Origin of the sequence: Bradyrhizobium denitrificans (assembly GCF_013179005.1) — a bacterium.
Taxonomy (GTDB): Bacteria; Pseudomonadota; Alphaproteobacteria; order Rhizobiales; family Xanthobacteraceae; genus Bradyrhizobium; species Bradyrhizobium denitrificans.
This window is the reverse complement of sequence record NZ_JABFDP010000021.1, coordinates 1-55483: the sequence shown is the minus strand read 5'-3', so window position 1 is coordinate 55483 and position 55483 is coordinate 1. Positions and strand designations below refer to the sequence as shown.

The window sequence follows — 55483 nt, the reverse complement described above, 5'->3', positions numbered from 1 at the left end:
AGGTGATGAAGTCGTTCCATGAGGTCAAGGCGGGCGTCGCAGGCAAGAACATCCGCTTCAGCGTCGATGATGCCGATGCGATCATGGCGGGGCAGGTGATTGCCGAGGTCGAGGCATGACCTTGCGCTCGGTCCTGATCGCCAACCGGGGCGAGATCGCGGTGCGGATCATCCGCGCGGCGAAGGCGCTCGGCCTGCGCACCGTGCTCGCGCACAGCATCGCGGACAAGGAGTCGCTCGCCGCACAGCTCGCCGACGAGACGGTCGAGATCGGGCCGCCGGCCGCGAAGAAATCCTATCTCAACATCGAGGCCGTGGTGAACGCGGCGAAGTCGGCCAAGGTCGACGCCGTGCATCCCGGCTACGGCTTCCTGGCCGAGAATGCGGAATTCGCCGAGGCCGTCACGGCAGCCGGCATCGTCTTCGTCGGTCCGAGCGCGGAAGCGATCCGGCTGCTCGGCGACAAGGTGATGGCGCGGCAGGTCGCGGCGCTGGCCGGCGTCCCGACGGTGCCTGGCTCGGATGGTCGCGTCACCGATCTCGACGCGGCGATCACCATCGCCAACAGCATCGGTTACCCCGTGATGATCAAGGCCGCGGCCGGTGGCGGCGGGCGCGGCATCCGCATCGTCGGCGATGCCGAGGAGTTCGCGCGGCAATTCCCGCAGGCCTCGAGCGAAGCCGCGGCCGCCTTCGGCGACGGCGGACTCTATATCGAGAAGGTCATCGAGCGTGCCCGCCATGTCGAGGTGCAGATCCTCGGCGACGGCCATGATGTCGTCCACTGCTATGAGCGCGAATGCTCGCTGCAGCGGCGGCGGCAGAAGGTGTGGGAAGAGGCGCCGGCGGTCGGGCTTCCCGACGATGTCCGGCAGCGGCTCTGCGCCAGCGCCGTCGCGCTCGGCCGCGCCGTCGGCTATAGCGGCGCAGGCACAGTCGAATATCTCTACGACGACGCGACGAGCGCGTTCTACTTCATCGAGGTCAACACCCGCATCCAGGTCGAGCATCCCGTGACCGAGATGATCACCGGTATCGACCTGGTGCAGGAGATGCTGACAATCGCCGGCGGCGCCAGGCTGTCGGTCGCGCAGGACGACATCCGCATCCAGGGGCACGCCATCGAGTGCCGGATCAATGCCGAGGACCCGCACAAGGGCTTCATGCCCGCGCCCGGCACGATCGAGCGGCTCGTCGTGCCGGATGGCGAAGGCATCCGCTTCGATACACTGCTGTTCGAAGGCTATGCGGTGCCGCCGTTCTACGATTCGCTGCTCGGCAAGCTGATCGTGCGCGGCGCCGATCGCGCCGACTGCCTCGCGCGTCTGCGCACCGCTCTCGACGGTCTCGTGATCACCGGCATTCCCACGACGATTCCGCTGCATGCCGCGCTGGCGCGTGATGCCAGCGTCGCCGACGGCCGCACCCACACCCGCTTCCTCGAGCCATGGCTCGAGACCGATTTCGCGCAGCTTGCCCGCGCCAGGGAGGACGCCTGATGACCACCCGCTACTCGTTCGGGGGTGACGAGCATCTCTTCGTCGAATGCGACGAGGCGATGTCGCTCGACGCCTTCTTCAAGAGCCTGTCGATGACCAACGCGATCCGCGACGCCGCCATCAAGGGCGTCACGGAGATCTGCCCGGCCAATGCCTCGTTCCAGATCAAGTTCGATCCGGACGTGATCAAGCCGGGCGACATTCTGAAAGAGGTGCAGGGCATCGAGAGCGCGGCCGCGAAGACTGAGCCCGTCATCAAGACCCGCATCATCGAGATCCCGGTGTTCTATCAGGACCCCTGGACGCACGAGACCCTGATGCGCTTCCGCGAGCGGCACCAGGACCCGACCGCGACCGATCTCGAATATGCCGCCCGCGTCAACGGCCTCGCCGATGTCGACGCCTTCATCAAGGCGCATAGCGGCTCGCCCTGGTTCGTCTCGATGGTCGGCTTCGTCGCGGGCCTGCCGTTCATGTACCAGATGGTCGAGCGTCAGAAGCAGCTCCAGGTGCCGAAATATCTGCGGCCCCGGACCGACACGCCGAAGCTGACGATCGGCCATGGCGGCTGCTTCTCCTGCATCTATTCGGTGCGCGGCGCCGGCGGCTACCAGATGTTCGGCATCACGCCGATGCCGATCTTCGATCCCGAGCAGAGCATCTCGTATCTGCGCGACTTCATGGTGTTCTTCCGCCCCGGCGACATCGTCAAGTTCAAGCCGATCAAGCAGGACGAATATGACCACGCGCTCGGCGATGTCGCCTCCGGCCGCTTCGCGCCTGTCATTCGCGACGTCACCTTCGACTTCCGCGATTTCCAGAAGGACATGACCGGCTACAACGCCAAGCTGGAAGGAGCGCTGGCATGACCATCAAGGTGCTTCACCCGGGCCTGTCGACCACGGTGCAGGATCTCGGCCGTCCCGGCTACTTCCATCTCGGCATTCCCGTGGGCGGCGCCATGGACCGCCTCGCACTGCGCGCCGCCAATCTGCTGGTCGGCAATGACGAGGGCGCAGCCTGCCTCGAGGCCGTGTTCATCGGGCCGCAGCTGGAGTTCACGGCGCCCGCGCGCATCGCGGTGACCGGCGCTGACATGCCGATCAAGCTCGACGGCGTCGAACAACCCGGCTGGACCGCGCTCGCGGTCAAGGCCGGGCAGGTGCTCAGTTTCGACTATCTGAAGAGCGGCGCGCGCATCATCATCGCGGTCGCGGGCGGCATCGATGTGCCGCTGGCGCTCGGCAGCCGCTCGACCTATCCGATCGGTGCGCTCGGCGGCTTCAAGGGCCGGGCGATCGCGGCCGGCGACGAATTGCCCGTCGGCGCTGCGGCCAGCGGCAAGGCTGGCGCGAGTGTGCCGGAGGCCTTGCGCCGCAAGCCCGGCCATCCGGCCGAGCTGCGCGTGCTGCCGGGGCTGTACTGGCATCGCATTCTGCCGGAGTCGCAACAGAGCTTCTTCGCCGACCAGTGGAAGGTCGCGCCCGAGGCGGACCGCATGGGCTATCGCTTCCGCGGCGGCCAGGCGCTGCAATTCGTCGAGCGCGAGCAGCCGTTCGGGGCCGGCTCCGATCCGTCCAACATCGTCGACAGCTGCTATCCCTATGGCTCGATCCAGGTGCCGGGCGGCAAGGAGCCGATCATCCTGCATCGCGACGCCGTCTCCGGCGGCGGCTATTTCATGGTCGGCACGGTGATCTCGGCCGACATGGACCTGATCGGCCAGCTGCAGCCGAACATGCCGACGCGCTTCGTCGAGATCGACATGGATGGCGCGCTCGCAGCGCGCGCCGATCGCAAAGCTCTTCTGCAGAAGATCCGGGCGGCATTGGCCTGACCGCACGCGGGTGCGGGCAGGCCGGTGTCGGGTTTCCACGAGTGAGATGACAAAGGGGTAGTTCAATGAAGAGTTTGGTTCGTGTTCTCTTGGCCTCGTCGGCGCTGGTGCTGTCGGCCGGCGCCCATGCCGCCGAGTGGTATCCATACGATGCCGCCAAGATCGATCCGCCCTTCGCGGCAGACGGCAAATCGTCCGACGTGAAATATGTGCCGCTGGAGAAGGCCTCCAAGCCGTGGAAGCTGTGTGTCTCCTTTCCACACATGAAGGACGCCTATTGGCTCGGCGTGGACTACGGCGTGGCCGAAGAAAGCAAGCGCCTCGGCGTCAAGATGAACCTGGTCGAGGCCGGCGGCTACACCGAGCTCAACAAGCAGATCTCGCAGATCGAGGATTGCGTGGCATCCGGCACCGATGCGGTCATCATCGGCGCGATCTCGGCCGATGGCCTCAACAAGGTAATCGGCGAGATCGCCAAGAAGAAGATCCCGGTGATCGATCTCGTCAACGGCATCTCCTCGCCGGATATTGCCGCCAAGTCGCTGGTGTCGTTCTACACGATGGGCGCGGAGACCGGCAGCTATCTCGCCAAGAAGCATCCCGCCGGCACGCCCGAGGTCGTGGTCGGCTGGTTCCCGGGTCCGGCTGGTGCCGGCTGGGTCGAGGCCGCCAACAAGGGCTTCATGGATGCGGTGAAGGGCTCGGCGATCAAGGTGCTGGAGCCGAAATATGGCGACACCGGCAAGGAGGTGCAGGCCAAGCTGGTCGAGGACGCGCTGCAGGCGGCGCCGAACATCCGCTACGTCGCCGGCACGGCGGTCACCGCCGAAGCGGCGCAGGGCCTGATCCGCGAGCGCGGGCTGAAGGGCAAGGTGGACCTGCTGGCCTTCTACATGACGCCCGGCGTTTACGAAGGCATCAAGCGCGGCCTGATCATGGCGGCGCCGGCCGACTCCATGGTGATCCAGGGCCGCATCGCGGTCGACCAGGCGGTGCGCATCCTCGAAGGCAAGGACTACTTCAAGCATGTCGGTCCGAAGATCTTCGTGGTCGACTCCGCCAACATCGCCACCGTGCCGCAGGCGAACATCCTTCCCCCGGACGGCTTCAAGCCTGTCTTCAACTGAGCGGGGAAAGGTGCGGCTCTGCCTTTGTTCCCTGACGGGGCAGGGCCGCATCGCGGGGGGCAGATGATGAGTAGCGTTGCTGCACCGCTGGTCGAGATGACGGGAATCTCCAAGGAGTTTCCCGGCGTCAAGGCGCTCAGCGGCGTCCATCTCAAGGTCGAGCGCGGCGAGGTGCATGTGCTGTTCGGCGAGAACGGTGCCGGCAAGTCGACCTTGATCTCCATTCTCTCCGGCGTGTTCCGGCCGACGTCCGGCGCCATCCGCATCGCTGGCGACGAGGTGAGCTTCCACTCGGTGCATGATGCGGCCAAGGCCGGCATCGGCACCGTGTTCCAGGAATTCTCGCTGGTGCCGACCTTGCCGGTGTTCGAAAATCTCTATCTCGGCCGCGAGCTGATGCGCGGTCCGCTGACCGACCGCCGCGCCATGCTGGCCGGCGCGCAACGATTGTTCGCCGAGCTCGATTTCGACATCGACGTGACGCGCCCGGCGTCCAGCCTGTCGCGGGCGCAGCAGCAGATGGTCGAGATCGCCAAGGCGTTCCTCTCCAATGCGCGCGTGCTGATCCTCGACGAGCCCACGGCGTCGTTGACCGAGCGCGAGACCGAGCGGCTGTTCAGCTTCATCGGCAAGGCGGCGGCCTCCGGTGTCGGCATCATCTACATCTCGCACCGGATCCAGGAATTCCAGAAGATCGCCGACCGCATCTCGATCCTGCGCGACGGCCGGCTCATCGCCACCGTGCCGGCACGCGAGACCTCGGAGCGCGTGCTGATCGAGCTGATGACGGGGCGGGCGGTCGACCAGGTCTATCCGAAGATCGCACGCCGCGCCGATGGTCCCGTCATCATGACGCTGGAAGGCCTCCGCACCGCAGGTGTTCACGGCGCCAGTCTCGAGGTCCGCGCCGGTGAGGTGCTCGGCTGCGCCGGCCTCGTCGGCAGCGGCAAATCGCGGATCTGGCGCGCGGCGATGGGACTGCAGCCGCTGCAGTCAGGCAGGATCACGTTGAAGGGTCGTGATGTCACCGGCGCCGCAACACGGGCGCTGCTCAATGACGGCGTGTTCTTCCTGCCCTCCGACCGCAAGAGCGAGGGGCTGCAGATGACCGCGACCGCACGCGGCAATATCGAGCTCAGCCTGCTCGACCGCGCCGATGTCGCCGGTCCCCTCGGCTTCGTGCGGCCACGGCGCAGCCGTGCCCTGACGGACGCCATCGGCGACAAGGTCGGCATCGCCAGGCCCGCCATGGATCGCGCGGTCTCGAAGCTGTCCGGCGGCAACCAGCAGAAGGTGCTGTTCGGCAAGGGATTCGGCGACGACCGCGACGTCTACATCTTCGACGAGCCGACCGTCGGCGTCGACATGGGCACGCGCATGGCGCTGTACCAGCTGATCAAGGACATCGCCGAGGCCGGCAAGGCGGTGGTCGTGATCTCCTCGGATCTGCCCGAGGTGATGAACCTGTCGCACCGGCTCTTGGTGTTCGCCAAGGGGCGCATCGCGGCCGAGCTGTCCGGCAGCGCCATCGACGAAGAGAACGTCTTGAAACATTTCTTTGCTGAAACGGAGGGCTCGGCGTGAGCATGCCAACCACGACTATCGCCGAGGACACCGTTGCGCCGCGCCGCTCCAACGCGCTGCTGGCCGGCCTGCGCGCGGTATTTCTGCGCGTCGGCGTCCTGCCGTTCTTCCTGGTCGCCACCCTGATCGCGTTCTCGCTGGTGTCCAAGGAATTCCTGGCGCTGCAGAATCTCACCAATGTCGCGCGGCAGTCGGTCTATCTGATCCTGGTCTCGCTCGGCCAGATGCTGGCGCTGGTCACCGGCGGTTTCGACCTGTCGGTCGGCACGGCCATCGCGCTGACCTCGGTGGTGTCGGCGCTTGCGATGGTGACGCTGTCGCACATGCTGTCGCCGGACATGCTGTGGCTCGTGATCGTGCTCGGCTGCTGCGCCGGGCTCGCGGCCGCGCTCGTGATCGGCAGCATCAACGGGCTCGGCGTCGCCGTGTTCGGCGTCTCGCCCTTCATCATGACGCTGGGTGTGCAGTCGGTCGGGGCCGGCATCGCGCTGTTCCTCACCGGCGGCGTCCCGGTCTCCGGGGTGCCCTATGAGTTCGGCGATATCCTCGGCTTCGGTCGCGTGTTCGACATTCCCGTGCCGGTGCTGGTCGCGATCGTCGCGGCCGCCACGATCTGGCTGGTGATGAACCGGACCCGGCTCGGCAAGCACATCCAGGCGGTCGGCGGCAACGCCAAGGCGGCGAGACTGTCGGGCGTCAACACCACCAAGGTGCTGTTCATCGCCTATGCGCTGTGCGCGCTGCTCGCGTCGGTCGCGGGTCTGTTGCTGACGGCCCGCGTCGGCTCCGGCGAGACCAATCTCGGCGGCACCATTGCGCTGGAATCCATTGCGGCCTGCGTCATTGCCGGCGTCTCGCTCCATGGCGGCATCGGCCGGGTCGAGAACGTCGTGCTCGGCGGCTTCTTCATCGTGCTGCTGCAGAACGGCATGAACATCGCGCAGATCGGCTCCTACATGCAGATGGTCCTGCTGGGCTCGCTGCTGGTGCTGGCCGTCATCCTGGATCAGTTCCGCTACCGGCTCTTGGTCGGCGAGCGCTGATCGCACGGGGCAGGGGTCTGGACGTGGCCGCTGCAATCCGGCATCACCGGCGCGATCGACGAACGGGATGATGCGAGATGAGCGACGACCTCCATACGATCAGCGCCGGCGGCGTCACCGCATCGATCAAGGCCGTCGGCGCCGAACTGTGCTCGCTCAAGACGACCGCTGGATTGGAGCTGCTGTGGCAGGCCGGCCCGGCCTGGCCGCGTCATGCGCCCTGGCTGTTTCCGATCGTTGGCCGGCTGAAGGATGACCAGCTGCGCCATCGCGGCCGCACCTATCCGATGACCCAGCACGGCTTCGCCCGCGATCTGCGCTTCACCTGGCTGGAGCGGACCGCCGAATCCTGCGTGCTGCGCCTGACCGACGACGAGACGACACGGGCGCGCTACCCGTTCGCCTTCCGGCTCACCTTGACCTACCGGATCACCGCCGATCGCCTCGACATGGCGGTGGAGATCGCCAACGCTGGAGACGAGGTGCTGCCGGCCTCGTTCGGCGCGCATCCGGCATTCAACTGGCCGCTGTTGCCTGGAGAGCCGAAGGAAAGCTATCGGCTGCTGTTCGCCGAGCCGGAGCCCGCTCCCATTCGCCGCCTCGCCGGTGGGCTGATGCGCGCCGCTGCCGAGCCCTCACCGATTCGCGGCCGCGACCTGGCATTGTCCGAACGGCTGTTCGACGACGATGCCATGATCCTCGATCATCCCGTCAGCTGCTCGCTTCGCTTCATGGGCGACAAGGGGCCGGCGCTGGTCCTGGCCTGGGACGGCTTCCGAGAGCTTGGCATCTGGTCCAAGCCGGGAGGCGCTCCCTTCCTCTGCATCGAACCGTGGCGTGGCTATGCCAGCCCCGTCGGCTTCGATGGTGAGCTCTCCGACAAGCCGGGCGTGATGCAAATACCAGCCGGGGCGGCGGAGATGTTCAACTACCGAATGACCGTCGAAGAATGACGTCCCGTCCTGCTGCGAGCGCCCAGCGGCGTGCATTGCGCTAACCGTGAATTCCAGATCTGGGTCTGGAAACGGCATCTTCATGTCCTAAATGAGAGACGTCGGCTTTGCCCTGGCTATGATGCGGCAACGGCCGGCAGCCCGATGATCTTCGTCACCGACTGACAACGGCCGAACACATCATCGGGTATCGGCGATGCCGTGATCTCGAGAGGGGGCGCGCCAGCAATGGCGTGTGCGGGAGAGGGCCATGGAGCTGAGGAATCTGTTTGGCATCTTGACGTGTGCGACGCTGGTGTGCGGTACCGCCGTCTCGGCGGCTGACTATCAGCCGGGTGAGGTCTTCCGGCTCGATCTGTCCCGGGCGGTCCTGTCGCCGCGTCCTCTTGGACCCGAAGCGCATTTCGAGCCCGTTCCGATCGAGGCCAGAGTCGGATCGGCGGTTGTCGCCGCGGCTCAGGACAAGCCTGACCTGTCGCGGAACGCCGCGGCGTCGAAGCGCCGGCCCATCTTGCGGTCCGCCGAACGCCTGCGCACGGCGCGCGAAGCGATGCACCGCCGCAGCCTGCTCGACGCGCAAGCGATGGATACCCGTGTTCAAACCTGGCCTTGCCGGCCGGACAGCGGCGGCATCTGCAACTGGCGCTGAGAGCTCCATCGGTCGCGGATCGGAACCGTCTCCCGACTTCGTGATTGTCGCTGCTGCGGAGCTGCTTGAACTCGCGCAGCGACCGCGGGATGATTTCAGCGCATCCCGCCATTCACCTTGACACGCAAGGCTTGTCGCCGCCTGCCAGATCACGCCGGATCGGCGCGAAGCCTTGGCAGGAGATTCCATGGACGCAATCGACACCCAAGGCATCCGTCTTCCCAAGCTCGGGCTTGGCACGTTTCGCATGCAGGGCACGGTCTGCCGCGAGGCGGTCGAGAGCGCGCTCGCGCTCGGGTACCGTCACATCGACACCGCCGAAATGTATGCCAATGAGGATGCGATTGGCGCGGCGCTCGCGGCGGCGCAGGTGCCGCGAGCTGAATTGCACGTCACGACAAAGGTTTGGCCGGAGAACCTCGCACCCGATGCGATCCGCCGCGCGTTCGACACGAGCTTGAAGAAGCTCAGATTGGATGTCGTCGATCTCTACCTCATTCATTGGCCGGCCAAGGGGATGAACCTGCCGGCGGCGCTGGAAACGCTGATCAAGCTGAAGGATGAGGGACGCACCCGCGCGATCGGGGTTGCGAATTTCACCGTCGCGCTGCTGCGGCAGGCGATCGAGGAGATCCAGGCGCCGATCGCCTGCAATCAGGTCGAGTACCACGTCATGCTCGATCAATCGAAGCTGATGGGCTACATGGCGAGCCGATCGATTCCCTTGGTGGCCTATTGTCCGCTGGCGCAAGGCCGCGCGGCGGCCGACGCGACGCTGGCCGCGATCGGCAGCAAGCATGGCGCGAGCGCCGCCCAGGTCGCGCTGAAATGGCTGTTGGATCAGGACGGCGTAGCGGCGATTCCCAAGGCCGGCCGCAAGGAGAGTCAGCAGGCGAATTGGGACGCGATGAAAGTTCAACTGGATGATGAGGATCGCGCGACCATCGCCGCGCTTCCGAAGGACAAGCGCTTCGTCAATCCCGGCTTTGCACCTGACTGGGATCGCTGACAGCTTTTCACCGTGATCCGCACTCGAGGAGATCCGCACTCAAGCAAATGGCCCCTTGCGGGGCCATTTCGGTGTCGCCTGGTCGATCAGTAGCCGCGCTTGATGATCACGGTGCGGTCGTGATGGCGGTGATAGGGCCGGATGTCGCGGCGCATGCGGTACTCGGCACGGGACCGATCCCAGCCGTGATGGCCGCGGTCCCAGCCGTGATGATAATGATGACCGCCGCGCTTGATGATGACGGTCTCGGCACTGGCCATCGACGGAGCCGCGAGTGCGAGTGCCGTCAGCGACGCGAGTGCAAGAGCAAGTTTCTTCATGTCGTCCTCCAGATGAATTGCGCGAGGTCAACTTGAAGTGTGGCAGAACGTTCCGGAGGAACTTCCGCGAAGTTGCTGAATGCGCGTTCAGATTCCTGCTGACCGGTTCACGCGAGCCATCTCCCGGCCGCCGGGCACCGATGATCAGTCACAGCGTTTGAGGGCTGGCGTCGGCTTGCCATTGGCGACGAAGCGGGACTCGCGAATGGTGTAGCTGCCATCCTGGCCGCGATTGAACACCGAGCGTATGCCGCCATCGGTCGTCCTGACGATCCCATTCTCGCGCGTCTGGCGCGCCTTGGGCAGCACGATCGAGAGGACCAGTGTCTCATCGGGCTCGACCCGCGCGCTGGCGACTTCGTTGATATCGGACGGATCATGATCGCGGCGGTAGATCAGGTTGCCGTCCGCTGAGACCTCATAGGAGATGATGGCGCCGCGGCCTTTGACCGGCGCTGCAGTGCAGTCGGCGGCCCAGGTTCCGAGCAGCCCCCAGGAGCGCGCGACGTCGACGGCCTCGTCTGCCGCAGCGGCCGACGCGAATGATGAGGCAAGCAGGGCGATCGCCAGCAGGCGGTGAGAGCTCGAGGTCATGCGGTCTCGTGGTGATCTGCCGCGCCATCTTAATGCACCGCGTCAACGGCGCAACGACCGATCGGCAGTTTCGACGTCGGCGTGTGAACCGGATCTGACACCCTATGGTCTTGTCGGATCGGCGGACCGAGCGCATGCTGTGGCCAACTACAAACAAGCATTGGGGAGGCGACCATGTCCGCGCTGTCGCGCCGTGAGTTCCTGTTGTCTGCCGGAGCGGCCAGCATGGCCGTGGTCTCAGGGGCGGCCCATGCGGCGATGGGCCCGGCCGACAAATTCGATCTCATCATCAAGGGAGGCGACCTCATCGATCCCAGCCAGTCCCTGCGGGGCAGGCGCGATATCGGGATCCGCTGGGGCATCATCGAGGCCGTTGACGCTGAGATCCCGGTCGAGCGCGGGCTGCGGTCGATTGACGCCGCCGGGCGGCTGGTCATGCCGGGCCTCGTCGATCTTCATAGTCACGTCTATCCCTACGGCTCTGCGATCGGCATCCCACCGGACGAGCTGGTGCAGTTCCAGGGCACCACGACGGTCGTCTCGGCCGGCGATGCGGGTGTCAACAATCTGGCGGCATTGCGGCGCTTCATCGTCGCCCAGTCGCGCGCGCGCATCTATGCCTTCGTCCATATCGCCAATAATGGCCTGTCGGCCTTTCCCGTCGCCGAGCTCTACAATATCGACAACGCGCAGGTGGAGGTCTGCGCCATGGCGCTCGCCGAGAACCCGGACTTCCTGCTCGGGGTCAAGGTGCGGATGTCCGAGAACGTGATCTTCAAGCACGGGCTCGAGCCATTGAAGCGAGGCATCAAGGCCTGTGAGCTCTGCGGCTGGCCGGCGCGGATGATGGTGCATATCGGTGGCGTCGAGACCGGCGAATTGATGTCGCAGATCCTCGACCTGCTGCGGCCCGGCGACATCCTCACCCACGCTTATTCCGGTGCGCCGAACCTCAATGGCGCCTTCACCAATATCGTGCAGGACGGCCGGCTCCTGCCGGCGGCGCTCGCGGCCAAGCAGCGCGGCGTGCTGTTCGACGTCGGTCACGGCGGCGGCAGCTTCGACTTCACCGTCGCCGAGGTCGCGATCCCCGGCGGCTGCGGTCCGGACACGATCTCCTCGGATATTCACGTGTTCTCGGGCAATACGCCGGGCATGCCGTTCCTGCCCAACGTCATGGGCAAATTCCTGGCGATGGGATTGTCGCTGGAGCAGGTGGTGAGCATGACGACGTCGGCGTCGGCCAAGATCATCGGCCGGGCGCCGAAGCTCGGCACCCTGCAGCTCGGCGCACCGGCCGATCTCGCGATCATGGATCTGGTCGAAGGCCCCGCCAGTTTCGTCGACACGCGCGGCAACAAGCGCGACGGCAAGCTGCAGCTGAAGCCGGTGCAGACCGTGATCAACGGCGTGCCATTCGGCAGGCCATATCAGTCGCCGTTTTCGGTGCGGTGAGCCGCGCCGTCAGTCGGCCGGGCTGCCGCGCTCCACATTGGCGGACCGCTTGGGCACGCCGAACTCCTCGTGGCAGACCTCGGCGAGCACGGCGATGCCCTCGCGGATCTCCTGATGCGAGGGGCTCGCGAAGCACAGCCGCAGCCGGCTCCGCGCATGCGTGGCATCGGTCGACCATTCCGGTCCCGGATTGATCGACACGCCGCGCTTGAGCGCGGCCTGAGACAGCTTCATCGCGTCGACCTGATCCGGCAGCTTGACCCAGAGGAAGATGCCGCCCTTCGGCGCGTCGAATTCGGCCGCGGTGCCGAACTCCGCATTGAGTGCCTCGACCAGCGTGTCCAGCTTGGCCCGCAGCCCCTTGACCAGTTGCGGCACATGGGTGGCAAAATGCGGCTTGCAGAATTCGGCCAGCACCATTTGTTCGAGCGCGCCGGAGCCGGCGTCGGTCTTGAGCGCCAGCAGCACCGACATGATCTGCCATGGTGCGACGAGGAAGCCGACGCGGAGCGCCGGCGCGACCGACTTCGAGAACGAGCCGAGATGGATCACGCCACCATGGTCGGACATGCCGTGGATCGCGCGCGGCCGCTTGCCGTCCCAGATCAGGTCGGCATAGCAGTCGTCCTCGAACACCGGCACGCCATAGGCCCGCGACAGCCAGAGCAGCTCGGCCCGTCGGCTCTCCGGCATGATGGTGCCGGTCGGGTTCTGCACCGTCGGAATGGTATAGATGTATTTCGGCCGGATGCCGCGATCCTTGAGATCGGCCAGGACCGTGGCCAGCACGTCCGTCCGCATGCCGTCGCGGTCGAGCGGAATGGCGATCGGCTTGACGCCGAGCCGCGCCAGCCGGGTCAGAGCGCCCTGGTAATTGTCCTGCTCGACCAGCACCGTGTCGCCGCGCGTCAGCAGCGCCTGGTTGACGAGATCGAGGCCCTGCAGCGAGCCGGACAGGATCATGATGTCATCGGCCCGGACCGACATGCCGGCGTCGCGCGCCAGCTTGGTGGCCAGGAAATCGCGCAACGGACGATAGCCCTGCGGCCCATGCGCGAGGCCGTAAGTGGCCAGCGCCCGGCCTTCGCGGGCGAGCACGGCATCGGCAGCCGCGCGCAGGCCCTCCACAGGGACGGCATCGGCGTCATTGTTGCCGCCGACGAAGCTGTATTTCGCAAGCCCGCTCCAGCGCGCGGCCGGAGCCGGTAGACCAGGGCCGAGGAGCGGTGCAAAATCGAATGCGGCCATGAGGCGCGGCTCCCTTGTTCTCGATGGGAGGCGACTTTAAACAGATACCAGGGTGCTTGTCCCGGTAGGACAGGTTCTTTCCCCGGGGAAGGCGACCTTCGAGCGGTGGTTCCGCTGCTCTGGCGCGCGCCTGCGATCCCGGCTAAAGCACGCCCCGGAAAAGCAGCGAGACTTGCAAATGGCCGACTCGATCCAGGAAGTTCTGTACGCCTTCGCCAAGGGCGAGATGGTCGTCGTGACCGACGATGACGATCGCGAGGGGGAAGGCGACCTCATCGTTGCGGCCTCGCTCTGCACGCCCGACAAGATGGCGTTCATCATTCGTCACACCTCCGGCATTGTCTGCGCCCCGATCACGGCCGACGACGCGCGCCGGTTGCGGCTCGACCCGATGGTGGCGCACAACGACTCCAACCACACCACCGCGTTCACGGTCTCGATCGACTACAAGCCGGACGGCGGCACCGGCATCTCCGCCGAGGAGCGCGCCTCTTGCTGCCGTGCGCTCGCCAATCCCAATGCCGGTGCCAACGATTTCGCGCGCCCCGGCCATATCTTCCCGCTGATCGCGCGCGACGGTGGCGTGCTGCTGCGCTCGGGCCATACCGAGGCGGCGGTCGATCTCTGCAAATTGTCGGGCCTGCCGCCGGTCGGCGTCATCTCCGAGCTGATGAATGACGACGGCACCGTCATGAAGGGCGAGCAGGTCGTCCGTTTCGCGGCGGCCCATAATCTCAAGCACGTCACGATCGCCGATCTGATCTCCTATCGTCAGGCGCGCGAAAAGCTGATCGAGCGCGTGTCGACCTTCACGACCGAAAGTCCGATCGGCCCGCTGCAGGGCTTCGCGTACCGCTCTCCGTTCGATCCGATCACCCACGCGGCATTCGTCTACAACGGCATCGGCGACGGCAAGAACGTGCTGACACGGCTGCACAAGCCCAACATCGTGAAGGACCTGATCGCGGGTCCGCAGCGTATTCAAGCGGTGCTGCAGCACTTCAAGAAGGCCGGCCGCGGCATTCTGATCTATCTGCGCGATGGCGCAGCCGGCGTCCCGGTCGAGCCGGTCACAGAGCCGCACACCGCCGAGGCCGATCGTCACCGGCAATGGCGTGAGGTCGGGGTCGGCGCGCAGATTCTGCGTGATCTCGGCGTGACGTCGATCCGGAACCTCACCTCGTCGGCCCATGACTACAAGGGCCTGTCGGGTTTCGGCATCGAGATCGTCGCCAACGAACGGCTTGAAGGCTGAACTTCCAGGACTTAACCTCTCAACTGCTGCGACCCGTGCGCAGCGAGACGCGAAAGGATCATTCATGAGCGCGCGCCCTCAGGCAAAGGACAAGCCGGCCCAGTCGAGCTTCCAGTGGGACGATCCCTTCCTGCTGGATGATCAGCTGACCGAAGACGAGCGCATGGTGCGTGACACCGCGCGCGCCTATGCCCAGGACAAGCTGCTGCCGCGCGTGACCAAGGCCTATCTCGAGGAGAAGACCGATCGCGAGATCTTCAACGAGATGGGCGAGCTCGGCCTGATCGGCATCACCCTGCCGGAGGAATATGGCTGCGCCAATGCGAGCTACGTCGCCTATGGCCTCGTGGCGCGCGAGATCGAGCGCGTCGATTCCGGCTATCGCTCGATGAACTCGGTGCAGTCGTCGCTGGTGATGTATCCGATCTATGCCTATGGCGACGAAAACCAGCGCAAGAAGTACCTGCCGAAGCTCGCCAGCGGCGAATGGGTCGGCTGCTTCGGCCTCACCGAGCCGGATGCCGGCTCCGATCCGGCCGGCATGAAGACGCGCGCCGAGAAGGTCGCCGACGGCTATCGCCTGACCGGCAGCAAGATGTGGATCTCGAATGCGCCGATCGCCGACGTGTTCGTGGTGTGGGCGAAGTCCGCCGCGCATGACAACCAGATCCGCGGCTTCATCCTCGAGAAGGGCATGAAGGGCCTGTCGGCGCCGAAGATCGGCGGCAAGCTGTCCTTGCGCGCCTCGATCACCGGCGAGGTGGTGATGGATGGTGTGGTGGTGCCGGAAGAGGCGCTGCTGCCCAACGTCTCCGGCCTGAAGGGCCCGTTCGGCTGCCTCAACCGCGCCCGCTACGGCATCTCCTGGGGCGTGCTCGGCGCCGCCGAGGACTGCATGCATCGCGCCCGCCAGTACACGCTCGATCGCAAGCAGTTCGGTAAGCCGCTCGCCGCGACGCAGCTCGTCCAGAAGAAGCTCGCCGACATGGAGACCGAGATCGCGCTCGGCCTGCAGGCGAGCTTGCGCGTCGGCCGCCTGATGGACGAGGGCAAGATGGCGCCGGAGATGATCTCGATCGTCAAGCGCAACAATTGCGGCAAGGCGCTCGATATCGCCCGCGTCGCCCGCGACATGCATGGCGGCAACGGCATCCAGATCGAGTATCAGGTGATGCGCCACGCTGCGAACCTCGAGACGGTCAACACCTATGAGGGCACGCACGACGTCCACGCGCTGATCCTCGGCCGCGCCATCACCGGCATTCAGGCGTTTTTCTAGTTCGTGCCGTCGTCTCCGGCATCTGCCACGCCCTCAACTGTCATCGTCCGCGAAGGCCGAAGGCGGACGATCCAGTATGCCGGGACGACAATGGTGAGCCGAGACGTCATGGCGTACGGGATGCCCCGCCTGCGCGGGGCATGACGTCGGAGGAAGCGGGCCGTTCAAGGGCCCGCACAGAGTAAGGGCAGCAGATGGCCGAGGAAGACGTCCCGTTCAACCGCAACTTCCCGCTGTCTGCGGGTGTCGTCGACGAGGTCCGTCCGGGCATTCGCCGTGTCCTCTGCAACAATCCGAGTCCCTTCACCTTCACCGGCACGGTCAGCTACATCGTGGGCACCGGCAATGTCGCGATCATCGATCCCGGGCCGGACAACGAGGCACATGCGCAGGTGCTGCTCGATGCCGTCAGGGGCGAGACGGTCACGCACATCCTCGTCACGCACACCCACCGCGACCACTCGCCGAACACCGGCCGTCTGAAGGCTGCGACCGGTGCGACTGTCTATGCCGAGGGCCCGCATCGCGCCTCGCGGCCGCGCTATGAAAGCGAGAAGCACAGCCCGGAATCCGGCGTCGATCGCGATTTCGCGCCCGACGTCATCGTTGCCGATGGCGATGTCATCGAGGGCGACGGCTGGCAATTGGAAGCGGTGGCCACGCCAGGCCATACCGCGAACCATCTCGCTTTCGCCTGGACCGGGCGCAGCACCATCTTTGTGGGCGACCACGTGATGGGCTGGGCGACCTCGATCGTTGCGCCGCCCGACGGGTCGATGGTCGACTACATGGCGTCACTGGAGCGGCTCGCCGGCCGTCCGGAGGAGCTGTATTTTTCAGGTCATGGTCCCGAGATTCCGGAAGGGCCGCGCTACACGCGCTTCCTGATGCGGCACCGCCAGGCGCGCGAGGCCTCGATCCTGCATCGCCTCGCGAAGGGCGAGGCGGACATCCCGACCATGGTGCGTGCGATCTATATCGGGATCGATCCGCGGCTCACCACCGCAGCGGGCTATTCGGTGCTCGCGCATCTGGAAGACCTCGTCGCCCGCGGTGTCGTTGCGACAGACGGCGATCCGGTGATCGGCGGGACGTATCGGTTGGTGTAGCGGGTTGGCGAATAGGGAGTAGCGAGTAGGGAGGGCAAAAGCGGGCGAGTGCGGCTGTCTTTCCTATTCGCGACTCCCGATTCGCTACTCGCCCACTTACTTCTTCACGGTCTTCGCGTTGCCCTGGCCCTTCGCCGCCACCGGCGGCGGCGTGACCTTCTTCACCGGCTTCTGCGCCTCGGCCTCGCCGGCGCTCGACAGGTCCTCGAGCAGCTTTCCGACCCGCGCGGCGTTGCTGCCGAGATCGGAATCGAAATAGCGCGAGGCGGAGCGCACATCGATCCGGGACTCCTCGCCATCGGGCTGGACGCGGATCGAGATGTCCTCGCGGAAGCCCATGATGGGGGTGCGCGCCACGGCCTCGATACGGCCGATCCGGCGCGGCGGCTGCGGCGCGCGCTCGTCGACGATGAACCATTTGCGCCGGTTGACGAGCTTCAGCGCGATCGCATAAGCGCGGTCGGGCGGCAGCTCGATCTGCACCGGCTCGATATCGGGATAGAATGTCCGCTGCTGTTCGGCTGAATAGAGGCCGGCATAGACCGCGGTATTGGTGCCGTCGCCATTGCGCAGTGGCGCCAGCGCCTCGAAGCGCGGCGGATCAATCGGATCGGTCGTGATGTCGTAGATCTTGGGCAGCTTGCGATATTGAAGCGCGAGATAGGCCGGATAAGCGAGCACCACGGCATCGATCATGAATGCCAGCAGCACCCGGCTCATGCCGCGGCTGCCATTGCGCCAGATCGCGACGAAGGCGGCGAGCCCGAGCAGGATCGAGAGCGCGGCCAGCCCCAGCGCCCCGAAGAACGTCGCCAGCGCCGGCTTCATCTCCAGGAAGTCGAAACGGAGGATCAGGATCGAAACCAGCACGGCGACGACGGAGAACACCGCCACATTGCGGGCCCAGGTCGCGAGGCTGGAGGTCGGCTCCGACAGATAGGGGGCGTGAAACCTGCGGGCCATCGTGTCAGGAACTGCCAGGTTGGGCCGCTGCTGGCGTTAAGCCGGGCGGCCGGTTCATCCGTGTGAGACCACGCGGATGCGCTAAATTCAAGGGGCGTTTGGCCCGAGGGAGCGGTTCTTCCATACCGTCAAGCGTTTGGGGCTGGACGGGTCCGCAGAGCCGTCATCATCAAGACGAGGGTGGCAAGCGAGAACCCGGCACCGGCCATGAACGTCGCTTGCGACCCATGGGCGTGCCACAGCCAGCCCGCGAGCAGGCTTGCAATGAGCAGCGCACCGCCGGTCACGAGGTTGAACAGGCCGAAGCCGGTGCCCCGCAGCTCGGGCGGCGCGGTATCCGCCACCAGTGCGGAGAGCAGGCCCTGCGACAGGCCCAGATACAGGCCCCAGAGCGCAACGCCGATCGCGGTTCCGACGAGGCCGGGCACGAAGGCCAGCGTCAAGTCGGCGGCTGTCAGCACGACGAGGCCGCAGGTGAGCACATTGCTGCGGCCGATACGGTCGGAGAGGATGCCGGCGGGCATGGCAACGCCGGCGTAGATCAGGTTCATCAGCACGTAGACCAGCGGGATCAGGGAGAGAGCGAGACCGTCGGCTTGCGCCTTGAGGACCAGGAAGGCCTCGCTGAAGCGCGCCAACGCGAACACTGCGCCGATCGCGACCACGATCCAATAGGCACGGGGCAGCCGGCGCAGCTCGCGCGCATGGATCGGCCAGTTGCGGCGCGGCTCGGGCGCGCTCGTCCGCGGCTCATGAACGCCGAACAGGATCAGCAGCACGGCGAGCACGGCTGGAAGCGCCGACCACCAGAACACGGCGCGGATGTCGTCGTAGAGCGCCATCAGTGCCACCGCGAGCAGCGGACCGGCAAAGGCTCCGATCGTATCCAGCGACTGGCGCAGGCCGTAGCTCGCGCCGCGGATGCCCTCCGGGGTCACATCGGCGATGAGCGCATCCCGCGGCGCTTCGCGGATGCCCTTGCCAATGCGATCGATGAACCGCGCAGCGAGGATTTGCCCGGACGTGCTGGCGAGCGGAAACACCGGCTTGGTCAGGGCGGCGAGCCCATAGCCGATCCCGATCAGCAGCTTGCGGTTGCCGATCCGGTCCGACAGCGCGCCGGAAAACACTTTGGTGATGGCCGCGGTCGCCTCGGCGACGCCTTCGATCAGCCCGATGGTGACGGTGCTGGCGCCGACCACGCTTGCAAGAAAGACCGGCAGCAGCGCGTGCACCAGCTCCGAGGAGATGTCCATCAGGAGTGACACCAGCCCCAGCGTCAGCACGGTCGAGGGCACCTCGCGCCACGTGGCCCGCGGCGATTCTGGTCCCGGCCGGTTTGCGTTCGTGCCCATGATGGCCGTCGAATCTCCTTCTCGCGTTCGGTCGGAATGGTGGTTCAGGCCGATCCCGCTGTCCAACGCCCACATGCAGAAGCGGCCTCTCTGGTCGGAGAGGCCGCCGGTCGCGTTCAACGATGATCGGGCGTTCAAGCGGCCGCGTTGGGGAAGCGATAGGCCTTGAACTGGTCGCGCAAGGCCGTCTTCAGGATCTTGCCGGTTGCGGTGTGCGGGATGCCGTCCACGAACGCGACGTCATCAGGCATCCACCATTTGGCGATCTTGCCTTCCATGTATTTCAGGATGTCCTCGCGCGTCGCGGTCTGGCCCTGCTTGAGCTGTACGATGAGCAGCGGCCGCTCGTCCCATTTCGGGTGATACACGCCGATCACGGCCGCCTCTGCGACGGCCGGATGGCCGACCGCGAGGTTCTCCAGATCGATCGAGGAGATCCATTCGCCGCCGGATTTGATGACGTCCTTGGAGCGATCGGTGATGCGCATGAAGCCGTGGGGGTCGACCGTCGCGACGTCGCCGGTGTCGAAGAAGCCTTCGCCGTCGAGGATGTTGGTGTCGACCTTGTAGTAGGCCTTGGAGACGGCGGGCCCGGAGACCTTCAGCCGGCCGAAGGTCTTGCCGTCCCAGGGCAGCTTGTTGCCGGCATCGTCGGTGATCTTCATCTCGACGCCGAACGGCGGAAAGCCCTGGGTCTGCAGCACGTCGAGCTTGGCGTCACCCTCGGCGCCGAGGAACGGCGGCTTCAAGGTCGCGAGCGTGCCGATCGGGCTCATCTCGGTCATGCCCCAGGCGTGGCGCACGCCGATGCCCATGTCGAGGAAGGCCTGGATCATCGAGCGCGGCATCGCCGAGCCGCCGCACACCACCATCTTCAAATGGGGCAGTTTGAGGTTATGCGCCTGCATGTGCTGCAGCAGCATGAGCCACACCGTCGGCACGCCCGCGGTGTAGGTCACCTTCTCGGTATCGAGCAGCTCGTAGACGGAAGCGCCGTCGAGCTTCGGACCGGGCATCACCAGCTTGGTGCCCATCGACGGCGCGGAGAATGCGATGCCCCAGCTGTTGGCATGGAACAGCGGAACCACCGGAAGCATTGTGTCTGCGGCCGAGGTGCCGAGCGAATCCCTGGAATTGGCCATCAACGCATGCAGCACGTTGGAGCGATGCGAATACAGCACACCCTTCGGATCACCCGTGGTGCCGGACGTGTAGCACATCGCCGCCGCGGTGTTCTCGTCGAACGTGCCCCAGGCGAAGTCGCCATCGGCCTCGCCGATCCAGGATTCATAGGTGACCGCGTTCTTCAGCGTCGTCTGCGGCATGTGCGCTGCATCGGTCAGCACCACGTAGCGCTCGACGCTAGGCAGCTTGTCGGCGAGCTTCTCCAGCAGCGGCACGAAGGTCAGGTCGGTGATAACGACCCGGTCCTGGGCGTGGTTGATGATCCAGGCGATCTGCTCCGGAAACAGCCTTGGATTGACGGTGTGGCAGATCGCGCCGATTCCCATGATGCCGTACCAGACCTCGAGATGGCGGCCGGTATTCCAGGCAATGGTGGCAACACGATCGCCCAGCTTGATGCCATGACGCGTCAACTGCTGTGAAACCTTGAGGGCGCGTTTGTGGATCTCGCCGTAGGTGGTGCGAACGATGGGACCTTCGACAGAGCGTGTCACGACCTCCTGGGAGCCGTGGATTGTCGCCGCATGTTCGATGATCCGGTGACAAAGCAGGGGCCAGTCTTGCATCAAACCAAGCATCAGGTCGTTCCTCCGGTGGTATTCGCTTTAGGACAGCGAGGGTCTTTTGGTCTGTTCCGTGAATTTTAGCGCGCGCCGCAGCGCGCGCAAATGGCCTTGTGCGGGCCACGACGTCGCGCAAGGGCCGATGGTTAGCGCGGCGCTGGCAGTGTTCGCATTGAGCTGGCTCATGGCTGCCGCGCCGGCGGCCGCAAGGTCGCGCGAGGCGGGCCATCTCCAGGCCCATGCTGCACCCGGGCCGTCGCGCAATGAGCCCGCGATAGCGACGGTGCCGCTGCCGCAGCCGCGCCCTGAAGCGGCGCCGCCGCGTGTCCGGGCCGGCGCTGGGGCAACCGATTCGGCCGGCGCTGGCGGGAAGGCCGCCGCGGCGAAGGGCGAGCCGGGAGCTGCGCGGCAGGCGCAGGAGAAGGCTGGGAACGAGGCTGGGACCGACGCCAAGTCGGACGTCAAGTCGGACGCCAACGCCGGTCCCAGGGCCCTGCAGGTGCCGCAGCCATCGGCCTGCCGCCTCGCTTTGACCGAGGAGATCGCGGTGGCGCCATCAATTCCGCCGATCAAGGGGCCGGGGGCTTGCGGTGGCGACGACCTGGTGCGCCTGGAAGCCGTGGTGCTGCCGGACAAGCGGCGGGTGGCCGTGACCCCGGCGGCGATCATGCGTTGTCCGATGGCGTCGGCGATCGCGTCCTGGGTCCGCTCCGATGTCGTGCCCCTCCTGCAATCGCTCGGCAGCCCGCCCGCCGTCCTGGATAATTTCGATGCCTATGAGTGTCGCGGCCGCAACCGTGTCAGCGGCGCCCAACTTTCCGAGCATGGCCGCGCCAATGCGATCGATGTGCGCGGCTTCAAGCTGGCCGACGGCCGCATGATCGAGCTGACCGACCGGACCCAGCCGCGGGAGCTGCGTGAAGCCGTGCTGCATTCCGTGTGCACGCGCTTCACAACCGTGCTGGGGCCTGATTCCGACTGGTATCACGAGGACCACATCCATCTCGACCTCGCCGAGCGGCGCAGCAATTATCGCATCTGCCAATGGGACGTGCTGGATCCGCTCCCGCAAATCGCGCCGTTGATGCCGGCGGTGCGTCCCGACGGGGCGCCGCCGCGGGAGACGGCCGAGGGGGCCGAGGAGGGCAAGGTCGGCAAGCCTGCGCGCGGAGCAGCGGCTGGTGAAGCAACGCCCGCCGAGCCGCAGAGAGCGGCGCCGTCAGAGCCGGGTTCAGCCGATGCTGCCGCGGCGGACGCCGAAGAGGCAGAGACGGCGACACCCCCGCCAGCGCCCCAGCCCGCGCCCGCGAAGGCGGGCAAGAGAAGGCATCGGAGCCGGTCTTGACGGGGGTCAAAACAAAAAGGCGCCGGAGGACCGGCGCCTTTGAAAGGGTGCTAAACGCGTTTCTCGGCTTTTGATGTAGTGGCCGCCGCAGCGGCCTTACTGCATCGCGGCGAAGGTTGCTCCGCCCTGCAGCGCCATCTGCGGCTTGTAGGGCGAATCGCCCTTCTTCGGATCCAGCACCACGACAATGGTGCCGACCTTGACCCGGTTGTAGAGGTCGATCGCGTCCTCATTGGTCAGGCGGATGCAGCCCGACGAGATCGAGGCGCCGATATATTCCGGCTGGTTGGTGCCGTGGATGCGGAACAGCGTGTCCTTGCCGTTGGCATAGAGGTACATTGCACGCGATCCCATCGGATTGTCCGGGCCGGGAGCCACGAAGGTCGGCACGCCCAAGCGCTCGATCTCGCTCTTGGTCGGATGCCAGGCCGGCCACTCGGTCATGGCGCCGACCTTGGCGATGCCGGACCAGGCCATCGCCTCCTCGCCGACGGTGATGCCGTAGCGAATCGCCTTGCCGCCTTCGAGCACGTAATAGAGGTAGTGGCTGTCCGAATCGACGACGATGGAACCCGGGGCTTCCTTGCGGTGATAGTCGACGATCGCGCGCCGATACGGTTCGGCCACGGGCGTATTGGCGTAGCGGATCTTCGACAGAAGTTCCTTGTCCTTCGGCTTGAAAGCCTGGGTGTTGGTCGCCTCATAGGTCGTAGCCTGCATGCAGCCCGACAACATCAGGCCCGCGGCCAAGAGTCCAAGTTTCACCTTCAGCGACATGTCACCGATTTTCCAAGTTGACAATTGACGTTGCAAGGGCACGGCGGTGCCACCGCAGCGTGATTCCATGCGTCCCATTATCGTCAAAATTGGCCTCGACTCCAGCCGATACACGCACACTCCGCGCTGCAGCGCCGCGATTGTTGCCTTTTTGCCGCAAAAATGCTGCCGGCAATCCCCAACTGTGCTCCGGGTGGCACGGTCTGCCCTGTTCCTGAGCAGATGCAAACAAGCGTTTGCGAAAATGGGCGATGGACCGTAACGGCAAGCTGCGTCACAAGGCAGCATCATCCCGCCGCTAAGCCCCCTAAAACCACGTTTCGTGATTCGGAGTTCTTCATGTTCTCGGTGTTCGTCCCGTCCGAGTCCTCGCTGAAGAAGGCGGCGGTCACCGATCCCTCGGCTCTGCCCGACAATGCGGTCTGGGTCGACCTGGTGAATCCGAGCAGCGCCGAAGACCGCGCCGTCGAGCAACTGGCTGGAATCGCTGTGCCGACCCGGGAGGACATGCAGGAGATCGAGATCTCCAGCCGGCTCTATATCGAGAACGGCGCCCGCTACATGACGGCGACGCTGATGTGTCACTCCGACACCGACATGCCGAGGACCACGGCGGTGACGTTCATCCTGGCAGGGCACCGCCTGGTGACCGTGCGCTATGACCAGCCGCGGCCGTTCGCGGTGGTCGAGGCCAAGCTCGCCCGCAGCTGCGCGCCGGGGATCACCGGCGAGATGGTGCTGATGGAATTGCTCGATGCGGTGATCGACCGCTGCGCCGACATCCTCGAGCGGGTCGGCGCCGACATCGATCAGGTCAGCCACGAGATCTTCGAGCCGAACAATGAGCGGCATGGCCACGCCAAGCAATATTCGCAGATCCTGATCGCGATCGGCCGCAAGGGAGACCTCACCTCGAAGGTGCGCGAAAGTCTGGTCTCCATCGGGCGCCTTGTCACTTTCCTGTCGGCGGTGGTCGAAGGCGTGAAATGGTCAAAGGACATGCGCGAGCAGCTCAAGACCATGCAGCGCGACGTTGCCTCGCTGACTGATCATGCGTCCTATCTCGCCGGCAAGATCACCTTCGTGCTGGATGCAATGCTCGGCGTCGTCAATCTCGAGCAGAACAACATCATCAAGCTGTTCTCCGTCATGGCCGTGGTGCTGATGCCGCCCACCTTGATCGCATCGATCTACGGCATGAATTTCAAGAGTATGCCGGAGCTCGAATGGGCGCACGGCTATCCGATGGCGCTGGTGCTGATGCTGATCTGCGCGATCGTGCCGTACTACATCTTCAAATTGAAGAAGTGGCTCTGACCGAGCGCGTTGCAGATCGGCGCCATGACCGCGGTCTGATCTGAACTGGCGCGGCTGCATCATGCTCGGCAATTCTTGCCCTGCTCGCGCGCCGGTGCTGGCAGTTGTTAGTGACGTGGCTCATCGAACGGCGTCGCCGGCTTGCCGCTATGCACGGCATGATTCGGACGCGGCATTGGCAGGAAATACTTGTTAGGCTCGTTGCAACGCCGCTGCAAAGCCGCCTCAATTCCTCAGGTAAAATTTGAGGGGAACGCTGAACGTTTGATCGAAACTTCTCTGCGATAAAACCTGCTCATCAGGACCACCAAAGAGCGCTTCGGCGCGTGGCCTGCGAGACAGAGCTTGAGGGGCGTGTTGATCGCGTCCATGGCCAAGAGGCGGCAATGGTTGAAAAACGCATAACGGCATCAAACAACGTGGTCGAGCTCGCGAGCTATCAGCGCGGCCGCGCCGGTACCGTCGTGGCTCATGCGCTGTCGCCGCGCACCTGCCGCTATTGCGGCGCCGAGCTCGAAGAGGACGAGCGCGATGATGACTGCTCCAGTGCGCTCAACGTCGAATCCGCCCGTCTGCGCTGGCGCGCCGCGCAGATTCTCCGCAACTTGGTGTGCGAAGGCTGAACCGACGTGCTCGGCGCGCGTGGTCATTCGACACGGCAGCCGATGATCTGAAATCAGCTATGCAAGATCGACAGCGCTCCCTTCCGGGGGCGCTATTTGTTTGTAGTGCGATCGTTTGCATCTTTCGTCCCGAGCATCGTTCTGAAAAGAAGAAACGGATCTTCCGAAAAGATCATGCTCGAACAAGAAGTAGGACCGTGATGCGTTTCTGTGGAACGCATCATGATCCAGCCGGCGTTAATCGCAACTTCGCGGGTCGACCCTGGTTTCGTCGTGAGCTGAAAGCCGGCGTGAACCAAGTCCGAGCCGGGTCTCAGGTCCGGCTTGGCGGCTCGCCTCAGACGTGCTGGCCGCCATTGATGTGGATCTCGGCCCCGTTCACGTAGGAGCTGGTCTCGCTGCAGAGCACATAGATGATCTTGGCCACTTCGTCGGGCGTGCCGAGGCGCTGCATCGGGATCTGCTCCTGCACGATCTTCTCGGTGCCGGGCGACAGGATCGAGGTGTCGATCTCGCCGGGAGCGATCGAGTTGACGCGCACGCCGACGCGGCCGAAATCCGACGCCATCTCGCGGGTCAGCGCCGCCAGCGCCGCCTTGGAGGTGGCGTAGGCCGCGCCTGCAAACGGATGCACCCGCGAGCCGGCGATCGACGTGACGTTGACCACCGAGCCCTTGGCCGCCTTGAGCTCGTTGATCAGGCCGCGCGCCATCATGATGGGCGCGAAGAAGTTGACACGGAAAACGTGATTCCAGGTGTCGAGGTCGGTGTCGACGGTGCCGAGCCGGGCGCCTCCGGCGCCCTTTGGTGAGATTGCCGCGTTGTTGACCAAAGCGTGAAGCTCGCCCCCGTCTATCCGCTGCTTGATCTCGGCGATGGCGCGCAGCGTGTCCTGCGGGTCGGAGAGGTCGACCTGGACATGGTCCTCGGGGCCGGCGCCCCAGGGGCATTCCTCCGGGAAGGGATGCCGCGAACAGGTGAGCACGCGCCAGCCGGCTGACGAGAAGCGGATCACGGTAGCATGGCCGATGCCGCGGCTGGCGCCGGTCAGCAGCATCGTGCGCCGCGGTTGGTTGGAAGAGGAGGTCGGCATGAACAGGGTCTTTCACGATCCACGCGGGATCAGTTTACCACAATGGTTGGGTGTTCGGTGCGCGATTCATGCGCACCGAATTCTGATGGCAATTGTTGCTGGCAGGGGCGGGGGCGTGCGGGCCTGAACGCGCCGCTACGGATACATCCTCACCTTTGTCCACGGCTGGCCGGCCGCGTCGCGCCGGAATTCGATACGGTCGTGCAGACGGAATGGCCGGTCGTGCCAGAACTCCATCCGCACCGGGTTGATGCGCCAGCCGCTCCACCCCGGCGGCCGCGGCACTTCGCCGATGATGTATTGCGCAGCGACCTTGGCGATCGCCTGCTCGAAGGCGAATCGGCTTTCCAGCGGCTGCGACTGTTTGCTGGCCCAGGCACCGAGCTGCGCCTGCTTCGGCCTAGTCGCGAAATAGGCGTCGGCCTCTTCGTCGGTCACCGGCGTCACCAGGCCGCGGATGCGGACCTGCCGGCGCAGCGACTTCCAGTGAAACAGCAGCGCGGCCTTCGGATTGCCGGCGAGCTCCTGGCCCTTCTGGCTGGCCTTGTGGCTGTAGAACACGAAGCCGTCCTCGTCATAGCCCTTCATCAGCACCATGCGCACATCGGGCAGCCCGATGTCGTCGACCGTCGCCAGCGCCATCGCATTCGGATCGTTGAGCTCGCTCTTGTTGGCCTCGCCGAACCACTCGGCAAACAGGGCAAACGGTTCGCTGGCCTGGGTAAAATCGGCCGATGTACCGGATGTTAAGGTTGTCTGGTGTTTGATGCTCGTGGGGTCGGTCATGAGTATGGGGAGTCCGAGTTTTGCGTTCACCGGCGGCCAGGCGCGCGCACGTCCATGTCGTTACGGCCCTATATAGGACATCGGTCCGGCTTGGCCTATCCGCGATTGGTCATGCTGGCGCGGCTTTGACACTCATTCTCATCGGACTGTCCGGCGGTGGCTGCAGCCTGTCGCGCCCCGAATCGGCCTTTGCCAAGATGGAGGATGCGGAGATCACGAGCGCGATCAGGCCGGCGCCGGAGCGCGAGCCGACCGAAGCCGATCTCGCTTTCGCCCGCAACGCGGCGTCCGACGTGCTGACCAAGGGCGACAAGGACTCCAGCCAGCCCTGGCAAAACCCGCAGACCGGGGCCCGCGGCTCGGTGACGCCGATCGCCAAGACCTATACCGGCGACAATGGCCGGACGTGCCGCGACTTTCTGGCGAGCTACGTCAATGGCAAGACCGAGCGCTGGCTGCAGGGCTCGGCGTGCCGGATCGAGCGGGGGCGCTGGGACATCCGCACGCTCAAACCCTGGCAGCAAAGCTGAGGGAACGGCTCTGGAACCCGTTGCAAAAATACAACGGACTAACCAGATGAAATGCAAAGCGGGCGGGGAGCCCATAGGTTAATATCTCATTTTCTGTAAGGAGACGTGACGGATGCGTGACCCCTATGAGGTCTTGGGGGTGCCGCGAAGCGCCAGCGCTGCGGCCATCAAGAGCGCCTATCGCAAGCTCGCCAAGAAGCACCATCCCGACAGCAACAAGGATGATCCGAAGGCATCGGCGAGGTTTGCCGAGATCAATTCGGCCAACGAGATCCTGGGCGACGAGGAGAAGCGCAAGCAGTTCGATCGCGGGGAGATCGACGCCGACGGCAAGCCGCGCTTCCAGGGCTTCCCGGGCGGCGGTGCCGGTCGGGGCGGGCCGGGCGGCTTCGAAAGCTACACCTTCCGCAGTGGCGGGGGCGGTCCCGGCTTTGGCGGCGGCGGCGGCTTCGAGGACATCCTGAACAGCATGTTCGGCGGCGCGGGCGCGCGTGGTGCCCGGCCCGGCGGCGGCAGCCCGTTCGAGTTCGATACCGGCGGCGTCGGTCTCGATCTCGACCTGAAGGTGGCGATGTCGGTGACGCTCGAGGAGTCGGTCAAAGGCGGCGAGAAGCGGGTGCGGCTGCCTTCGGGCAAGGAGCTCAACGTCAAGGTCCCCGCCGGCGTGACCGCTGGTCAGCAGATCCGGCTGAAGGGGCAGGGCGAGAGCGCGCCGGGACACCGGCCCGGCGACCTCCTGATCACGATCCAGGTTGCGCCGCATCCCTTCTTCAAGGTCGAGGGCAGCGACATCAGGCTGGATTTGCCGATCACGCTCTACGAGGCGGTGCTGGGCGCCAAGGTCCGTGCGCCGACGCTCGGCAGCGCGGTCGAACTGTCGATTCCCAAGAACACCTCGAGCGGCCGGACGTTCCGGCTCAAGGGCAAGGGCCTGCCCAAGGGCGATGGCTCGATGGGGGACCTGTTCGTCACTACGCGCATCGTGCTGCCGGACGGCAATGATTCCGAGCTGGAGGCGCTGATGACCAAGTGGCGCGACCGCCATCCGTACAATCCGCGCAGCAACCTCTCGTGAGGCTGCGCGTTGCCGGCGGGCTGTGAAGCGATGAGGAGAAAGTGCGGCCTCGAAAGGGGGACCAGCGCGGTACAAAACCCCGATCGAGGCCGCTGGTGTGTCGATCGGCGGATCGAACACTCCTCATTTTTTCGTGAATGTTTGGCGCGATATTGAGACCGGGTGGTGGCCTGATTCCAGATTTTCAGTGACCGAATTGGGGTCTCGCCGCTTGCGTGCGGTCCGGCGCGCCGAAGCGCGGCCTCTTGCGGCGCCAGCCGCGATCTCGGCGGTCGGCTCAAGCGCCTGCAAGCCCAGCGAAAAAGCGCGCGGCCGTGGTGAGCTTCGTCCGCTTCCGCGCCATCGGGCGCTATCCGCCCGACCGTTCAGCCTGGTCATAAACAAGGCGCGCAACCTGGGTGAGACGGGTGCGGTCGGTTCCTCCGGTGACGACATAGCCGACGCCGCGCTCCGCCCAGGACAGCGCCGCGGCATTGTCCTGGGTCGTATAGCGCATCTGCGCCGCTTCGATCGCGGTCTTGGTGGCGTAGACGGTGAAGCGCTCGCCCGACGCGCTCTCATACATCAGGAACGAGGCCGGGCCGGTCGGGCCGGGCAGCAGCCGTCCGCCCACCAGCTTGAGTCCCGTGGCCTCCAGCTCCGGTGCCTGCACGGTCCGGCCACAGCGCCGCGTCAGCCATTGCTGCAGATGGGCCTTCTCGTCCCCGGGGACCTCGACCGGATGGCGGACGTCGACGACGTAGAGCCGATGCGCGTCGAGCGCCTCGCCGGTCACATTCTGCAACAGAGCCGGCGGCGACGCGGCGCCATGCGCGACCCAGCCGGCCGCGCCGCCGGCCAGGAAAGCGGCGAGGCTGGCCGCGGCCGCGCCGAGGATCCAGCGCCGCGGCTTGCGATCCAGCAGCTCCAGATCGAGGCGCGGCGGCACCGGCTCGTTCGCCACCGCGTCGTAGCGGGCGTGCAGCGCCTCGGCCATCCGGCGCCAGGCGGCCACGCGCTCGGCATCGGCCGGGTGAGCCGCCAGCCAGCTCTCGACATCGCCGCGGCGTTCGGCCGGCAGTTCATCGTCGACATAGGCGTGCAGTTCGTCCTCGGTGACGGGAATCGTCGGATCGGTCATGATCTGGATCTCGTTGCAATCGTGCAGTCGCGCGGCGCGACAGCCCTTGCGCGCGGCAGGCGAGCGCGCCGGCGCGGCTTTTGTGCGGTGGATCGTCGGCTCATTTCACCCTCCGCAGGGCCGGCCGTTCACCTTCGATCACGGCGCGGACATGGGCGCGGGCCCGGGCGAGGCGGGACATCACGGTCCCGATCGGCACGCCCTGGATGTCGGCCACCTCGCGATAGCTCATCCCCTCCAGGACGACGAGCAGCAGCACGGCGCGCTGTTCCTCGACGAGCGTCGCCAGCGCGCGTTCGATATCGCGGCCCTCGGCCTCGGTGCCGCTGGCGTCGGGATTGTCGTCGTGGAGCGGCATGAGCAGCGGCCTGCGGGCCAGCGAGCGCCGGCGGTTCTTGTTGAGGTTGGTCAGGATCGTGTACAGCCAGCTCCTGATGTCGCCGCCGAGGAACAGCCGTTCCGACCGCAGCGCCCGCACCAGAGTGTCCTGGACGAGGTCGTCGGCCGCGTCCATGTCGCGCGCCAGCGCCCGCGCATAGCGGCGCAGTGCCGGAATCATGGCCTCGACGCTCTGGCGGAACGCGCTCATGGACTGTCCTGCGGCCGTTCGCTGCTGGGACAAGGTGTGGGCCGCAACCACCCCCTTGCACCGACCATAACACCGCGGTGACGGGTCTATTCCGGTCCGGGCAGACCCCTGCCTGCAGTTTGCCACAGAGCGGGCGGAATGGGGCTGTACCGGGCCAGACCGGTGGTGTACGTCCACAGTTAATAATCAGTTCGATGGGAAGCCGCATGGCGCAGATTTCAGGTTTGATGCAGGGCAAGCGCGGAGTGGTGCTCGGCGTAGCCAACAACCGCTCGATCGCCTGGGGCATCGCGAAGGCAGCGCGCGCGGCCGGTGCTGAGATCGCGCTCACCTATCAGGGCGACGCGCTGAAGAAGCGGGTCGAGCCGCTCGCCGCCGACCTCGGCGGCCTCGTGCTCGGCCATTGCGACGTCACGGATCCCACGACGATCGATGCGGTGTTCGATGTCCTGAAGGAGAAGTGGGGCAAGATCGATTTCGTCGTGCACGCGATCGCCTTCTCCGACAAGGACCAGCTCGACGGCCGCTACATCGAGACCACGCAGGACAATTTCTCCAAGAGCATGCTGATCAGCTGCTACTCGCTGACCGCGATCGCGCAGCGCGCCGAGAAGCTGATGACCGACGGCGGCTCGATCATCACCTTGACCTATTACGGCGCCGAGAAATGGATGCCGCACTACAACGTCATGGGCGTCGCCAAGGCGGCGCTGGAGGCGAGCGTGCGCTATCTCGCCGCCGATCTCGGCGAGAAGAACATCCGCGTCAACGCGATCTCCGCAGGCCCCATCAAGACGCTGGCGGCGTCGGGCATCGGCGATTTCCGCTATATTCTGAAGTGGAACGAGTACAACGCGCCGCTGCGCCGGACCGTGACCATCGAGGAGGTCGGCGACAGCGCTCTGTATCTCTTGTCCGACCTGTCGCGCGGCGTCACCGGCGAGGTGCACCACGTCGATTCCGGCTATCACGTCGTCGGCATGAAGCGGCCGGAGGCGCCCGACATCTCGCTCAGCAATTCCGTCGGCGCCAAGGAGTAGCGTTTCAACCGCAATGCCCCGGCCCACGATCTACTACATCCGCCACGGCGAGACGGAATGGAATGCACTCGGCCGCCTGCAAGGCACGCAGGACATTCCGCTCAACGCGCTCGGCCGGGTCCAGGCCGTGCAAGCCGGCAACATCCTGAGCCAGCTGGTCGCACGCAACGGCCATGACGCGATGCGGCTGCCTTATGTCGCGAGCCCGCTCAGCCGCGCCCGCGCCACCATGGAGCTGGTGCGCGAGACCTTGCAGCTGCCGGTCGAGGATTACGCGCTCGATGCGCGGCTGCGCGAGATCGGCTATGGCAAATGGGAGGGCGCGACCCTGCCAGAAATGCAGGCCGCCGATCCGGTTTTCTACGCCAAGCGCCTGACCGAAAAGTGGACGCTGGCGCCGGAGGGCGGCGAGACCTATGCCGATGTCGAACGCCGGGTCCGCGACTGGTATGATCAGCTCACCGGCGATATCGTCGCCGTCGCCCATGGCGGCACGGCGCGGGCGCTGATGGTCGCGCTCGGCTTCGAAACGCCGAACCGCGCCGTCGACCTGCCGATCCAGCAGGGCGCGGTGTATGTGTTCGGCGAGGACGGCTTCGAGAAGTTCAGCTAGCTTGTCCCGTCAGTCCGGGGCGTCTCGCAGAGGCGAAGCCGGACTCTCGCGACCCCGGGCTTCATCCCGGAATGACGGTTTTCCCGATCGGGTGATCAACTCATGTCCTTCAACACCTTCGGCCACATGTTCCGCGTCACCACCTTCGGCGAGAGCCATGGCGTGGCCATCGGCTGCGTGGTCGACGGCTGTCCGCCGCGCATTCCGCTGGAGCCTGCGGAGATCCAGGTCGATCTCGACCGCCGCCGGCCCGGCCAGTCGCGCTTCACCACCCAGCGCCAGGAGCCGGACAAGGTGAAGATCCTGTCCGGCGTGATGCCCGATCCCGACACCGGCGCGCAGGTCACCACGGGCACGCCGATTGCGCTCTTGATCGAGAACACCGACCAGCGCTCGAAGGACTATTCCGAGATCAAGGACAAGTTTCGCCCGGGCCATGCCGACTTCACCTACGAGGCCAAATACGGCCTGCGCGATTATCGCGGCGGCGGCCGCTCCTCGGCGCGCGAGACCGCGACGCGCGTCGCGGCAGGCGCGATCGCGCGCAAGATCCTGGCGGGCGTCAAGGTGCGCGGCGCGCTGGTGCAGATGGGGCCGCACAAGATCGACCGCGCCAAGTGGGACTGGGACGAGATCGCGCGCAACCCGTTCTTCTGTCCCGACAAGGACAAAGCGGCGTTCTTCGAGGACTATCTCGACGGCATCCGCAAATCCGGCTCCTCGATCGGCGCGGTGCTGGAGATCACCGCCGAAGGCGTGCCGGCGGGACTCGGCGCGCCGCTCTACGGCAAGCTCGACGCGGATCTGGCGGCGGCGATGATGAGTATCAACGCCGTCAAGGGCGTCGAGATCGGCGCCGGTTTTGCTGCGGCCGAACTGACCGGCGAGGAGAACGCCGACGAGATGCGCTCGGCCAATGACGGCACGCGCTTCCTCTCCAACAATGCCGGCGGCATTCTCGGCGGCATCGCCACCGGGCAGCCGATCGTGGTGCGCTTCGCCGTCAAGCCGACCTCGTCGATCCTGACCCCGCGCCAGACCGTCGATCGCGCCGGCCACGAGACCGAGATCCTGACCAAGGGCCGTCACGACCCCTGCGTCGGCATCCGCGCCGTGCCGGTCGGCGAAGCGATGATGGCCTGCGTGCTCGCCGACCATCTGCTGCGCCATCGCGGCCAAGTCGGCTGAAGACGCGGCTGAAGACTGACGGCGCCGCTGACTACCGTCGGCGTGCGCGCTGGCCTAGGCTTTGCCAATGGACCCATCGAGCCTGACTGCGCTGATCAACTGGCTCATCGACGGCGCCCGGTCGTCGGACCAGCCGAGCCAGACCATGTCCGAGGCCTGCGGACGCCTCGTCGCGCTCGGCGTTCCGCTGTGGCGCGCCGGTGTTTTCGTCCGCACGTTGCATCCGGAGATCTTCGGCCGCAGCTTCGTCTGGCGGCAGGGCGGCGAGGTCGAGATCGGCAGCGTCGATTATGGCTTCCAGGACTCGCCGACCTATTGGGACAGCCCGCTCGCGGTGGTGGTGCGCCAGGGCGTGGCGTTCCGGGCCAATCCGCAGTCGCCGGAGGCCGAGCGCTACCCGATCCTGATGGACCTGCGCGCTGACGGCGTCACCGACTATCTGGCGCTGCCGCTGATCTTTCTCGACGGGGAGGTGCATGCGTCGAGCTGGACGACCAGGTCGCCCGGCGGCTTCACCGAGGCGCAGGCCGAGGCGATCCGCGCGGTGATCCCGGCTTTGTCGCGCTACACCGAGATCATCGGCTTGCGCCGCATCGCCTCGATGCTGCTCGACACCTATGTCGGCAACAGCGCCGGCGCCCGCATTCTGGGTGGCCAGATCCGCCGCGGCCACACCGATACGATGCATGCCGCGATCTGGCTGTCCGACCTGCGCGGCTTCACGCCGTTGTCGGACCGGCTGCCGGCCGAAACCGTGGTCGACATCCTCAACCTCTATTTCGATTGCCAGGTCGAGGCGATCCGCGGGCAGGGCGGCGAGGTGCTGAAGTTCATGGGCGATGGCCTGCTCGCGGTGTTTCCGATCGCGGCGCAGGATGGCGACCCCGCGGAGGTCTGCAGCCGCGTGCTTGCAGCGGCGCGCGCCGCGCGCAGCCGCGTCCACGCCCTGGAGTACGTGAGCGGCGATGCGCGCGAGCGCTTCCGCTTCGGCGTGGCGCTGCATGTCGGAGAGGTGCTGTACGGCAATATCGGCGGCGGCAATCGGCTCGATTTCACCTGCATCGGTCCGGCGGTCAATCTCGCGGCCCGGCTGGAGAAGATCGCCGCGCGGCTGGCGCGCACCGTGGTCGCCTCGGAGACGTTCGCCGGCGCCTGTGCCGAGCCATGGACCGATCTCGGCGCATTCCCGATCGCGGGCCTCGCGACGCAGCAGCGCGTGTTCGGGCTTCGCGAAGAAGATTAGTTCTTCGGTCTATGTCTCAGGCTCGGTGGTGAACAACAGTGGATAGCCCTTGGCACGGCCGGCATCGGTCGCGCGCGTCGCCTTGGTCTCGGCGACGTCCTTGGTGAACACGGCCACCACGCAGACGCCGAGCTTATGGGCCGTGATCATCACCTTGTAGGCCTGGTCCTCGGTCATGCGGAATTCCGATTTCAGGATCATCACCACGAAATCGCGCGGCGTGAAGTCGTCATTGACCAGGATGACCTTGTAGAGCCGCGGGCGCTCGACCTTGGTGCGGACCTTCGTCTTCGGCTTGGTAACGGCGTCGTTCATGTGCGGCGCGCCCGTGTGTTCCTGATGCGGCGGAGCCGCCACAATACAGCCTTCGGTCCCTCCGGGAAACCACGGGCTGCATGCCGTCATCGTGCAAGGCGCACGGCTCCGCGCCTGACCAACATCCGGGCAGGTCGCCCTGGACTAACTGGAAAGTGAATGGCGGCGTGCGTTCCTGCTTTGCTGACCGCGGATTGCGTGTCACCATTATCTGACGCGATTGGAGGGCAGCTTATGCGCTGGTGGATCTCGATCGGGGTGGCGTGTCTGGCGGGCGCCTTGGCCGGCGGCGACGTGGCCAGCGTCGCGGCGGCGCCCGGCGCCCAGGCGGCGCAGCAGCTGAGCGACAAGGACGCCTCCGTCGATGTCGAGCTGATCCTCGCCGTCGACGTGTCCTATTCGATGGATCTGGACGAGCTCGCGATCCAGCGCGAAGGCTACGCGCAAGCGCTCAGCTCGCGCGAGTTCCTGCAGGCTCTGAAGAACGGCGTGCATGGCCGCATCGCCGTGACCTATTTTGAATGGGCCGCCTCGAGCGATCAGAAGATCATCATTCCCTGGCGGCTGATCGACGGCCCGGAAAGCGCCGATGCGGTCGCCGCCGAGATCATGAAGACGCCGATCCGCCGGGCCTCGCGCACCTCGATCTCGGGCGCGATCTACTTCGCGATGCCGCTGTTCGACGAGAATCCCTATCGCGGCCTGCGTCGCGTGATTGACATCTCCGGCGACGGTCCAAACAACAATGGTCCCTCGCCGGTCACGATGGCGCGCGATGAGGCGGTGGCCAAGGGCATCACGATCAACGGCCTGCCGATCATGGTCAAGGAGCCGTCCTATTCGACGATGGATATTGAGAACCTCGACCTCTACTACAAGGATTGCGTGACCGGTGGTCGCGGCTCGTTCGTGGTGACGATCAAGAGCCGCGACGAATTCAAGGAGGCCATCCGCACCAAGCTGCTGATGGAGGTGGCCGGACGGACGCCGCCGGCCAAGATCGTGCCGGTCGCCGACGATGCCAACAAGGAGCCGCGGGTGTCCTGCCTGATCGGCGAGAAGATCTGGCAGGACCGCTGGGGCCGGTGATCCAGCCGATCGCGCGCCCTTGGCGAGGACGTACGGGGCAGGGACGAAGCTTCAGCCGCTCTCACAAGCCTGCCGCATGATCTGCGTGAGGTCGGCGTCGAGCGCCTTCAAGACATCGATCGCAGCGCCGAATTGGCTGCAGCCGATCGCCTGCCAGACGGACTGCACGCGGGCCTGCAGACGGTCAGGGGTGAGCGGGAAGCTGGCCGCCTCCGCGAGCGCTGCTTTCTCATTGATCAGGTAGCGGGCATTGATGGCAAACAACACCTGCGCAAGGCAGGCGAGCGCGCGATAGGCGCATCCTGCAATGTGCGTGTGATCGCCACGCGAGATGGCCAGCGCCGCATTGTCGATGCTGAACGTGATCTCCCATCGGAAGCGACCGAGCAGCGCATCGCGCAGCGGGCGCGGATAATGCGAGCAGCGTGATTTCAAACCGGCCAGCAGCTGAGCCGGATCATGCAGGACGCGGCACAATGCGACCTCGCCCATCCAGATCGCCGAGACGAAGCCGTGCGGATGACCCGGCTGGTAATCGATCTCGATCCGCCCGTTGATGCAGTCGGCGATTACCCGGCTGACGGCGTCGATCTCGCGATAGAGCAGGTCGACCTTGTGGCCCGCGATCCGCAGCCAGCCGCCGCCCACGATCCAGCGGCCCCAGCCGCCGACCTCAGTCAGCTCGGCTCGTTGCGGGTCATCGACCAGCGGCGCGATGGCCTCGCGCAACGCGTCGGTGTCGAGCCGATGACCCGGCGCCACATACACCCCGATATCGTAGTCCGACGCGGCGTGCGCCGTGCCCCGCGCGCGTGATCCGCCGAGCGCGATCGCGCCCAGTCCCGGGCATTCGGCAAGGCTGGCGACGATGCGCGCGAGCATCCGGTCGTCCTGCATGAGCCACCTCTTCTTGCGCGGCCTGCTGAGGTAAGCCGATCTGCTGTGGGAAACCTCGCTCGGTCATCGATTCGTCGAATCTGTGATATTGGCGCAACACTTGATCCAAAAACCAGGAGTTGCAGATAGGCGAGATTCCCTTTTGCCACGGTGCCGCCGCGATTGGGCCGCGACCATGAAGCGGGTGAGGCAGAGGCGCACAGAACATGCGTATCACCGATCGGACAGCAGGTCCCGCGCAGCGCACCGCGCGCTGCTCATTGCTCCCCGGCGACATCGCGGGATCCGCCCGCAAGCTGGTGACCGCCGCGCTCGTGTTGGCCGCCGCGGCGTCGCTCGCCGACTGCGCGCAATCATCGGCGGTCCGGCAGGCGCGCCTGTCGGCGCCGACCAGGCCGGCCGCGGTCGAATTCCGGCCCCAGATCCAGCGCGCCGAGAAGGCGCCGGAGTCGATGGTCCGCGTGCGGCATGCTGAGCTCAGTCCGCCGCCGGTACGCGCGGCGTCGTCGGGTCTCGCCAGCTACTATTCGGAAGGTCAGAAGACCGCGAGCGGCGAGCGGTTCAATCCCTCCGAGCTGACGGCGGCGCATCGCAGCCTGCCATTCGGCACCCGCCTGCAGGTCACCAACGTCAAGACCGGACGTTCGGTGGTGGTGCGCGTCAACGATCGCGGACCGTTCGTCGAGGGGCGCGTGGTCGACGTGTCCTACTCAGCCGCCCAGGCGCTCGGCATGGTCAACACCGGCGTCGCGCCGGTGAAGGTCAACGTGGTGAGGTAGGAGTCGCATCCGTCATTGCGAGCTGCGCTCGCAATGACGCGGAGAGCTCACCGCGCCAATCTCGCCACCAGCTCGACATGCGGCGTGTGGCGGAACTGGTCGACGGGCACCACCGTCTCGAGCTTGTAGCCGCCGTCGATCAGCAGGCGCATGTCGCGCGCGAAGGTCGAGACGTTGCAGGACACGGCGACGATCACCGGCACCTTGCTGGCTGCGAGCTGCTTGGCCTGCGCCTGCGCGCCCTGGCGCGGCGGGTCGAACACGACGGCGTCGATGTCGCGAAGCTCCGCTGGCATCAAGGGACGCCGGAACAGGTCGCGGGCCTCGGCCTTGATCGGCTTGAGACCGGGGCAGCCGGCGGCCTTCTGCAGCGCTGCGATCGAGCCCGCGTCATTGTCCATCGCGGTGACGCGCGCGCGCGCCGCCAGCCGCAGCGCGAAGGGCCCGACGCCGCAGAACAGGTCGGCGACGTGCTTGGCCTTGGCCGTGCGCTCCAGCACCAGCCGGGCCAGCGTCTCCTCGCCTTGCACGGTGGCCTGCAGGAACGAGCCCGGCGGCAAGGTCACTTGCGCCGTGCCCATGGTCACGGTCGGCGCATTGCGCATCAGCACCAGCTCGCCATGGCGCGTCAGCCGCGCCAGGCGGTGCTGCTCGGCGAGGCGCGACAGCGCGGCAACGCGCGCCGGCGGCAGCGGCCCGGAGCCGCGGACATCGATGTCCAGGCCGTTGTGGGTGGCGGTCGCCTGGATGTCGAGCGGCTTGCCGGTCGGCTTCAGCGCTTCGGCCAACGCCCATGCGGCTTCCAGCGCGCCATCCAGGGCAGGGTCGAGGATCGGGCAGCGGTCGATCGGAACGATGTCGTGGCTGCCCGTCGCCGAGAAGCCGACCCTGAGGACATCGTGGGTACCCATGCGGGCATGGAAGGTGGCGCGGCGCCGGCCGGCGCCGTGGGCGTCGATCAGATCCGCGACCTCGCACTCGACCTTCGTTGCGCGCAAGGTCTCGACGACGATGTTGCGTTTCCATTGCTGATAGGGCTGCGTCGCCCAGTGCTGGATGGCGCAGCCGCCGCAGACGCCGAAATGCGGGCAGAACGGCGCGATCCGCTCGGCGCTGGGGGTCTCCACTGCCAGCAGCTTGCGACGGTCGGGGTGACCAGGAATGGCCGAGGCCTCGACGGTCTCGCCAGCCAGCGTGTAGGGCACGTACAGCGTTTCGCCCGAGGACAGCGACACACCGTCGCCGCGATGGCCGACATGGTCGATGACGAGACGGTCAACCATGGCGGCGCGCTCCCAGGAAGAATTCGGCGTTGCCGTCGCCGCCCTTGATGCAGGATGGAAAGATCTCGATGTCGCTGCAGCCGAGCGCGGCCGCGAAGGCCGCGACATCGTCGCAGACCGCCTGGTGGACGGCGGCGTCCTTGATGATGCCGCCCTTGCCGTGCTTACCCTGCGCCTCGAATTGCGGCTTGATCAGCGCCAGCAGGCTCATCGGCGACGCAGCCAGCGACAGCGCCACCGGCAACACCGATTTGAGCGAGATGAAGCTGCAGTCGATCACGACCACATCGGGCCGCTGTGGCAGGCGCTTTCCCTCATAGCTGCGGATATCGGTCTGCTCCATCGACACGATCCTGGAATGGTTGCGCAGCGACGGATGCAACTGGTCACGGCCGACATCGACCGCGAAGACGAGGGCCGCGCCATGCGCCAGCAGCACCTCGGTGAAGCCGCCGGTCGACGCGCCGACATCGAGGCAGACATGCTCCTCGACCTCGATGCCGTAATGCTCCAGCGCAGCCGCAAGCTTGACGCCGCCGCGCGACACCCAGGGATGCGCCGGCTCGGCCTGCAGCGAGGCGTCGGCGGGCACGGTCTCCGACGCCTTGGCCACCTGCTTGTCATTGGCGAACACCAGTCCCGCCTCGATCGCCGCCTGCGCCCGCGCGCGGCTCTCGAAAAGACCGCGTTCGACGAGGAGGACATCAGCGCGTTTGCGGGGAGGGGACATGGGCGATATCGCGAGATTGGTTGCTGAGGGCGACGCAATGAGTTTCGGACTCCGTCATTGCGAGGAGCGAAGCGACGAAGCAATCCCAACTTTCTTTGTAGCCCTGGATTGCTTCGCTTCGCTCGCAATGACGAGTTTTGCAAGTTGTTCGCGAGTACTCGCGGCTTCAGAACGTGGCCGGATCAAACCGTCCCAATCGTCAGTCGCTTGGCCGCCAGTCTCACGCACATCTCGAACGCTGCGAGATCATGCCAGACATCGGCTGGCCGCTCGCGCGGCAGCACCAGCGGATGGCCGTGCAGATCGAGCGCGTGGATCAGCATCAGATTGTCCGGCAGGCCGAAATCCTCCACCGTCAGGCCCTCGGCATCGATCAGCCGCCCGTCCTGCTCCGTGACATTGGTGAGGCGCCGCACGCGATCGGCATAGACAGCGGGATCGTTGCAATAGCCGAGACACAGCCTGCCGCGGCCGGCCATGTAGCCGAGCTCATAGACCGTGCCGGCATCGGCGCCCGGGCCACGGAACGGCGTGAGGTTGGCGATGATCGCGTCGGCATCGTCCATCATCGCCTCGTTGCCGTGGAAGATCTGGCGCGAGGCGTCGGAGCTGCCGAGATCGACGCTGTTGTCGAGCGGATAGAGGCCGATCAGCCCGTGGCGGTCGCAGATCGCAACCTTCCGCCGGCCGATCTCAACGGCGTCCGGCAGGAACACGTCGGGACCTGCCAGATAGATCTTCATGGATCACCAAGGAGGGCTGGCGAGCCCGCCCTCAGGCGAGCTTGACCACCTCGGCGGTGTAGTCCTTGCCGAGCGCCTCGAACACCTTGCGGACGATGCCCTTGGCGTCGAGGCCGGCGCGGGCGTACATCGCGGCCGGCGTGTCGTGGTCCTGGAACTCGTCCGGCAGCACCATCGAGCGCATCTTCAGGCCGCCGTCGAGCATGCCCTGGTCGGCCAGGTACTGCATGACATGCGAGCCGAAGCCGCCGATCGAGCCTTCTTCGATCGTGATCAGGATCTCGTGCTCGCGGGCCAGCTTCAGCACCAGTTCCTCGTCGAGCGGCTTCATGAAGCGCGCATCGGCGATCGAGGCCGACAGGCCGTGGGCAGCGAGCTCGTCGGCCGCCTTCTCGCACTCGGCGAGGCGGGTGCCGAAGGAGAGCAGGGCGACCTGCTTGCCCTGGCGGATCATGCGACCCTTGCCGATCGGCAGGGGCACGCCGACTTCCGGCATCTCGACGCCGCGGCCTTCGCCGCGCGGATAGCGCACCGAGCTCGGCCGGTCGTTGATCGCGACCTGGGTCGCCACCATGTGCACGAGCTCGGCCTCGTCGGAGGCCGCCATGATCACCATGTTCGGCAGGCAGCCGAGATAGGCGTTGTCGAACGAGCCGGCGTGGGTGGCGCCGTCGGCGCCGACCAAGCCGGCGCGGTCGATCGCGAAGCGGACCGGCAGGCTCTGGATGCAGACGTCATGCACGATCTGGTCGTAGCCGCGCTGCAGGAAGGTCGAGTAGATCGCGCAGAACGGCTTGAAGCCTTCAGCCGCCAGGCCGGCCGCGAAGGTCACCGCATGCTGCTCGGCGATGCCCACGTCGAAGGTGCGCTTCGGGAACGCCTTGGCGAAGATGTCGATGCCGGTGCCCGAGGGCATCGCGGCGGTGATGCCGACGACCTTGTCGTCCTTCTCGGCTTCCTTGACCAGGCTTTGGCCGAACACGTTCTGATAGGCCGGCGCATTCGGCTTGGCCTTGGCCTGGGTGCCGGTGGCGACGTCGAACTTGACGACGGCATGATACTTGTCGGCGGACGCTTCTGCCGGCGGATAGCCCTTGCCCTTCTGGGTCACGACATGGACCAGGATCGGGCCGGTCTCCATGTCACGGACGTTCTTCAGCACCGGCAGCAGGTGGTCGAGATTGTGGCCGTCGATCGGGCCGACATAATAGAAGCCGAGCTCCTCGAACAGCGTGCCGCCGTCCATCATGAAGCCGCGGGAATACTCCTCGACGCGGCTGGCGCGGTTGGCGATCACCTTGGGCAGATGCTGGCCGAGCTGCTTGGCCGCATCGCGCAGGGTGCGATAGGTCTTGCCCGAGTACAGGCGCGACAGATAGGCCGACATCGCGCCGACCGGCGGCGCAATCGACATGTCGTTGTCGTTGAGGATCACGATCAGGCGGGAATTCATCGCGCCGGCATTGTTCATGGCCTCATAGGCCATGCCGGCGGACATCGCGCCGTCGCCGATCACGGCGATCACATTATTCTTGCCGCCCGACAGATCGCGGGCCACCGCCATGCCGAGGCCGGCGGAAATCGAGGTCGAGGAGTGCGCGGCGCCGAACGGATCGTAATCGCTCTCGGTGCGCTTGGTGAAGCCGGAGAGGCCGCCGCCGGTGCGCAGCGTCCGGATCCGGTCGCGGCGACCGGTCAGGATCTTGTGCGGATAGGCTTGGTGGCCGACGTCCCAGATCAGCCGATCGCGCGGGGTGTCGAACACATAATGGATGGCGGTGGTCAGCTCGACCACGCCCAGACCCGCGCCAAAGTGGCCGCCGGTCACCGAGACCGCATCGATGGTCTCCTGGCGCAGTTCATCAGCGACCTGCCGGACCTGCTCGACCTTCAGCCGGCGCAGATCTTCCGGAGTCTTGATGGTGTCGAGAAGCGGCGTCTTACTAAATGTGGTCACGGTGACATTCCAATTTTGCAGGTCGGGTTCAAGGGCCGACGTCTGAGAGGTTCATCGTAACGGGCGGCGAAACCTGGTGTCTTGAAGGTCACATCCGCGCGGATCGAAGCCGCAGACCGGAGCCTAGCCGGCCTTTAGATCGATCTATGTGATGTAAGTCACTCTTGGTGGCCTTGCCGTCCTCGTTTGTCGCCCAAGCTCGCCAAGTTGTTCAGCCAAGTCAGTTTTGCTAGCTCTTGCAAGTGCTTGGCTCCAATCGTCGGAGGAGAATGAGCACTTCCAAAAACCCGCATTTGCGAGAAGCTTTACACCAAAGCGCGTCTTAAAGCCAACCCGGCTGAAGATGGCAAGCCCGCAAACGGTTCCGTGGCGTCAAATCTCAACCCCGGAGGCCCACGGCGGTTCCCTTGCACTGCTCAAATCGCTGGCAGACGCGGCCCCGAAATAGACCGGAGAGGCAAGCCCGGTCCAGGCTTTTTCCCGTGATGCAGAATCCGTCATGGCCGCAATCGGCAGCGCTGCGGCGGGATGAGCCATGCGTTCGCGTCAGGGGAGTCGTCCGCAAACCATCATGAAGTCGTCATCGGCATGCGGCCTTTCATTGGCCATCGCGAATGCGACGTGCGCGCGAAAACGCCTTGCTCAAGGCAGCGTGGGCGCCGGCCCGGTGATCGCGGACTGAACCTGAAGAGCTCATCACGCCGTTGCTGTCGTGGCGATCGATCCCGCCCGCCTGCGGGTGTGACGGCGATCAAGGGGCGCCGGTTCCGCAGCAATCGTCGCGACGCGAAGCAGAAACCGTCGCGGAATAACGTTAATGGAGTCCTGATGAGAAATACGGCTGAGATGCACGATCGGCAGGCGGTTCGCCCCTTGGTCTCGCTGCGGACCCCGACGCGAAATATTTTTTGACCTTAACCCGGCCAATGAGGTCAGGGGGGCCGGTGTGACCGCCGCTATTGGACGTCCAGCGGGGCAACTCCCGTCGCCCGCCCGCTGGCGTCGGTCGTGATCTTCTCGACCCTCGCCTCGGCTTGGCGCAACAGCTCCTCGCAGCGACGCTTGAGCGCCTCGCCGCGCTCATAGATCGCCACCGACTCCTCGAGCGGCACCTTGCCGTCCTCGAGCCGCTTCACGATCGATTCCAGCTCCTCGATCGCGCGCTCGAACGACAGCTTCTTGACGTCGGTTACGGTGTTGTCCGCCATGCGGGTTCCCTGCAGATCACTCAACTCCGGGGCCGTGCTTTTACACGCCGGTCATGGCTCTGTCAGGTCCTGCCGGCGTCGATCGGCTGGAACCTGGGGATTACGCCCCGGTCAGCGCGGCAACGTGGGCGGAGACGGATTCCTTCAGTCCCTGAAGGTCATAGCCGCCCTCCAGGACCGAAACGACGCGGCCGCCGGCGCATTTGTCGGCGAGATCCATCAGCTTGCGCGTCACCCAGCCGAAATCTTCGGCCCTGAGATTCAGAGATGCGAGTGGGTCGCGATAATGGGCGTCGAAGCCGGCCGAGATGATCACGAGCTCCGGGCTGAACTTGGTCAGCTGCGGCAGGATCAGGTTTTCGAAGGCGGAGCGGAACTCCAGGCTGCCATCCTCGGAGGCGAGCGGCGCGTTGACGATGGTGTCGTGCTCGCCGCGCTCGCCGCGGGCGCCGGTGCCCGGGAACAGCGGCATCTGGTGGGTCGAGCAGTACATCACGCTCTTGTCGGCCCAGAAGATGTCCTGGGTGCCGTTGCCGTGATGGACGTCGAAATCGATGATGGCGGCGCGCTCGATCCCGAAGGTGCGCTGGGCGTAGCGGGCGGCGATCGCGACATTGTCGAAGAAGCAGAAGCCCATCGGCTTGGCGATCTCGGCATGGTGGCCGGGCGGGCGCACCGCCACGAAGGCATTGCGGTGGCGGCCGGACATCACCGATTCGGTCGCAGCCACGGCCCCGCCGACGCCGCGCATCACCGCTTCCCAGGTGCCTGGCGACATCGAGGTGTCGCCGTCGAGATAGATGATCCCCGAGGTCGGCGCCATCTGGCGCAATTCGGTGACGTAATGCTCATTGTGGCAGAGCAAAGCGAGCGCGATGTCCGCTTCCGGGGCCTCGTCGCGATCCAGCAGGGCGAAGCGTTCCTCGGTCAGGGCTTCCTCCACGGCGCGCAGGCGATCGGCACGCTCGGGGTGTCCGGAGGGCGTCGCATGATCGAGGCAGGCTTCGTGAGAAAGATACAGCGTCGACATTGGGCTCTGCCACTCGCGCGTTACGGGAATGCCCAATCTATGCGCTGAACGCAGCCTCGGAAAGAGCCCTGACGGCGATAGGCCCCGGTTTCGCGCCGGTCCGACCGGACCTCACTGGGCCCTGTTGAGGATGCGATCGCGCGGCGGCGGAGCGAGCGGGCTGTTCGCCTTGAGATAAGCGAACAGCGCCTCGTCGTCATAGGGACCGACGACCGGATCGCGGCCCCCTTTGAAGGCGGTGAAGCCGTCGCCGCCGAGCGCGAGATAGGTGTTGAGGGTGACGCGATAGGATGCGGCGGGATCGACCGGCTTGCCGGCCAACATCATGCTGGCGGCATCGACGCGCCCCCCGGCCGGCTGTTTGGGATCGAACGCATAGCTGAACCCGTTCGAGATCTGGAGAATGCGCGGCCTTGCGGGATCGAGCCATTGCTGCTCCAGCGCCGCCTTGATCTCGGCGCCGGTCAGGGTGACCGTCATCAGCTGGTTGCGGAAGGGCTGGCTGGCAAACACGTCGGCATAGGTCACCGCGCCGTCGTCGCGACGGGCGAGATCGGTGCGGATGCCGCCGGGATTGGTCATCGCGATGACGGCGCCGCCCTTGGCGGTTGCGGCGAGCTGGGCATCGGCGATGACGTCGCCGAGCGCGCTTTCGCCCGCTCCATTCGGCACCCGTGAGAGCGGCTGTGCGATGGATCCGGCCGGCCGATTGGCGATCGGCGCGGCGACCTTCTCGTAGGCGTCGATCAGCGCGGTCTGCGCCGGGTCCTTCGGCAGCGTGGTGTCGACCACGATATTGGTCGCGGTGGCGCTGACCACGTCGCGCGTCGTGCGGTCGAGCTTGACGTCGATCGCGGTCACCAGCGTGCCGAACTTGTCGGCCGAGGTGACGAGGCGCTTGTCGATGGTGCAGACATAGGCTTGGTGGGTATGGCCGGAGATGATGATGTCGACCGCGCTGTCGAGGTCCTTGACGATGTCGACGATCGGCCCGGACAGGCCCGGGCACTCGTTCATGCCGCCGGACGGCCAGCCGCCCTCGTGAATCAGCACGACGATGGCCTGCACGCCCTTTGCCTTCAGCTCCGGGATCAAGGCGTTGATGCTCTCGGCCTCGTTGCGGAAATCGAGCCCGGCCGCGCTCGCCGGCGAGATGATCCCGGCGGTGGCTTTCAACGTCAGCCCGATGAAGGCGACGGGAATATCCTCGAAGGTGCGGATCTCGTAGGGCGGAAACACTGTCTTGTCGGTGCCGGCGAGAAATGTCGACGCGGCGAGATAGTGGAATTTGGCGCCGGTGAAGCGCTGTGGCCCGCGGCAGCCCTCAGTCGGATGACAGCCGCCATTCTGCATGCGCAGCAATTCGTCCTTGCCCTCGTCGAACTCGTGATTGCCGACGGCCGACAAAGCCAGCCCCATCTCCGACATCGCTTCGATGGTCGGCTCGTCGTGGAACATCGCCGACAGGAACGGGCTGGCGCCGATGAGGTCGCCGGCCGACACGAAGATCGTGTTCGGCTGGCCGTCGGACAACAGCTTCACCAGGCTCGCCATGTGCTCGGCGCCGCCGGCCGGGACCATGCTGGTCTTGGCCGGGTCCGCAGGATCGGCGACTCGGATGCCGGCCGGCGGCGGCTTGAGGTTGCCGTGGAAGTCGTTGATGGCCAGGATGCGCAGCGACACCGGCTCATCCTCGGCATGGACGGGCAGGGCGGCAAGGCCAGCGGCGGTGAGGGCGGCGACGAGGCAGGCGGCGAGAACGCGGCTGAGACGACTCATGGCAGGATCACGTGTGATGCAGGGCGGCGGCGAGGTGCGATTGCCCCGCCATGGCGGCAATGACATAAGACAAAACAGATAAAACCAGAACAATGATACCGGGCAATCCGGGGAGGGTGTGATGAAAAGAATGCTGCTGCTTGTGGCGACCTTGTCGCTGGCCGCTGGCTCTGCTGCAGCGCAATCGCTGCCGGACCTGATGAAGCAGATGATCGCGGCGTGGAATAAGCCGACCGAGCCGTTCAAGGTGATCGACAATATCTACTATGTCGGCACAAACGGGCTCGCCTCCTATCTGATCACGACGCCGCAGGGGCACATCCTGATCGATACGGTGATGCCGGAATCCACCGCGCAGATCGAGGCCAGCATCGCCAAGCTCGGCTTCAAGGTCGCCGACATCAAATACATCCTCAACACCCACGCCCATATCGACCATACCGGCGGGCTCGCGCAGATCAAGCAGGAGACCGGCGCGCAGATGGTGGCGGGCGCCAAGGACGTGCCGCTGCTCGAAGGCGGCTTCTATCCGGGGCGTGAGCAGGAGAGCCATTTGAACTTCCCGCCGGTCAAGGTCGACCGCGCCGTGCATGAAGGCGACACCGTCACGCTCGGCGGCGTCACCTTGACCGCGCATGAGACGCCCGGTCATTCGCCGGGCTGCACCAGCTGGACCACCGATGTGAAGGACGGCGAGGCCACCCGCAGCGTCATCTTCTTCTGCAGCGCCACGGTGGCGCTCAACCAGCTGGTGGGCCGGCCGACCTATCCCGGCATCGTCGACGACTACAAGAAGACCTATGCCTGGGCGAAGACGGTGCATCCGGACATTCTGCTCGCGCCGCATCCGGAGATGTTCGACTTGGCCGCCAAGCGGGCGAAGATCGCCGAGGGCGGGCCGAACCCGTTCGTCCGGCCGGGCGAGTTCAACGCCTACCTCGACAGGCTCGAGACGCAGTTCAACGAGGGCCTGTCCAAGCAGACAGCGGCGCTGCAAACCGGCAAATAGCGTTCAGGGGGCGGCGGCCAGCCGGTCCAGCGTAAAGCCGGAGAGATCGACAAGCGGCGCCTGGCCCAGCGCCATCGCCGCGAGCGCTTCGCCGACGGCCGGCGAATGCTTGAAGCCGTGGCCCGAGCAGGCCGAGGCATAGATCACCTCGGGGGCGCCGGGATCGCGGTCGATGATGAAGCGTCCGCCGCTGGCATTGGTGTAGAGACAGACCTCGCTGCGCAGGCATTTAGGGCCGAGATCGGGCACGAACGGGCGGACATAGGTCTCGTAGGTGGCCGCGATCTCGTCCGCGGTGACCTCGCGGCCGACGTGATCGGGATCGGTCTCGCCGGTCATGACCTCGTTGGCGAGCTTGACGCCGTTGCCGGGCGAGCCGAGCCAGGGAAAGCCGTAGATGTCGGATGCAGCGCCGGCGCGGCCGGTGACGTCCCAGATGAAGACCGGTGCGTCCGGACCGAAGCGCTGCGGGTTGGACAGGATCTCGAACCAGTACAGCACCTGGCGGGTGATGTGGACGCGGCGGCGCAATGGCGCGATCATCTCGGTGATCCACGGGCCGGTGGTGACGATCAGCGTCGTCGCGGAGGTGGTCGTGCCGTCCTCCAGCGTGACGCTGAGCACGCCGGCCGCGCGGCGGAACGCGGTGACGCGCCGTCCGGTCACGAGCTCCGCGCCATGGCGTGCGGCGACGACAAGCTCGGTGCGCACGCAATCCTCGACCAGGAGATAGCCGCCCTCGCGATCGAGAAAGGCGCGGTCGCCCGGCGCGGTGGCGAAGGCCGGATAGTCGGCGCGGAGCCGCTCCGCGGAGAGGGTCTCGCCGTCGACCCCGTGCAGCCGTGCCGCAGCCTCGATATTGGCGAAGAACTGTCCGCTGCTGACGCCGTGCACTGCGCCGCCGTGCTGGCTCGGAATGAACAGGCAGCCGCATTGCTGGAACAGGTGGGTGCCGGTCTCGCGCTCCAGTTCGCGCCAGATCTGGTGCGAACGCCGCGCCAGCGGCGTGTAGTCGACGCCCTCGCCGATCGCGGCGCGGGTGATGCGGGTCTCGCCATGGGTCGAGCCGAAGCGATGCGGCGGCTGGAAGCGGTCGATGCCGAGCACGCGGCGTCCCGCTTTCGCAAGGTGCAGCATGGCGGCGCTGCCGACCGCGCCGCAGCCGATCACGATCACATCATAATGCGGCATCGGCGGCCGGCCTGGCTGCGTTCATTTCTTCTTGCGCGACAGGAATGCCTTGAAGGCGCCGATCGCCTCCTCGGAGGTCATGCGTTCGGCGAACAGATAGCCTTCCTGGTCGATCCGCCGGGTCAACTCGTCCGGCGCGGTGCGGATCAGCTTGCGTCCGATCGCCACCGCCTCGGCCGGCAGGCGGCAGATGTCGCGCGCGACCTTCTGCGCCTCGACCTCGGTATGCCCCGGGGCCACCACCGTATTGACGAAGCCGGCGATATGCGCGTCCGCCGCCGTCATGGTGCGGCCCATCACCAGCATCGCAAAGGCGCGCTGATAGCCCATGGTCTGCGGCATCAGCAGGCTCGAGGCGCCTTCGGGCACCAGGCCGAGATGGATGAAGGGCGTCGCGAAGGTCGCGGTCGTCGAGGCCAGCACGTAGTCGCAGTGGAACAGCATCGTGGTGCCGATGCCGATGGCGACGCCGTCGACCGCGGCGATGATCGGTTTGACGTTGTGGGCCAGCGAATAGAGAAATTTCGTCGCGGCGGAGGTGCGCATGGCCTCGTTGCCGGCGTTGCCCGCATGCAGGAAATCCTCGAGGTCGTTGCCGGCGGTGAACACGCCGGAGCCCCCCGTGATGATGATGCATCGCACCAGCGGATTGTTCTGCGCGGTATCGATCGCATCGCTCATGCCGAGATACATCGCCTGCGTGATCGCGTTCTTCTTTTCCGGCCGCCGCAGCTTGATCGTCCGTGTCTCGCCTTCGTCGGTGACGATCAGATGGTCGGTCATGTGGCCCTCGTGCAGGTGTGCCGGCCGCTCCGCTGCGGTCGGTCGTCTTGGCGTCGTTTCTCGCGACTCAGCCTACATCATTCGCCGCTCGTGCCAAAGGCTGAAGCGGCCATGGACGATAGGACGGATTGCGCGGGAGATCAGGCACAACCGCTCTTCGACGATGGTGAAGAAGGCGATTTGCATCAGCGTCGTGACTAACGCTTCCCGAAGCCGAAACGAGGCAAGACGGAGCCGCGCCTGGTCGGCGCGATGTGGCGCGTCAACGCGGTCCGTCCGAACGCGGCGGCGCGGGAGTGCGCGGCGCAGCCGGCTGCTGCTGTCGGGCGGCCTCGCGGCGCAGCGCCTGCTCCAGCACCACGAGCCGCGTCGCCATGCGGGTCAGCTCGTCATGCATCGAGCTCTGAACGCCCTGCACAGCGTGCTGCACCTCGCGCAACGCGTCGCGCTGGGTCTCCGCCTTGAGCACCCTGAACTCGGTCTCGATCGCGGTCAGGCGCTGGTTGACGGCCTTGATCGCTTCGGCGATCTCCTTCTGCCCTTCCTGCAGCGCGCGAACATGATCGACCAGCCGCAGATGATCGGTCAGTTCCTCGACCGCCTTGCCGATGTTGCCGCGGCCCGACATTACTTCACCGATCTCAGCAGCGTCCTGATCGTCGCCAGATGATCCTCGGGCGATCCGAGTCGCGCCGAGACGGCGTGCATCAGCTCCTTGCGGAGCTGCTGCAGCTCATCCTCCTGATCACCGCGCGGGCTCGCGGCCGCAGAGGAGTAGCTGGGGTGCGGATAGGCGCCGACCGGCCGCTCCATCGGCAAATAATAAGCAGGGCGTTCATCGGCCCAGGCCGTCGTGGGCCCACTGCCAGGCGGGGCCGGGCGAGCCTGGCCGGCGAAGCGCGGCTGGGCGCCGCGCGGCTGCCGTTCGATGGAATCGACGATGGCCGCGAGCGCGACGTCGAAATTGCTTTCGTCGGAAATGTCCAGCGCGGGCTCCATGGCCGCTGTCGGCGGAAGCGGCGGTAACGTCAAAGACGAACGGGCCGACGGCGAATGCTCGAACGGCGAGCGGCTGAACGAAGAACGGGCGAACGACGTCAGGTCGCGCAGCCGCTCGACAGCGCGGCGCCATCGCGCGCCGAGCCGCGGCTCCTCCCTGGCAGGTGTTCGCATCAACATCTGACTCTCCAGCAAGTTAGCTTAGGCGAGCGGAGAAAAGCTTAGCAAGGGTTGCGCTGCCGCTGCCAACAGCTGTGTTGCGGCCGCCGCAGCCCGGGGTCTTGGTCCATGCCGGCCTTGATGGGCGCTTGGCTGGGCAATGCGCGGCAGTGTGCATAGGCTTGGGCGCCGGCCTGACTGCGTTCACCCGGCCGGCGCAGAGCAGGGCGGAAGATGTTCCGGTGAGAGGTAAGGAACAACCGTGGTGCCCGGAGGTTCGGACTCTTGCTGCATCCCCGCAAACGTCCGAGGCCTCCATGTATCACCACGTCAAAAAGCTGATGTTCACCGTCCGTGTCGACGAGCCCGATCCGCGCTTCGGCAACATGCTGCTGGAGCAGTTCGGCGGCGCCAATGGCGAGCTTGCCGCCGCCATGCAGTATTCGATCCAGGGCCTCAATTGCGAGGATCCCGATCGCAAGGATCTCCTGATGGACATCGGCACCGAGGAGCTGAGCCATCTGGAAGTGGTCGGCACGCTCGCCCGCATGCATCTGAAGCCCGCCAAGTTCGACCGCGAGGCCGCCGAGGCCGATCCGTTGATCGCGATTTGCGGCGGGGGCGGCGTCAATCTGTTCAACTCGCAGGGCAATCCCTGGACCGCCGACTATCTGAAAATCACCGGCGAGCTCGACGTCGATCTGCGCAGCAACATCGCCGCCGAGGCGCGCGCCAAGATCGTCTATGAGCGGCTGATCAATTTCACTGATGACGCCGGCACCAAGGATGCGCTGCAGTTCCTGATGACGCGCGAGATCACCCATATGAAGGCGTTCGCGCTGGCGCTGGAGAGCATGAACAAGCCGGCCTTCAGCATCGGACGGATCGCGCCGACGCCGGGCCTCGTCGATCAGTTCTTCAACGATTCCACCGGCAATGGCGACCATGGCGAGATCGATACCCGTGGCCCCTGGAACGAGGGCGGTGACTGGGTGTTCACGGAATCACCGGCGATCCAGGCCGAGAACGGCGCGGCCAATGCGATCGTCACCGAGAGCTCGCCGCCGGCCGATGAAGCGGGTCTCGGCGATCTCTTGATCGAGGAGCTGCGCGACATCCTCCATGCCGAGAAGCAGCTGACCAAGGCGCTGCCGAAGATGGCGGAGGCCGCCCGCTTCGATCAGCTACGCGAATTGTTCGAGCAGCATCTGGTCGAGACCGAGGCCCAGATCGAGCGCATCAACGAATGCTTCGAGCTGCTCGGCAAGACGCCGCGGGCAAAGCCGTGCAAGGGCATGATGGGCCTGGTTGAGGAAGGCGAGGAGATCGTGACCCAATCCGAGGACAAGGAGGATGCGGCGGCGGATCTCGCGCTGATCGGCGCGGCACAGCGCGTCGAGCATTACGAGATATCCGGCTACACCACCGCGCGCAACCTTGCCTCACAGCTCCGCCACAGCGCCGTCGTCGCGCTGCTGTCGAAGTCGCTGGCCGAGGAGGAGAATGCCGATCAGCTCCTCAATCAGGTCGCGCGCTCCTTGATGTCGGTCGCCAAGATGCCGGCGGCGATCGAGCAGGCGTGAGGTAGGGACTTCCGCGGCGCGCTTGCGCTCTGCAGGCCTCCGTGGAGCACAGCACCACGTGGGTGGGGCGCAGACATTGCGCCACGTCTTCATATCGTCATGGCCGGGCTTGTCCCGGCCATCCACGTCGTTCAGCTCGCTGAGAAGCGCATGGATGCCCGGGACAAGCCCGGGCATAACGGAACAACTAACTGCCAGGATGGATCGTTCGCGACAGTCCCGTGTCTCCATATCCGACCGCCTCGCCTTTGCGGGGCATGACGGCCGTCTTTAAAAACGCCAAATGTGCCCTCCGCTGGCCGTCTGGAATGACGGGGAACAGCGATCAACAGCGGACCAGCCGCTCTCCCGCTGCCATCTCACTCCGTATAGCTGCGCGACCGGTCCGCCCTGCGGAAATGGTTCGTCGACAGGCAGCGCCTGGCCCGGTTGATCTGCGCATCGGTGACGCCGCGGCTGCGCGCATACATCTCGGCCACCTCGGCGGTGTATTTCTCCACGTAGTAGCGCACCTCCGAGCAGGACATCCGGGTGTCCGGACCAGCCTCGTTGGCTGCCTGCACTCCGGATCCCATCGCCAGAAGCAGAATCCCCGCGCCGATCATACCCCGCACCATCGACTTCCTCCCCCTTGTCGCAGCTGCCCGATAACAGGCGTGACTCGGCGCGAGGGTGCAAATTAACAAATGACGGCCACGTGACATCATCGCTGCAGTGTGGCTTCGCAGTGTCACCGAGCGTTGCGGCGGCGCATCGCCTGCAACCGCAGCCGCTCGGAAACGCCTCGTACCGATGGCAGATCGCGGTTCCTTCAGCGGAACCCTCGTTCACCTCGCGCTGGTCGGGCTGGCGCGATGATGCGCCGCTCCTCCTTCGACATCTCAGGCCGCCGCGGTCGAACTCGCCGTGCCCGCGCTGCTCGAGCCGCCGGTGCTTGCAGCGCCGCTGGCCGCGCCTTGCGCGTTGTAGGTTTGCGCGCCCTTGCTGCTGCCGTCCGAGCTGGCGGCCGTCTTGGTCACCTCGGTCGAGCCGTCGGAATAGGTGATCGTCGTGGTGGTGACGCCGTCGAGCGTGATCGAGACCTCGCTGACGACAGTCTTGCCCGACGACGCGCCGCCGCTGCCGGAGGAGCTCTCCGACGTGTCGCCGGCCGAGCTCGTGGCTGATGACGACGAGGTTGCGGACGTCGCCGAGCTGGATGAGGTGGCCGCGGTCGCCTGGGACGACGTGGCCGCGATGGGAGTCGAAACGGAGCTGATCGACATGGACTTCTCGCATGAAGAAAGGGGCGGGTGCCGCACGGCTGCGCGGCTCGCTTCTTCAACGCGGCTTTGGCGCGGAGCTGGCGTACTGAGTTGCGTCTGAATGTGTCCGGATGCAGCGGGTTTCACTCGGGGTCATCGAAGCGTGTCGCCAGCCGCGCTGCCCGCGGCAAAGTCTCCCGTCGCAGGGCGCCCGCCACGGCGTTGCGGATTGGCTTCGCGGCTCTCACACGCCCCGGCGCAAGTTCAACCCCCAGTTCTTTCCCCATGTCATTCCCAGCGGCGGCTATGCGGCGAACAGGACGCCACCAGGCGTCCTGTGCGCTCCGGAATGGTGGCGGACGGCGGAGAGGGGCGATTGCCAAGCGCCGGCGCGGCGCTCTATCGTTCTGCACGCATGAGCGTCGCCTTTTCACCCCGCCAAACATCACGCGTCGCGAAAGCCTGCTGCGCTTACGCCGACGCCAACCCGATTGACTGATCTAACGATCCGTTGCCGACCTAATTGCCGAGGATCTTCTCCGCCGCGGTGACGATGCTGACCGTCGGATGCTCGGCGCAATATTTGCCGAACTTCTTGGCGTTCTCGATGAACACCTCGGTATCGAACAGGGCTTCGTCCTGATCGCCCTTGTACCAGCCGTCGAGCCAGATAAACACCATCTTGATGCTGTCGTCGCCGCTCTCGACGAACTGCTTGCAGCTCATGGTCGACAGATCCAGCACGACGGCCGAGGCCGGTGCTGACGGCAGCATCAGGGCCGCGGCGAACAGCGGGGCAGCAAGCAATTTCATGGGGCGTCTCCGGATGGATGTCATGAAAACAATGAAAAAGACAGTGCGTTACGAATCCCTTCGCGCGCCAATGCGAAGCGCGCGATCAAGATCGCGCCGGGGCCCGCATGGTTAGGATCGGCCAAATCGCGCGCGGTCGTCAGGGGTGCTGCGGTAAGTCAATGCCGGGATCGGGCCCGCCCGCCGTGCGAACCGTCCTGTCGCTGTGGCGCCTCCCGGCCGATGTCCTTGTGCAGGCGCGCCACGGGTCTCGGCCAAGGTCCAGCCAGTTGCGCGCCCCCATTTGGAGAGCGTGGCGCAGCTCGCGTGATTATGCCAGGATCGACCAGGAGCGCATGAACTGCCTGACCCAGCGCAGGTCGCCCCCGAGACAAAATCTTGCGTGATAGGCACCGTTGATATCAAACCGCAGTTGTCCGCGATGGTCTGTGGAGCTGTCTACGTCAAATGGAATGCGCCAGAAGTTGAATTTCGACGGATAGAGCATGGACAGAAGCGCGATCGTATCATGCGGAAAGCAGCCGGAGATGCCCTCGGCCTGTTCGTAGCTCGCCATGTAGAATTTATGAGCTTCGCTGAGCATCGGAGCCGCTGCTCCAAACGTGCTTAAGCTCGTCAGGTCTTCCCGCCTGAATATGAGCTTTCGGCAGATATCAAGCGGGACAATTGTGATTGGAATTCCTGAGTGGAGAATGTTGGCCAACGCGATGGGGTCGTTGTAGGCGTTGAATTCGGCGTCCTCGGTGATATTGCCTTTGTCAAAAATCGCGCCCGTCATCATCGTGATACCGGAAATTCGCTCAGCCCCGAGCATGCGCGCGATCGATGGGATATTGGTTGCTGGCCCGATGCTCAGGATATGAACGTCCTCGTTGAGCCATCGCGCGCGTTCCAAAGGGCTTTCAATCGACTCTGATAGAGAGTCGAATTGTTCGTCTGGCCTGACCTCACCGATGACATTGCCCAAGCCATCGAGTCCGTGAATATCCGTTGCAGACTGCGCGAAGCCGTCTGAAGCGCGTTCGGCGCCGACGAGAATTGGTGCGTCGACACCGAGTCGGTGTAACAAGGTTCGGATGTTGTGCGCGGCTTGGCGTGCTGAGACATTTCCGAATACGGTTGAAAAAGCGATCTTATGTCCTGAGACGATTTTGCAAGCGACAGCGATCGCGAGCGCGTCGTCTACTCCCCCATCGCTGTCGATCCAGATCATCTATAGTCTTCCATTGCTTTTCATGTGGTCGATCAGTCGCTTGAATTGATCGGGAGGCAGTCTCGTCGATTGACGGTTGATGTCCGCTGCCTTCCAATCCGCGCTGGTCACCCGCACAAGGAGGATGGATGCCGCGGTCGGCGAATCCTCATAGTCGAGATCGGATATTCTGCCCGGAAGTTGCGCCAATGGATCATTCTGGAAAGCCTCGTAATATTGCTTGGAGTACAGAACGCTCAACACGTTACCGGTGCGGGTCGGAATCCCCGACGTGTGATCTGAGGCCGGAAAACTGGACCATTTTTGGCTAGAGT

At 65.6% G+C, this 55483-nt stretch carries 56 protein-coding genes (1 of these 56 cut by a window edge); 27 read left to right on the top strand and 29 right to left on the bottom strand.

Translation table 11 applies throughout. The annotated features are described in order from the left end of the window. From HL671_RS23420 to HL671_RS23375, 10 genes are all read left to right on the top strand, one after another. Positions 1-119, top strand: partial view of an acetyl-CoA carboxylase gene (locus HL671_RS23420; protein ID WP_012042631.1) — the end only. The gene continues 121 nt to the left of window position 1, outside the view; only the last 119 of its 240 coding nucleotides appear in the window; the start codon falls outside the window, past its left edge; it ends in the stop codon at positions 117-119. Further along, positions 116-1498, top strand: a complete 1383-nt coding sequence (locus HL671_RS23415) for an acetyl-CoA carboxylase biotin carboxylase subunit (protein WP_012042632.1) — start codon at positions 116-118, stop codon at positions 1496-1498. The genes HL671_RS23420 and HL671_RS23415 overlap by 4 nt, the downstream gene beginning before the upstream one ends. After that, positions 1498-2367: a 5-oxoprolinase subunit B family protein gene (locus tag HL671_RS23410; RefSeq protein ID WP_012042633.1), complete on the top strand. Its 870-nt coding sequence runs from the start codon at positions 1498-1500 to the stop codon at positions 2365-2367. The genes HL671_RS23415 and HL671_RS23410 overlap by 1 nt, the downstream gene beginning before the upstream one ends. Continuing rightward, complete coding sequence (locus HL671_RS23405) at positions 2364-3335, top strand: 5-oxoprolinase subunit C family protein (RefSeq protein ID WP_012042634.1); 972 nt, start codon at positions 2364-2366, stop codon at positions 3333-3335. The genes HL671_RS23410 and HL671_RS23405 overlap by 4 nt, the downstream gene beginning before the upstream one ends. A gap of 65 nt (positions 3336-3400) precedes the next feature. Beyond that, positions 3401-4462 carry a TMAO reductase system periplasmic protein TorT gene (gene torT, locus HL671_RS23400; protein WP_172239140.1) on the top strand — a complete coding sequence of 354 codons (1062 nt, stop codon included), beginning with the start codon at positions 3401-3403 and terminating at the stop codon, positions 4460-4462. 66 nt (positions 4463-4528) lie between these two features. Beyond that, on the top strand, positions 4529-6046 hold the full coding sequence (locus HL671_RS23395; RefSeq protein ID WP_172239137.1) for a sugar ABC transporter ATP-binding protein: 1518 nt from the start codon (positions 4529-4531) through the stop codon (positions 6044-6046). After that, entirely contained in the window at positions 6043-7089 is a 1047-nt protein-coding gene (locus tag HL671_RS23390) for an ABC transporter permease (RefSeq protein WP_172239134.1), read from the top strand. Before HL671_RS23395 ends, HL671_RS23390 begins: the two co-directional genes overlap by 4 nt. Before the next feature lie 77 nt (positions 7090-7166). Continuing rightward, a complete protein-coding gene (locus HL671_RS23385; RefSeq protein ID WP_172239131.1) occupies positions 7167-8042 on the top strand; it encodes an aldose 1-epimerase family protein in 876 nt (291 codons plus the stop codon). A 250-nt stretch (positions 8043-8292) separates the two neighbouring features. After that, positions 8293-8691: a hypothetical protein gene (locus tag HL671_RS23380; RefSeq protein WP_172239128.1), complete on the top strand. Its 399-nt coding sequence runs from the start codon at positions 8293-8295 to the stop codon at positions 8689-8691. Positions 8692-8878: 187 nt separating this feature from the next. After that, positions 8879-9700 carry an aldo/keto reductase gene (locus HL671_RS23375; RefSeq protein WP_012042640.1) on the top strand — a complete coding sequence of 274 codons (822 nt, stop codon included), beginning with the start codon at positions 8879-8881 and terminating at the stop codon, positions 9698-9700. An 86-nt stretch (positions 9701-9786) separates the two neighbouring features. Here HL671_RS23375 and HL671_RS23370 read toward each other — a convergent pair whose 3' ends face one another. Both HL671_RS23370 and HL671_RS23365 read right to left on the bottom strand, forming a co-directional pair. Beyond that, complete coding sequence (locus HL671_RS23370) at positions 9787-10020, bottom strand: hypothetical protein (RefSeq protein WP_012042641.1); 234 nt, start codon at positions 10018-10020, stop codon at positions 9787-9789. 144 nt (positions 10021-10164) lie between these two features. Further along, positions 10165-10614 (bottom strand): hypothetical protein, encoded by a 450-nt coding sequence (locus HL671_RS23365; RefSeq protein ID WP_172239125.1) that lies wholly within the window; start codon positions 10612-10614, stop codon positions 10165-10167. Between the two features lie 174 nt (positions 10615-10788). Between HL671_RS23365 and HL671_RS23360 the strand changes: the two genes are divergently transcribed. After that, on the top strand, positions 10789-12069 hold the full coding sequence (locus tag HL671_RS23360; RefSeq protein ID WP_172239122.1) for an amidohydrolase family protein: 1281 nt from the start codon (positions 10789-10791) through the stop codon (positions 12067-12069). A gap of 9 nt (positions 12070-12078) precedes the next feature. On the opposite strand, the gene HL671_RS23355 is transcribed toward HL671_RS23360, so the two are convergent. After that, positions 12079-13317, bottom strand: a complete 1239-nt coding sequence (locus tag HL671_RS23355) for an aminotransferase-like domain-containing protein (protein WP_172239119.1) — start codon at positions 13315-13317, stop codon at positions 12079-12081. Positions 13318-13495: 178 nt separating this feature from the next. Here HL671_RS23355 and ribB point away from each other — a divergent pair, with 178 nt between their 5' ends. From ribB to HL671_RS23340, 3 genes are all read left to right on the top strand, one after another. Further along, the gene (gene ribB / locus HL671_RS23350; protein ID WP_012042645.1) at positions 13496-14572 is read left to right on the top strand and encodes a 3,4-dihydroxy-2-butanone-4-phosphate synthase; all 1077 of its coding nucleotides are present in this window, start codon (positions 13496-13498) and stop codon (positions 14570-14572) included. A 64-nt stretch (positions 14573-14636) separates the two neighbouring features. Next, a complete protein-coding gene (locus tag HL671_RS23345) occupies positions 14637-15851 on the top strand; it encodes an acyl-CoA dehydrogenase (RefSeq protein ID WP_012042646.1) in 1215 nt (404 codons plus the stop codon). 194 nt (positions 15852-16045) lie between these two features. Continuing rightward, positions 16046-16960 (top strand): MBL fold metallo-hydrolase, encoded by a 915-nt coding sequence (locus HL671_RS23340; protein ID WP_172239116.1) that lies wholly within the window; start codon positions 16046-16048, stop codon positions 16958-16960. A gap of 96 nt (positions 16961-17056) precedes the next feature. Here HL671_RS23340 and HL671_RS23335 read toward each other — a convergent pair whose 3' ends face one another. From HL671_RS23335 to HL671_RS23325, 3 genes are all read right to left on the bottom strand, one after another. Next, on the bottom strand, positions 17057-17923 hold the full coding sequence (locus tag HL671_RS23335) for a DUF1499 domain-containing protein (RefSeq protein ID WP_172239113.1): 867 nt from the start codon (positions 17921-17923) through the stop codon (positions 17057-17059). A gap of 128 nt (positions 17924-18051) precedes the next feature. Beyond that, on the bottom strand, positions 18052-19278 hold the full coding sequence (locus HL671_RS23330) for an MFS transporter (RefSeq protein WP_246579579.1): 1227 nt from the start codon (positions 19276-19278) through the stop codon (positions 18052-18054). A gap of 134 nt (positions 19279-19412) precedes the next feature. Continuing rightward, positions 19413-21041: a fatty-acid--CoA ligase gene (locus HL671_RS23325; protein WP_172239110.1), complete on the bottom strand. Its 1629-nt coding sequence runs from the start codon at positions 21039-21041 to the stop codon at positions 19413-19415. A gap of 127 nt (positions 21042-21168) precedes the next feature. Here HL671_RS23325 and HL671_RS23320 point away from each other — a divergent pair, with 127 nt between their 5' ends. Continuing rightward, positions 21169-22371: an extensin family protein gene (locus tag HL671_RS23320; protein ID WP_172239107.1), complete on the top strand. Its 1203-nt coding sequence runs from the start codon at positions 21169-21171 to the stop codon at positions 22369-22371. A gap of 96 nt (positions 22372-22467) precedes the next feature. On the opposite strand, the gene HL671_RS23315 is transcribed toward HL671_RS23320, so the two are convergent. Beyond that, complete coding sequence (locus HL671_RS23315; protein WP_012042652.1) at positions 22468-23148, bottom strand: L,D-transpeptidase; 681 nt, start codon at positions 23146-23148, stop codon at positions 22468-22470. Between the two features lie 339 nt (positions 23149-23487). On the opposite strand from HL671_RS23315, the gene HL671_RS23310 reads away from it, so the two are divergent. Together HL671_RS23310 and HL671_RS23305 are read left to right on the top strand one after the other, a co-directional pair. Next, positions 23488-24465: a magnesium transporter CorA family protein gene (locus HL671_RS23310; RefSeq protein WP_172239104.1), complete on the top strand. Its 978-nt coding sequence runs from the start codon at positions 23488-23490 to the stop codon at positions 24463-24465. 326 nt (positions 24466-24791) lie between these two features. Continuing rightward, positions 24792-25088, top strand: a complete 297-nt coding sequence (locus HL671_RS23305) for a hypothetical protein (RefSeq protein WP_244424405.1) — start codon at positions 24792-24794, stop codon at positions 25086-25088. Positions 25089-25425: 337 nt separating this feature from the next. On the opposite strand, the gene HL671_RS23300 is transcribed toward HL671_RS23305, so the two are convergent. Both HL671_RS23300 and pdxH read right to left on the bottom strand, forming a co-directional pair. Beyond that, complete coding sequence (locus HL671_RS23300; protein ID WP_012042655.1) at positions 25426-26181, bottom strand: SDR family NAD(P)-dependent oxidoreductase; 756 nt, start codon at positions 26179-26181, stop codon at positions 25426-25428. A 135-nt stretch (positions 26182-26316) separates the two neighbouring features. Then, positions 26317-26967 carry a pyridoxamine 5'-phosphate oxidase gene (gene pdxH, locus HL671_RS23295; protein WP_172239101.1) on the bottom strand — a complete coding sequence of 217 codons (651 nt, stop codon included), beginning with the start codon at positions 26965-26967 and terminating at the stop codon, positions 26317-26319. Positions 26968-27092: 125 nt separating this feature from the next. Between pdxH and HL671_RS23290 the strand changes: the two genes are divergently transcribed. Continuing rightward, positions 27093-27497: an RT0821/Lpp0805 family surface protein gene (locus HL671_RS23290; RefSeq protein ID WP_012042657.1), complete on the top strand. Its 405-nt coding sequence runs from the start codon at positions 27093-27095 to the stop codon at positions 27495-27497. 112 nt (positions 27498-27609) lie between these two features. Beyond that, on the top strand, positions 27610-28572 hold the full coding sequence (locus tag HL671_RS23285) for a DnaJ C-terminal domain-containing protein (protein WP_012042658.1): 963 nt from the start codon (positions 27610-27612) through the stop codon (positions 28570-28572). 349 nt (positions 28573-28921) lie between these two features. Here the strand turns inward: HL671_RS23285 and HL671_RS23280 are convergent, their stop codons facing one another. Next, complete coding sequence (locus HL671_RS23280; protein ID WP_012042659.1) at positions 28922-29692, bottom strand: anti-sigma factor family protein; 771 nt, start codon at positions 29690-29692, stop codon at positions 28922-28924. A 100-nt stretch (positions 29693-29792) separates the two neighbouring features. After that, positions 29793-30281 (bottom strand): sigma-70 family RNA polymerase sigma factor, encoded by a 489-nt coding sequence (locus HL671_RS23275; protein ID WP_012042660.1) that lies wholly within the window; start codon positions 30279-30281, stop codon positions 29793-29795. Positions 30282-30487: 206 nt separating this feature from the next. On the opposite strand from HL671_RS23275, the gene fabI reads away from it, so the two are divergent. The 4 genes from fabI (at position 30488) to HL671_RS23255 (ending at position 34365) form a co-directional block, all read left to right on the top strand. Next, positions 30488-31321 carry an enoyl-ACP reductase FabI gene (gene fabI, locus HL671_RS23270; RefSeq protein ID WP_012042661.1) on the top strand — a complete coding sequence of 278 codons (834 nt, stop codon included), beginning with the start codon at positions 30488-30490 and terminating at the stop codon, positions 31319-31321. A gap of 13 nt (positions 31322-31334) precedes the next feature. After that, positions 31335-31934 (top strand): histidine phosphatase family protein, encoded by a 600-nt coding sequence (locus HL671_RS23265; RefSeq protein WP_012042662.1) that lies wholly within the window; start codon positions 31335-31337, stop codon positions 31932-31934. A gap of 102 nt (positions 31935-32036) precedes the next feature. Beyond that, entirely contained in the window at positions 32037-33122 is a 1086-nt protein-coding gene (aroC, locus tag HL671_RS23260) for a chorismate synthase (RefSeq protein ID WP_172239098.1), read from the top strand. A gap of 67 nt (positions 33123-33189) precedes the next feature. After that, a complete protein-coding gene (locus HL671_RS23255) occupies positions 33190-34365 on the top strand; it encodes an adenylate/guanylate cyclase domain-containing protein (protein ID WP_172239095.1) in 1176 nt (391 codons plus the stop codon). A gap of 9 nt (positions 34366-34374) precedes the next feature. Here HL671_RS23255 and clpS read toward each other — a convergent pair whose 3' ends face one another. Then, positions 34375-34680 (bottom strand): ATP-dependent Clp protease adapter ClpS, encoded by a 306-nt coding sequence (clpS, locus tag HL671_RS23250; RefSeq protein WP_041750562.1) that lies wholly within the window; start codon positions 34678-34680, stop codon positions 34375-34377. 234 nt (positions 34681-34914) lie between these two features. Here clpS and HL671_RS23245 point away from each other — a divergent pair, with 234 nt between their 5' ends. Next, on the top strand, positions 34915-35769 hold the full coding sequence (locus tag HL671_RS23245) for a DUF1194 domain-containing protein (protein ID WP_012042666.1): 855 nt from the start codon (positions 34915-34917) through the stop codon (positions 35767-35769). 51 nt (positions 35770-35820) lie between these two features. On the opposite strand, the gene HL671_RS23240 is transcribed toward HL671_RS23245, so the two are convergent. Further along, positions 35821-36666 carry a nucleotidyltransferase domain-containing protein gene (locus HL671_RS23240; protein ID WP_172239092.1) on the bottom strand — a complete coding sequence of 282 codons (846 nt, stop codon included), beginning with the start codon at positions 36664-36666 and terminating at the stop codon, positions 35821-35823. 206 nt (positions 36667-36872) lie between these two features. Between HL671_RS23240 and HL671_RS23235 the strand changes: the two genes are divergently transcribed. After that, positions 36873-37445 (top strand): septal ring lytic transglycosylase RlpA family protein, encoded by a 573-nt coding sequence (locus HL671_RS23235; RefSeq protein WP_172239089.1) that lies wholly within the window; start codon positions 36873-36875, stop codon positions 37443-37445. 47 nt (positions 37446-37492) lie between these two features. Here HL671_RS23235 and HL671_RS23230 read toward each other — a convergent pair whose 3' ends face one another. From HL671_RS23230 to HL671_RS23200, 7 genes are all read right to left on the bottom strand, one after another. Continuing rightward, positions 37493-38728: a class I SAM-dependent RNA methyltransferase gene (locus HL671_RS23230; protein ID WP_172239086.1), complete on the bottom strand. Its 1236-nt coding sequence runs from the start codon at positions 38726-38728 to the stop codon at positions 37493-37495. After that, a complete protein-coding gene (locus HL671_RS23225; protein ID WP_012042670.1) occupies positions 38721-39458 on the bottom strand; it encodes a TlyA family RNA methyltransferase in 738 nt (245 codons plus the stop codon). The genes HL671_RS23230 and HL671_RS23225 overlap by 8 nt, the downstream gene beginning before the upstream one ends. A gap of 182 nt (positions 39459-39640) precedes the next feature. Next, complete coding sequence (locus tag HL671_RS23220) at positions 39641-40201, bottom strand: nucleoside 2-deoxyribosyltransferase (RefSeq protein WP_172239083.1); 561 nt, start codon at positions 40199-40201, stop codon at positions 39641-39643. A gap of 31 nt (positions 40202-40232) precedes the next feature. Continuing rightward, positions 40233-42158 (bottom strand): 1-deoxy-D-xylulose-5-phosphate synthase, encoded by a 1926-nt coding sequence (gene dxs, locus HL671_RS23215; RefSeq protein ID WP_012042672.1) that lies wholly within the window; start codon positions 42156-42158, stop codon positions 40233-40235. Positions 42159-43114: 956 nt separating this feature from the next. After that, positions 43115-43366 carry an exodeoxyribonuclease VII small subunit gene (locus HL671_RS23210; RefSeq protein WP_012042673.1) on the bottom strand — a complete coding sequence of 84 codons (252 nt, stop codon included), beginning with the start codon at positions 43364-43366 and terminating at the stop codon, positions 43115-43117. A 100-nt stretch (positions 43367-43466) separates the two neighbouring features. Continuing rightward, complete coding sequence (locus HL671_RS23205) at positions 43467-44396, bottom strand: histone deacetylase family protein (RefSeq protein ID WP_172239080.1); 930 nt, start codon at positions 44394-44396, stop codon at positions 43467-43469. A 111-nt stretch (positions 44397-44507) separates the two neighbouring features. Continuing rightward, positions 44508-46175, bottom strand: a complete 1668-nt coding sequence (locus HL671_RS23200) for a bifunctional metallophosphatase/5'-nucleotidase (RefSeq protein ID WP_012042675.1) — start codon at positions 46173-46175, stop codon at positions 44508-44510. Between the two features lie 121 nt (positions 46176-46296). Here HL671_RS23200 and bla point away from each other — a divergent pair, with 121 nt between their 5' ends. Beyond that, positions 46297-47184, top strand: coding sequence for a subclass B3 metallo-beta-lactamase (gene bla, locus HL671_RS23195; RefSeq protein WP_041751378.1), 888 nt, complete (start codon positions 46297-46299; stop codon positions 47182-47184). Between the two features lie 3 nt (positions 47185-47187). Here bla and solA read toward each other — a convergent pair whose 3' ends face one another. The 4 genes from solA to HL671_RS23175 form a co-directional block, all read right to left on the bottom strand. Beyond that, on the bottom strand, positions 47188-48375 hold the full coding sequence (gene solA / locus HL671_RS23190) for an N-methyl-L-tryptophan oxidase (RefSeq protein WP_012042677.1): 1188 nt from the start codon (positions 48373-48375) through the stop codon (positions 47188-47190). A gap of 21 nt (positions 48376-48396) precedes the next feature. After that, on the bottom strand, positions 48397-49158 hold the full coding sequence (locus HL671_RS23185; RefSeq protein WP_172239077.1) for an enoyl-CoA hydratase-related protein: 762 nt from the start codon (positions 49156-49158) through the stop codon (positions 48397-48399). Between the two features lie 262 nt (positions 49159-49420). Then, the gene (locus HL671_RS23180; RefSeq protein ID WP_012042679.1) at positions 49421-49786 is read right to left on the bottom strand and encodes a hypothetical protein; all 366 of its coding nucleotides are present in this window, start codon (positions 49784-49786) and stop codon (positions 49421-49423) included. Continuing rightward, on the bottom strand, positions 49786-50337 hold the full coding sequence (locus tag HL671_RS23175; protein ID WP_041750564.1) for a flagellar biosynthesis protein FlhF: 552 nt from the start codon (positions 50335-50337) through the stop codon (positions 49786-49788). Before HL671_RS23175 ends, HL671_RS23180 begins: the two co-directional genes overlap by 1 nt. A gap of 296 nt (positions 50338-50633) precedes the next feature. Here HL671_RS23175 and HL671_RS23170 point away from each other — a divergent pair, with 296 nt between their 5' ends. Next, a complete protein-coding gene (locus tag HL671_RS23170) occupies positions 50634-51899 on the top strand; it encodes a DUF892 family protein (protein WP_012042680.1) in 1266 nt (421 codons plus the stop codon). A 359-nt stretch (positions 51900-52258) separates the two neighbouring features. Here HL671_RS23170 and HL671_RS23165 read toward each other — a convergent pair whose 3' ends face one another. The 5 genes from HL671_RS23165 to HL671_RS38040 form a co-directional block, all read right to left on the bottom strand. Beyond that, positions 52259-52516, bottom strand: coding sequence for a hypothetical protein (locus HL671_RS23165; RefSeq protein ID WP_172239074.1), 258 nt, complete (start codon positions 52514-52516; stop codon positions 52259-52261). Positions 52517-52780: 264 nt separating this feature from the next. Then, complete coding sequence (locus tag HL671_RS23160; RefSeq protein ID WP_041750565.1) at positions 52781-53164, bottom strand: hypothetical protein; 384 nt, start codon at positions 53162-53164, stop codon at positions 52781-52783. A gap of 498 nt (positions 53165-53662) precedes the next feature. Further along, positions 53663-53956, bottom strand: a complete 294-nt coding sequence (locus HL671_RS23155; protein WP_172239071.1) for an HdeA/HdeB family chaperone — start codon at positions 53954-53956, stop codon at positions 53663-53665. 310 nt (positions 53957-54266) lie between these two features. Further along, positions 54267-55169, bottom strand: coding sequence for a nucleoside hydrolase (locus tag HL671_RS23150; RefSeq protein ID WP_041750567.1), 903 nt, complete (start codon positions 55167-55169; stop codon positions 54267-54269). After that, the coding region (locus HL671_RS38040; RefSeq protein WP_210264051.1) for a hypothetical protein at positions 55170-55483 on the bottom strand (314 nt) is incomplete at its 5' end.

Excerpts from the sequence above, each read along its gene's own strand:
- HL671_RS23415 (WP_012042632.1), top strand. The coding sequence starts at position 116 with ATGACCTTGCGCTCGGTCCTGATCGCCAACCGGGGCGAGATCGCGGTG.
- HL671_RS23410 (WP_012042633.1), top strand. The coding sequence starts at position 1,498 with ATGACCACCCGCTACTCGTTCGGGGGTGACGAGCATCTCTTCGTCGAA.
- HL671_RS23405 (WP_012042634.1), top strand. The coding sequence starts at position 2,364 with ATGACCATCAAGGTGCTTCACCCGGGCCTGTCGACCACGGTGCAGGAT.
- torT (WP_172239140.1), top strand. The coding sequence starts at position 3,401 with ATGAAGAGTTTGGTTCGTGTTCTCTTGGCCTCGTCGGCGCTGGTGCTG.
- HL671_RS23395 (WP_172239137.1), top strand. The coding sequence starts at position 4,529 with ATGAGTAGCGTTGCTGCACCGCTGGTCGAGATGACGGGAATCTCCAAG.
- HL671_RS23385 (WP_172239131.1), top strand. The coding sequence starts at position 7,167 with ATGAGCGACGACCTCCATACGATCAGCGCCGGCGGCGTCACCGCATCG.
- HL671_RS23380 (WP_172239128.1), top strand. The coding sequence starts at position 8,293 with ATGGAGCTGAGGAATCTGTTTGGCATCTTGACGTGTGCGACGCTGGTG.
- HL671_RS23375 (WP_012042640.1), top strand. The coding sequence starts at position 8,879 with ATGGACGCAATCGACACCCAAGGCATCCGTCTTCCCAAGCTCGGGCTT.
- HL671_RS23370 (WP_012042641.1), bottom strand. The coding sequence starts at position 10,020 with ATGAAGAAACTTGCTCTTGCACTCGCGTCGCTGACGGCACTCGCACTC.
- HL671_RS23365 (WP_172239125.1), bottom strand. The coding sequence starts at position 10,614 with ATGACCTCGAGCTCTCACCGCCTGCTGGCGATCGCCCTGCTTGCCTCA.
- HL671_RS23360 (WP_172239122.1), top strand. The coding sequence starts at position 10,789 with ATGTCCGCGCTGTCGCGCCGTGAGTTCCTGTTGTCTGCCGGAGCGGCC.
- HL671_RS23355 (WP_172239119.1), bottom strand. The coding sequence starts at position 13,317 with ATGGCCGCATTCGATTTTGCACCGCTCCTCGGCCCTGGTCTACCGGCT.
- ribB (WP_012042645.1), top strand. The coding sequence starts at position 13,496 with ATGGCCGACTCGATCCAGGAAGTTCTGTACGCCTTCGCCAAGGGCGAG.
- HL671_RS23345 (WP_012042646.1), top strand. The coding sequence starts at position 14,637 with ATGAGCGCGCGCCCTCAGGCAAAGGACAAGCCGGCCCAGTCGAGCTTC.
- HL671_RS23340 (WP_172239116.1), top strand. The coding sequence starts at position 16,046 with ATGGCCGAGGAAGACGTCCCGTTCAACCGCAACTTCCCGCTGTCTGCG.
- HL671_RS23335 (WP_172239113.1), bottom strand. The coding sequence starts at position 17,923 with ATGGCCCGCAGGTTTCACGCCCCCTATCTGTCGGAGCCGACCTCCAGC.
- HL671_RS23330 (WP_246579579.1), bottom strand. The coding sequence starts at position 19,278 with ATGGGCACGAACGCAAACCGGCCGGGACCAGAATCGCCGCGGGCCACG.
- HL671_RS23325 (WP_172239110.1), bottom strand. The coding sequence starts at position 21,041 with ATGCTTGGTTTGATGCAAGACTGGCCCCTGCTTTGTCACCGGATCATC.
- HL671_RS23320 (WP_172239107.1), top strand. The coding sequence starts at position 21,169 with ATGGTTAGCGCGGCGCTGGCAGTGTTCGCATTGAGCTGGCTCATGGCT.
- HL671_RS23315 (WP_012042652.1), bottom strand. The coding sequence starts at position 23,148 with ATGTCGCTGAAGGTGAAACTTGGACTCTTGGCCGCGGGCCTGATGTTG.
- HL671_RS23310 (WP_172239104.1), top strand. The coding sequence starts at position 23,488 with ATGTTCTCGGTGTTCGTCCCGTCCGAGTCCTCGCTGAAGAAGGCGGCG.
- HL671_RS23300 (WP_012042655.1), bottom strand. The coding sequence starts at position 26,181 with ATGCCGACCTCCTCTTCCAACCAACCGCGGCGCACGATGCTGCTGACC.
- pdxH (WP_172239101.1), bottom strand. The coding sequence starts at position 26,967 with ATGACCGACCCCACGAGCATCAAACACCAGACAACCTTAACATCCGGT.
- HL671_RS23285 (WP_012042658.1), top strand. The coding sequence starts at position 27,610 with ATGCGTGACCCCTATGAGGTCTTGGGGGTGCCGCGAAGCGCCAGCGCT.
- HL671_RS23280 (WP_012042659.1), bottom strand. The coding sequence starts at position 29,692 with ATGACCGATCCGACGATTCCCGTCACCGAGGACGAACTGCACGCCTAT.
- HL671_RS23275 (WP_012042660.1), bottom strand. The coding sequence starts at position 30,281 with ATGAGCGCGTTCCGCCAGAGCGTCGAGGCCATGATTCCGGCACTGCGC.
- fabI (WP_012042661.1), top strand. The coding sequence starts at position 30,488 with ATGGCGCAGATTTCAGGTTTGATGCAGGGCAAGCGCGGAGTGGTGCTC.
- HL671_RS23265 (WP_012042662.1), top strand. The coding sequence starts at position 31,335 with ATGCCCCGGCCCACGATCTACTACATCCGCCACGGCGAGACGGAATGG.
- aroC (WP_172239098.1), top strand. The coding sequence starts at position 32,037 with ATGTCCTTCAACACCTTCGGCCACATGTTCCGCGTCACCACCTTCGGC.
- HL671_RS23255 (WP_172239095.1), top strand. The coding sequence starts at position 33,190 with ATGGACCCATCGAGCCTGACTGCGCTGATCAACTGGCTCATCGACGGC.
- clpS (WP_041750562.1), bottom strand. The coding sequence starts at position 34,680 with ATGAACGACGCCGTTACCAAGCCGAAGACGAAGGTCCGCACCAAGGTC.
- HL671_RS23245 (WP_012042666.1), top strand. The coding sequence starts at position 34,915 with ATGCGCTGGTGGATCTCGATCGGGGTGGCGTGTCTGGCGGGCGCCTTG.
- HL671_RS23240 (WP_172239092.1), bottom strand. The coding sequence starts at position 36,666 with ATGCAGGACGACCGGATGCTCGCGCGCATCGTCGCCAGCCTTGCCGAA.
- HL671_RS23235 (WP_172239089.1), top strand. The coding sequence starts at position 36,873 with ATGCGTATCACCGATCGGACAGCAGGTCCCGCGCAGCGCACCGCGCGC.
- HL671_RS23230 (WP_172239086.1), bottom strand. The coding sequence starts at position 38,728 with ATGGTTGACCGTCTCGTCATCGACCATGTCGGCCATCGCGGCGACGGT.
- HL671_RS23225 (WP_012042670.1), bottom strand. The coding sequence starts at position 39,458 with ATGTCCCCTCCCCGCAAACGCGCTGATGTCCTCCTCGTCGAACGCGGT.
- HL671_RS23220 (WP_172239083.1), bottom strand. The coding sequence starts at position 40,201 with ATGAAGATCTATCTGGCAGGTCCCGACGTGTTCCTGCCGGACGCCGTT.
- HL671_RS23210 (WP_012042673.1), bottom strand. The coding sequence starts at position 43,366 with ATGGCGGACAACACCGTAACCGACGTCAAGAAGCTGTCGTTCGAGCGC.
- HL671_RS23205 (WP_172239080.1), bottom strand. The coding sequence starts at position 44,396 with ATGTCGACGCTGTATCTTTCTCACGAAGCCTGCCTCGATCATGCGACG.
- HL671_RS23200 (WP_012042675.1), bottom strand. The coding sequence starts at position 46,175 with ATGAGTCGTCTCAGCCGCGTTCTCGCCGCCTGCCTCGTCGCCGCCCTC.
- bla (WP_041751378.1), top strand. The coding sequence starts at position 46,297 with ATGAAAAGAATGCTGCTGCTTGTGGCGACCTTGTCGCTGGCCGCTGGC.
- solA (WP_012042677.1), bottom strand. The coding sequence starts at position 48,375 with ATGCCGCATTATGATGTGATCGTGATCGGCTGCGGCGCGGTCGGCAGC.
- HL671_RS23185 (WP_172239077.1), bottom strand. The coding sequence starts at position 49,158 with ATGACCGACCATCTGATCGTCACCGACGAAGGCGAGACACGGACGATC.
- HL671_RS23180 (WP_012042679.1), bottom strand. The coding sequence starts at position 49,786 with ATGTCGGGCCGCGGCAACATCGGCAAGGCGGTCGAGGAACTGACCGAT.
- HL671_RS23175 (WP_041750564.1), bottom strand. The coding sequence starts at position 50,337 with ATGTTGATGCGAACACCTGCCAGGGAGGAGCCGCGGCTCGGCGCGCGA.
- HL671_RS23170 (WP_012042680.1), top strand. The coding sequence starts at position 50,634 with ATGTATCACCACGTCAAAAAGCTGATGTTCACCGTCCGTGTCGACGAG.
- HL671_RS23165 (WP_172239074.1), bottom strand. The coding sequence starts at position 52,516 with ATGGTGCGGGGTATGATCGGCGCGGGGATTCTGCTTCTGGCGATGGGA.
- HL671_RS23160 (WP_041750565.1), bottom strand. The coding sequence starts at position 53,164 with ATGTCGATCAGCTCCGTTTCGACTCCCATCGCGGCCACGTCGTCCCAG.
- HL671_RS23155 (WP_172239071.1), bottom strand. The coding sequence starts at position 53,956 with ATGAAATTGCTTGCTGCCCCGCTGTTCGCCGCGGCCCTGATGCTGCCG.
- HL671_RS23150 (WP_041750567.1), bottom strand. The coding sequence starts at position 55,169 with ATGATCTGGATCGACAGCGATGGGGGAGTAGACGACGCGCTCGCGATC.